The 47607-nt window shown below is 64.8% G+C and carries 49 protein-coding genes; 18 read left to right on the top strand and 31 right to left on the bottom strand.

Annotated elements, in window-relative coordinates; all coding sequences use genetic code 11:
- Positions 1 to 58: 58 nt before the first annotated feature.
- A complete protein-coding gene (gene rcdA / locus MGN01_RS19620) occupies positions 59 to 592 on the bottom strand; it encodes a protease adaptor protein RcdA (protein WP_147048525.1) in 534 nt (177 codons plus the stop codon).
- Positions 593 to 1034: 442 nt separating this feature from the next.
- Here rcdA and MGN01_RS19615 point away from each other — a divergent pair, with 442 nt between their 5' ends.
- From MGN01_RS19615 to MGN01_RS19585, 8 genes are all read left to right on the top strand, one after another.
- On the top strand, positions 1035 to 1577 hold the full coding sequence (locus tag MGN01_RS19615; protein ID WP_373319217.1) for a sugar O-acetyltransferase: 543 nt from the start codon (positions 1035 to 1037) through the stop codon (positions 1575 to 1577).
- A gap of 175 nt (positions 1578 to 1752) precedes the next feature.
- Positions 1753 to 1887: a 50S ribosomal protein L34 gene (gene rpmH / locus MGN01_RS19610; RefSeq protein WP_055947927.1), complete on the top strand. Its 135-nt coding sequence runs from the start codon at positions 1753 to 1755 to the stop codon at positions 1885 to 1887.
- A gap of 55 nt (positions 1888 to 1942) precedes the next feature.
- Positions 1943 to 2467: a ribonuclease P protein component gene (gene rnpA, locus MGN01_RS19605; protein ID WP_147048523.1), complete on the top strand. Its 525-nt coding sequence runs from the start codon at positions 1943 to 1945 to the stop codon at positions 2465 to 2467.
- Complete coding sequence (yidC, locus tag MGN01_RS19600) at positions 2460 to 4301, top strand: membrane protein insertase YidC (RefSeq protein WP_147048522.1); 1842 nt, start codon at positions 2460 to 2462, stop codon at positions 4299 to 4301. Before rnpA ends, yidC begins: the two co-directional genes overlap by 8 nt.
- A gap of 15 nt (positions 4302 to 4316) precedes the next feature.
- Entirely contained in the window at positions 4317 to 4970 is a 654-nt protein-coding gene (gene yihA, locus MGN01_RS19595) for a ribosome biogenesis GTP-binding protein YihA/YsxC (RefSeq protein WP_147048521.1), read from the top strand.
- A gap of 88 nt (positions 4971 to 5058) precedes the next feature.
- Complete coding sequence (locus tag MGN01_RS23720) at positions 5059 to 5214, top strand: hypothetical protein (protein WP_170246075.1); 156 nt, start codon at positions 5059 to 5061, stop codon at positions 5212 to 5214.
- A 99-nt stretch (positions 5215 to 5313) separates the two neighbouring features.
- Positions 5314 to 5685 (top strand): DUF423 domain-containing protein, encoded by a 372-nt coding sequence (locus MGN01_RS19590; RefSeq protein ID WP_147048520.1) that lies wholly within the window; start codon positions 5314 to 5316, stop codon positions 5683 to 5685.
- Between the two features lie 90 nt (positions 5686 to 5775).
- Positions 5776 to 5994 (top strand): hypothetical protein, encoded by a 219-nt coding sequence (locus MGN01_RS19585; protein ID WP_147048519.1) that lies wholly within the window; start codon positions 5776 to 5778, stop codon positions 5992 to 5994.
- Positions 5995 to 6006: 12 nt separating this feature from the next.
- Here MGN01_RS19585 and MGN01_RS19580 read toward each other — a convergent pair whose 3' ends face one another.
- The 6 genes from MGN01_RS19580 to clpB all read right to left on the bottom strand — a co-directional run bounded on the left by MGN01_RS19580 (position 6007) and on the right by clpB (position 14095).
- Positions 6007 to 6624 (bottom strand): carboxymuconolactone decarboxylase family protein, encoded by a 618-nt coding sequence (locus MGN01_RS19580; protein WP_147048518.1) that lies wholly within the window; start codon positions 6622 to 6624, stop codon positions 6007 to 6009.
- Between the two features lie 20 nt (positions 6625 to 6644).
- Entirely contained in the window at positions 6645 to 8090 is a 1446-nt protein-coding gene (locus MGN01_RS19575) for a short-chain fatty acid transporter (RefSeq protein WP_147048517.1), read from the bottom strand.
- A 64-nt stretch (positions 8091 to 8154) separates the two neighbouring features.
- Positions 8155 to 8829 carry a metallophosphoesterase family protein gene (locus MGN01_RS19570; protein WP_147048516.1) on the bottom strand — a complete coding sequence of 225 codons (675 nt, stop codon included), beginning with the start codon at positions 8827 to 8829 and terminating at the stop codon, positions 8155 to 8157.
- Between the two features lie 98 nt (positions 8830 to 8927).
- Entirely contained in the window at positions 8928 to 10064 is a 1137-nt protein-coding gene (locus MGN01_RS19565; RefSeq protein WP_147048515.1) for a hypothetical protein, read from the bottom strand.
- 86 nt (positions 10065 to 10150) lie between these two features.
- On the bottom strand, positions 10151 to 11323 hold the full coding sequence (locus tag MGN01_RS19560) for a glycosyltransferase family 61 protein (RefSeq protein ID WP_170246074.1): 1173 nt from the start codon (positions 11321 to 11323) through the stop codon (positions 10151 to 10153).
- Between the two features lie 138 nt (positions 11324 to 11461).
- Positions 11462 to 14095: an ATP-dependent chaperone ClpB gene (clpB, locus tag MGN01_RS19555; RefSeq protein ID WP_147048513.1), complete on the bottom strand. Its 2634-nt coding sequence runs from the start codon at positions 14093 to 14095 to the stop codon at positions 11462 to 11464.
- 222 nt (positions 14096 to 14317) lie between these two features.
- Here clpB and MGN01_RS19550 point away from each other — a divergent pair, with 222 nt between their 5' ends.
- The gene (locus tag MGN01_RS19550; RefSeq protein ID WP_147048512.1) at positions 14318 to 15097 is read left to right on the top strand and encodes an MOSC domain-containing protein; all 780 of its coding nucleotides are present in this window, start codon (positions 14318 to 14320) and stop codon (positions 15095 to 15097) included.
- A gap of 15 nt (positions 15098 to 15112) precedes the next feature.
- Here MGN01_RS19550 and MGN01_RS19545 read toward each other — a convergent pair whose 3' ends face one another.
- Positions 15113 to 15352: a hypothetical protein gene (locus tag MGN01_RS19545; protein WP_147048511.1), complete on the bottom strand. Its 240-nt coding sequence runs from the start codon at positions 15350 to 15352 to the stop codon at positions 15113 to 15115.
- A 181-nt stretch (positions 15353 to 15533) separates the two neighbouring features.
- Positions 15534 to 15743, bottom strand: a complete 210-nt coding sequence (locus MGN01_RS19540) for a hypothetical protein (RefSeq protein ID WP_147048510.1) — start codon at positions 15741 to 15743, stop codon at positions 15534 to 15536.
- 339 nt (positions 15744 to 16082) lie between these two features.
- On the opposite strand from MGN01_RS19540, the gene argB reads away from it, so the two are divergent.
- On the top strand, positions 16083 to 16979 hold the full coding sequence (gene argB, locus MGN01_RS19535; RefSeq protein WP_147048509.1) for an acetylglutamate kinase: 897 nt from the start codon (positions 16083 to 16085) through the stop codon (positions 16977 to 16979).
- Positions 16980 to 16994: 15 nt separating this feature from the next.
- Here the strand turns inward: argB and MGN01_RS19530 are convergent, their stop codons facing one another.
- On the bottom strand, positions 16995 to 18146 hold the full coding sequence (locus MGN01_RS19530) for a YihY/virulence factor BrkB family protein (protein WP_147048508.1): 1152 nt from the start codon (positions 18144 to 18146) through the stop codon (positions 16995 to 16997).
- Positions 18147 to 18358: 212 nt separating this feature from the next.
- On the opposite strand from MGN01_RS19530, the gene MGN01_RS19525 reads away from it, so the two are divergent.
- Positions 18359 to 19099, top strand: a complete 741-nt coding sequence (locus tag MGN01_RS19525; RefSeq protein ID WP_147048507.1) for a pyrimidine 5'-nucleotidase — start codon at positions 18359 to 18361, stop codon at positions 19097 to 19099.
- Positions 19096 to 19503 (top strand): metallopeptidase family protein, encoded by a 408-nt coding sequence (locus MGN01_RS19520; RefSeq protein WP_147048506.1) that lies wholly within the window; start codon positions 19096 to 19098, stop codon positions 19501 to 19503. The genes MGN01_RS19525 and MGN01_RS19520 overlap by 4 nt, the downstream gene beginning before the upstream one ends.
- Positions 19504 to 19847: 344 nt before the next feature.
- On the opposite strand, the gene MGN01_RS19515 is transcribed toward MGN01_RS19520, so the two are convergent.
- The 5 genes from MGN01_RS19515 to MGN01_RS19495 all read right to left on the bottom strand — a co-directional run bounded on the left by MGN01_RS19515 (position 19848) and on the right by MGN01_RS19495 (position 23782).
- On the bottom strand, positions 19848 to 21074 hold the full coding sequence (locus MGN01_RS19515; protein WP_147048528.1) for a peptide ABC transporter permease: 1227 nt from the start codon (positions 21072 to 21074) through the stop codon (positions 19848 to 19850).
- A gap of 127 nt (positions 21075 to 21201) precedes the next feature.
- Positions 21202 to 21732, bottom strand: coding sequence for a DUF2937 family protein (locus MGN01_RS19510; RefSeq protein ID WP_147048505.1), 531 nt, complete (start codon positions 21730 to 21732; stop codon positions 21202 to 21204).
- 63 nt (positions 21733 to 21795) lie between these two features.
- The gene (locus MGN01_RS19505; protein WP_306437191.1) at positions 21796 to 22005 is read right to left on the bottom strand and encodes a hypothetical protein; all 210 of its coding nucleotides are present in this window, start codon (positions 22003 to 22005) and stop codon (positions 21796 to 21798) included.
- Positions 22006 to 22071: 66 nt separating this feature from the next.
- Entirely contained in the window at positions 22072 to 23079 is a 1008-nt protein-coding gene (locus MGN01_RS19500) for a WD40 repeat domain-containing protein (protein ID WP_147048503.1), read from the bottom strand.
- A gap of 31 nt (positions 23080 to 23110) precedes the next feature.
- Positions 23111 to 23782 carry a YoaK family protein gene (locus MGN01_RS19495; protein WP_170246073.1) on the bottom strand — a complete coding sequence of 224 codons (672 nt, stop codon included), beginning with the start codon at positions 23780 to 23782 and terminating at the stop codon, positions 23111 to 23113.
- Positions 23783 to 23959: 177 nt separating this feature from the next.
- Between MGN01_RS19495 and MGN01_RS19490 the strand changes: the two genes are divergently transcribed.
- A complete protein-coding gene (locus MGN01_RS19490) occupies positions 23960 to 24394 on the top strand; it encodes a response regulator (RefSeq protein WP_147048502.1) in 435 nt (144 codons plus the stop codon).
- Positions 24395 to 24481: 87 nt separating this feature from the next.
- Positions 24482 to 24832 (top strand): photosystem reaction center subunit H, encoded by a 351-nt coding sequence (locus MGN01_RS19485; protein ID WP_147048501.1) that lies wholly within the window; start codon positions 24482 to 24484, stop codon positions 24830 to 24832.
- 14 nt (positions 24833 to 24846) lie between these two features.
- On the opposite strand, the gene MGN01_RS19480 is transcribed toward MGN01_RS19485, so the two are convergent.
- The 9 genes from MGN01_RS19480 to MGN01_RS19440 form a co-directional block, all read right to left on the bottom strand.
- On the bottom strand, positions 24847 to 25482 hold the full coding sequence (locus MGN01_RS19480) for a DUF2939 domain-containing protein (protein ID WP_147048500.1): 636 nt from the start codon (positions 25480 to 25482) through the stop codon (positions 24847 to 24849).
- A 45-nt stretch (positions 25483 to 25527) separates the two neighbouring features.
- Complete coding sequence (locus tag MGN01_RS19475) at positions 25528 to 26073, bottom strand: RNA pyrophosphohydrolase (RefSeq protein ID WP_147048499.1); 546 nt, start codon at positions 26071 to 26073, stop codon at positions 25528 to 25530.
- 58 nt (positions 26074 to 26131) lie between these two features.
- Positions 26132 to 27355: a divergent polysaccharide deacetylase family protein gene (locus MGN01_RS19470; RefSeq protein ID WP_147048498.1), complete on the bottom strand. Its 1224-nt coding sequence runs from the start codon at positions 27353 to 27355 to the stop codon at positions 26132 to 26134.
- Between the two features lie 143 nt (positions 27356 to 27498).
- Positions 27499 to 28821, bottom strand: a complete 1323-nt coding sequence (locus tag MGN01_RS19465) for a S41 family peptidase (RefSeq protein ID WP_147048497.1) — start codon at positions 28819 to 28821, stop codon at positions 27499 to 27501.
- The gene (locus MGN01_RS19460) at positions 28821 to 30173 is read right to left on the bottom strand and encodes a murein hydrolase activator EnvC family protein (protein WP_238258485.1); all 1353 of its coding nucleotides are present in this window, start codon (positions 30171 to 30173) and stop codon (positions 28821 to 28823) included. Before MGN01_RS19460 ends, MGN01_RS19465 begins: the two co-directional genes overlap by 1 nt.
- A gap of 25 nt (positions 30174 to 30198) precedes the next feature.
- Entirely contained in the window at positions 30199 to 30690 is a 492-nt protein-coding gene (gene rlmH / locus MGN01_RS19455) for a 23S rRNA (pseudouridine(1915)-N(3))-methyltransferase RlmH (RefSeq protein ID WP_147048495.1), read from the bottom strand.
- Between the two features lie 70 nt (positions 30691 to 30760).
- Positions 30761 to 30955, bottom strand: coding sequence for a hypothetical protein (locus MGN01_RS19450; protein ID WP_147048494.1), 195 nt, complete (start codon positions 30953 to 30955; stop codon positions 30761 to 30763).
- A 98-nt stretch (positions 30956 to 31053) separates the two neighbouring features.
- Positions 31054 to 32343, bottom strand: a complete 1290-nt coding sequence (gene oxlT / locus MGN01_RS19445) for an oxalate/formate MFS antiporter (RefSeq protein ID WP_147048493.1) — start codon at positions 32341 to 32343, stop codon at positions 31054 to 31056.
- Between the two features lie 352 nt (positions 32344 to 32695).
- Positions 32696 to 33322, bottom strand: a complete 627-nt coding sequence (locus tag MGN01_RS19440; RefSeq protein ID WP_147048492.1) for a 2-hydroxychromene-2-carboxylate isomerase — start codon at positions 33320 to 33322, stop codon at positions 32696 to 32698.
- Positions 33323 to 33524: 202 nt separating this feature from the next.
- Between MGN01_RS19440 and MGN01_RS19435 the strand changes: the two genes are divergently transcribed.
- Positions 33525 to 34769, top strand: coding sequence for an argininosuccinate synthase (locus tag MGN01_RS19435; protein WP_147048491.1), 1245 nt, complete (start codon positions 33525 to 33527; stop codon positions 34767 to 34769).
- A 49-nt stretch (positions 34770 to 34818) separates the two neighbouring features.
- Here the strand turns inward: MGN01_RS19435 and MGN01_RS19430 are convergent, their stop codons facing one another.
- On the bottom strand, positions 34819 to 35391 hold the full coding sequence (locus MGN01_RS19430; protein ID WP_147048490.1) for a hypothetical protein: 573 nt from the start codon (positions 35389 to 35391) through the stop codon (positions 34819 to 34821).
- Positions 35392 to 35449: 58 nt separating this feature from the next.
- Positions 35450 to 36223, bottom strand: coding sequence for a monofunctional biosynthetic peptidoglycan transglycosylase (gene mtgA / locus MGN01_RS19425; RefSeq protein WP_147048489.1), 774 nt, complete (start codon positions 36221 to 36223; stop codon positions 35450 to 35452).
- Between the two features lie 21 nt (positions 36224 to 36244).
- Between mtgA and MGN01_RS19420 the strand changes: the two genes are divergently transcribed.
- Positions 36245 to 37207, top strand: coding sequence for a polyprenyl synthetase family protein (locus tag MGN01_RS19420; RefSeq protein WP_147048488.1), 963 nt, complete (start codon positions 36245 to 36247; stop codon positions 37205 to 37207).
- Positions 37208 to 37446: 239 nt separating this feature from the next.
- Here MGN01_RS19420 and MGN01_RS19415 read toward each other — a convergent pair whose 3' ends face one another.
- On the bottom strand, positions 37447 to 38991 hold the full coding sequence (locus MGN01_RS19415; RefSeq protein WP_147048487.1) for a caspase family protein: 1545 nt from the start codon (positions 38989 to 38991) through the stop codon (positions 37447 to 37449).
- A 357-nt stretch (positions 38992 to 39348) separates the two neighbouring features.
- Here MGN01_RS19415 and MGN01_RS19410 point away from each other — a divergent pair, with 357 nt between their 5' ends.
- Both MGN01_RS19410 and leuB read left to right on the top strand, forming a co-directional pair.
- Entirely contained in the window at positions 39349 to 40788 is a 1440-nt protein-coding gene (locus MGN01_RS19410) for a diguanylate cyclase domain-containing protein (RefSeq protein ID WP_147048486.1), read from the top strand.
- Positions 40789 to 40890: 102 nt separating this feature from the next.
- On the top strand, positions 40891 to 41991 hold the full coding sequence (gene leuB, locus MGN01_RS19405; protein ID WP_147048485.1) for a 3-isopropylmalate dehydrogenase: 1101 nt from the start codon (positions 40891 to 40893) through the stop codon (positions 41989 to 41991).
- Positions 41992 to 42108: 117 nt separating this feature from the next.
- Here leuB and MGN01_RS19400 read toward each other — a convergent pair whose 3' ends face one another.
- The 4 genes from MGN01_RS19400 to MGN01_RS19385 all read right to left on the bottom strand — a co-directional run bounded on the left by MGN01_RS19400 (position 42109) and on the right by MGN01_RS19385 (position 46913).
- Positions 42109 to 42522 (bottom strand): hypothetical protein, encoded by a 414-nt coding sequence (locus tag MGN01_RS19400; protein WP_147048484.1) that lies wholly within the window; start codon positions 42520 to 42522, stop codon positions 42109 to 42111.
- A 97-nt stretch (positions 42523 to 42619) separates the two neighbouring features.
- The gene (locus MGN01_RS19395) at positions 42620 to 43534 is read right to left on the bottom strand and encodes a hypothetical protein (protein ID WP_238258483.1); all 915 of its coding nucleotides are present in this window, start codon (positions 43532 to 43534) and stop codon (positions 42620 to 42622) included.
- A gap of 212 nt (positions 43535 to 43746) precedes the next feature.
- Entirely contained in the window at positions 43747 to 44304 is a 558-nt protein-coding gene (locus MGN01_RS19390; protein ID WP_147048483.1) for a biliverdin-producing heme oxygenase, read from the bottom strand.
- Positions 44301 to 46913: a histidine kinase dimerization/phosphoacceptor domain -containing protein gene (locus MGN01_RS19385; protein WP_147048482.1), complete on the bottom strand. Its 2613-nt coding sequence runs from the start codon at positions 46911 to 46913 to the stop codon at positions 44301 to 44303. The genes MGN01_RS19390 and MGN01_RS19385 overlap by 4 nt, the downstream gene beginning before the upstream one ends.
- Between the last annotated feature and the right edge of the window lie 694 nt (positions 46914 to 47607).

Below are 47607 nucleotides of genomic sequence, written 5' to 3'. Positions count from 1 at the left end.
GCTCACATTCCTCACCGGCCTCGATCCGGCAAACCGGTGCAACGATCAGGAGCGCTCCTCAGAGGTCGCCGAAGGCCGAGCGGAGCAGGCCCTGCTGAGCGGCAACGGGACTCTCGATCGGACGAGGTGTCGGCCTGTCCTCGGCGATAAGGCCGTCGAGATGCAGGATGCGAGCGTGTAGCCGGCGGGAGCGCTCGACGAGATCCCGGAGCTGCTCGGGAAGCAAAGCGAAGCCGTCGCCCTCCTCCACCATTCGCGTCTCCGACGCAGTCAACTTCACGCGGCGCTTCTCTTCCTGGGCCTGACTGTGCGTGATCTCGCCCTCGGCCACCGCACGCTGCACGAGAAGCCAGGAGGCGATCTGCATCAGCCGCGTGGTCAGGCGCATGCTCTCGCCGGCATAGGCCAACGTCGCCTCCCGTGAGGCGCCCCGCGACTCGTCGCGGCCGTTGCCGTCGAGATAGGCTGCGGTCTCCTCGACGAGGGTCATGCCGTCGCGAAACAAGGTCTTGAAGCTCTCAGAGGCGACGTAGGTCTCCCCGAAGCTCACCCAGTCGTTCTCGTCGCGAAACATGACATCTAAGCCGGTCATCGTGCCTCCTGCGGCCCATCCAGGGGGAGTCGCTCGAACGAGCGAATCCGCGGGCTGACGAGACGAACCTAGCGCATTGCGCAGCCGTCGCATCGTTTACCGAGGCTTAACGTTAATACGGCGCGGCTGTGCCGCAATGCCTCCCCGGACAAGGGCGATCGCGTGAGGCGGAAGGCCCAAGAAAAAAAGCCGCCCCAAGGGACGGCTATCACGAAGTCGAAAAGAGAGGCATCAAACAGAGTGGACAGGACCCACTCGACATCCAGCAGGCTGGACATGTGGTGATCATCGTCTGGAAAGGTTAATCAATCGTTTCAGCGTGCCTGTCCGCTTCGTTTCCCGGTCTTGTCATCCTGACTGGCCACCGCACTATGAGATACGGGGCCGCCCTGGTCCCGGCAGCGGCACCGGAGATGGCGTGGACAAGAGCGAGAAGCAGAAGATGCTAGCCGGCGAACTCTACCGGCCCAGCGACCCCGAGATTCAGGCGGACATCGCAGCCAACAAGGAATGGATGGCCCGCTACAACGCGGCCTCAGCGGCTCCGCCCGCGGAACGCCGCGCATTGCTCGTCAAACGCCTCGCCCATGTCGGTGCACACGCGGTGATCCGGCCGCCGTTCTTCTGCGATTACGGCTTTAACATCAGCATCGGCGCCAATGCGTTCATGAACTTCAACTGCGTGATTCTCGACGTCTGCTCGGTCAGCATCGGCGATGGCACCCAAATCGGCCCCGCCGTGCAGATCTATGCAGCGGATCATCCGCGTGATCCCGAGCCGCGCCGGGCGGGGCTGGAGTTTGGTCGCCCGGTCGTGATCGGACGTAACGTCTGGATCGGCGGCGGTGCCATCATCGTACCGGGCGTCACCGTAGGTGACGACGCGGTGATCGGCGCGGGCTCGGTGGTGACGCGGGACGTTGCCCCCGGAACGATTGTTGCCGGCAATCCAGCGAGGCTGCTCAGGAAGCAGAGCCAGGACTAGATTGCACTCCCGCGAATTGACTCGGAGAAGGCCATCCGCCATAAGCCCGCGCCAAGTGATGCGGCGCCCTCGTGGGCGCTCTTTGCGCTTGCCGACACATCGTTAATGGACGGACCTGTCCTCAGCGCGCCTAGGCGCCGCTTGGACCGCCGTCCCGTCGCCCGGAGTTCACGTCATGAAGAGAACCTATCAGCCGAGCAAGCTCGTCCGGAAGCGCCGTCACGGCTTCCGTGCGCGCATGGCGACCGCTGGCGGCCGTAAGGTCATCGCTGCCCGCCGCGCCCACGGCCGCAAGAAGCTCTCCGCCTAAGACGGCGCATCGCGCGTACCGGTCCAACAGGGCCGGACGCCGGAGACCGGCGCCCGTGCCAAGCATCAAACGCCTGAGGCGGCGACCGGACTTCCTAGCCGCCGCATCCGGCCGACGTTTTCACACCGAGCGCATGACCGCGCAGGGACGACTGCGCGAGCCTGACGAGATGCGTGACGGCGCCCCCGCCGAGGGGATCCATCTCGGCTTCACCATCACCAAGCGGGTTGGCCACGCCACCGAGCGCAACCGTATCCGGCGGCGCCTGCGCGGGGCAATCGCCGCGCTCGGTGATGATGCTCCCATTTCTCCGGCCGATGTCGTGCTCGTCGCGCGCCGCCCTGCCCTCTCGATACCCTTCGAGACGCTCGTCGATGACCTGCGCCGGGCGCTCAAGGTCGTGACCAAGCCGCGCGGCGCGAAGGACACGCCCCACACGCGGAGTGACGGCCCCGGCGTCGCGGCCCCTGGCGCTCGCGTGCGATCGGGGGCACATGTCGCCCGCCGGACGAGTCCCGGCGAGGCGAAGCCCGATACAGCTTCAAGAACACAGACCGCTAACGGATCGACCGATGGGTAACGACAAGACGAACATGTTCGTCGCGATCGCCTTGTCTTTGGCGGTGCTGCTCGGCTGGAACTACTTCGTCGCCGCTCCGATGAACGAGCGTCAGAAGCAGGCCGCCGCTCAGAATCAGGCTGCTCAGGCTCCCGGCAGCGCGCCCGTCGCGACGCCGAGCCCGCAGGAAGGCGGCCCGTCGGCACCGGCTGCCGGCACTATACCAGGGGCGGCTCAGGCGCCGGCCCCACGCGAGGAGGCGGTGGCTCGCTCGGCGCGCCTGCGCATCGACACCCCTGCCCTGTTCGGCTCGGTTGCGCTCAAGGGCGGGCGCATCGACGACGTGCTGCTGAAGAACTACCACGAGACCGTCAGTGACGAGAGCCCGCGCATCGTGCTGCTGTCGCCGGCCGGCAGCCAGAACCCGTATTATGCGGAGTTCGGCTGGGTGAGTTCCGATGCCGGCAAGCTGCCGAACGCAGACACGGTCTGGAAGGCCGATGCCGAAGTCCTTTCCCCTGGCAAGCCGGTGACGCTGAGCTGGGACAACGGTGAGGGCCTGACCTTCAAGCGCATTCTCGCCGTCGACGACAAGTTCATGTTTACGGTGCGCGATGAGGTCGACAACACTGGTTCGAAGGCCGTCACGCTCTACCCGTACAGCCTGGTGTCGCGCTGGGGTAAGCCGCAGACCCAGGGTTACTACGTGCTGCACGAGGGCCTGATCGGCGCCCTCGGCGCGGACGGCCTGCAGGAATACACCTACGACAAGATCGGCAAGGAGCCGTCCTTCGGCGGCCCGAACACCCGCGGCAAGTCGTGGGATGGCGTGACCGGCGGCTTCGTCGGCATCACGGACAAGTACTGGGCCGCCGCCGTCATCCCCGACCAGGACAAGCCTTTCAACGGCGCCTTTACCGAGCGCAGCGAAGGCGCTGCCAAGGTCTACCAGACCAGCGTGCGGGGTGAGGCCGTGACGGTCGCGCCGGGCACCTCCTCCTCCGCGACGCAGCGCCTGTTCGCAGGCGCCAAGGAGGTCAACCAGATCAATGGCTATCAGAAGGATCTCGGCATCAAGCAGTTCGATCTGATGATCGACTGGGGCTGGTTCTGGTTCCTGACCAAGCCGATGTTCAAGGCGCTGGACTTCTTCTTCCATCTCCTTGGCAATTTCGGTGTCGCGATCCTGCTCGTTACGCTGATCCTGAAGATCTTCTTCCTGCCGATCGCCAACCGCTCCTACGTCTCCATGGCCAAGATGAAGGCCGTGCAGCCCGAGATGACCTCCATCCGGGAGCGGTACAAAGACGATAAGATGAAGCAACAGCAGGCCATGATGGAGCTGTACAAGAAGGAGAAGATCAATCCGGTTGCCGGCTGCTGGCCGGTGCTGATCCAGATCCCGGTCTTCTTCGCGCTCTACAAGGTCCTGTTCATTACCATCGAGATGCGGCACGCACCGTTCTTCGGCTGGATTCAGGACCTTGCGGCGCCGGATCCGACCAGCCTTCTGAACCTATTCGGTCTGTTGCCGTTCGCAGCGCCTGACTTCATCCATCTCGGTGTCTGGCCGCTGATCATGGGTGTGACGATGTTCATCCAGATGAAGATGAACCCTGCGCCGCCGGACCCGGTCCAGGCGCAGATCTTCACCTTCATGCCGATCATCTTCACCTTCATGCTCGGCTCGTTCCCGGCCGGCTTGGTGATCTACTGGGCCTGGAACAATACCCTCTCGGTGCTCCAGCAATACGTCATCATGCGCCGCAACGGCGTGAAGGTGGAATTGTGGGACAACCTCAAGGGCACGTTCAGCAAGAAACCGCCCGAAAAGGGTGCCGCAGCCAAGGGCTGATGGATAAGAACTGACGTGAGCAACACCGATACGGAACAGGCCGGCCTCATCGAGGCCGGCCGCCTGCTTTTTGCTGGCAGCGCCGACTTCTTCGCGGCCGCGCCCTCGCTGGGCGTGCTGCCGCCGATGGACGGCGTCGAGATCGCCTTCGCCGGCCGCTCGAATGTCGGCAAATCGAGCCTGATCAACGCTCTGACCGGACGCAATACGCTGGCACGCACCTCGCACACGCCTGGCCGCACCCAGCAGCTCAACTTCTTCAAGATCGCCGAGCGCCTGACCCTCGTCGACATGCCGGGCTATGGCTACGCGGCGGTGGAGAAGGCCAAGGTCGAGGCGTGGACCGAGTTGATTCACGCCTACCTGAAGGGCCGGGCCAACCTCGCCCGTGTCTTCATGCTGATCGACTCGCGCCACGGCCTAAAGAGCATCGACACCGACGTGCTCGACGGCCTCGACAAGGCTGCGGTGTCCTACCAGATCGTGCTGACCAAGGGTGACGCGCTGAAGAAGAGCGAGATGGAAGCACGCATCGCAGGAATTCAGGCGGCCATCGCGAAACGGCCGGCTGCCTATCCGGAGGTGCTGCTCACTTCGAGCCGGGATGACCGCGGTGTAGCGGAGTTGCGTGCAAGCGTCGCGCGCTTGCTCGCTGAACGCGGTGCCTGAGCCGATACGATCGGCCGGTATGTTGTCGATCATCGGAAGCGCTGCAAGCACTGCGTCGTACAGGCACCGAGGGTTCGGAGCCTTCGGCGTGCAGAATCTCAACAGTGCGGCCGCCAAGATGGGTCAGGTCGGAACGGCGATCACCGCCATCGCCAGTTCAATCGACCTATTCGCCCTCGTCATGACGATCGAGACAGGGTGCTCGGGCGACGCGGGCTGCGCTTCGTCCTCGCCGCAGCCGTAGCGAAGGCCCCATCCGACGATGTGCGGCATTTCCTCTGCAGCGCGGGGGCGGCATAGCCGCGACTGTTCAGGTAGGGCATGTGCCGCTGCGGAGATGTCCATGACCGTGATCGATCGTATCCTGCTGGCGCTTGCGGCCTTGGCCGGCCTGCTTGGTGTGGCCGCGAGCGCGGCGGCCGCGCACAGAGATGGTGGCGAGACGCTGAAAACGTCCGCGCAGTTCCTGCTTTTCCACGCGCCACTCATCGTCGGCCTCGTCGCGCTGGCCGGCTCCGGCGCAACGCACGGCCGGCTCACGCGGCTCGCGGGCGCCGCCATACTCGCAGGCCTCGCGCTGTTTTCCGGCGATCTCGCGATGCGTGCACTCTCCGGCGCACCGCTCTTTCCGATGGCCGCGCCGGCAGGTGGATTCGTGCTGATGGCCGGCTGGCTTCTGATCGTGGCCGCGGCGCTCGTCCCGGCGCGAGACTGATGGGAGAGCTCGAATCGCACCGGATTCGTCGGTACTTAACTCGCATCATCCACGATCTCGAACGATCGGGAACGGAGTTCACGCGATCGCGTGTCATCCCAGATGCAGCGGGCCTTACGCACGTCTGACGGCAGCGGACCGGCGCTCGGCCTCGACAGAAAGGCTCGCAAGCGGGCGGTGCGCTACGGCTACGCGCCGAATGCCGACGATCCTATTGAGATCGGGCGCTTCAAGGTCTTCCGAACGGACAACTTCCCCCTCTGCGGCACCTCGAATGCGTCGGGCGCGAAGCGCAAGATATTGGCTTGATCCGCTTGGCCTTCATTTTACGAGCGCCGGCAGCGGCGGCGCGACGCCTGGGGGCAGCGCCGTGCGGGCCATGTTCAAGGTCATCGCAAGCAGCGTGTAGTAGCCGTTGATCCCGGCGAGATCGATCGCGCCCTGCTCCCCGAATTTCTGGACGACACGCGCATAGGTCGTGTCGCTCACGGCCTTGTTGCGGTGGATTTCGGTAGCGAAGGCGTAAACGAGCGCCTCGTCCTCGCCCATCGCGTCGGGCCGCCTTCCCTCTTTCACCGCCTCCACAATCGCAGCATCGAGCCCGGCCTTGAGCGCGATCGGCTCGTGGATCTGCCATTCCAGCTGCTGGCTCCACTCGCGCGCCGTCAGTAGGATCGTGAATTCGCTGAGCTTGAGCGAGATCACACTGTTGTAGCGCAGGTAGAGCCCCATGTTGCTCGCATTGAGCATCAGTTGAGGGCTGCGCAGCAGGGGCACGAAGGGACCGAAGACCGGCACCTTCCGCGCAGCGAGAAACTCCTCCGAGGCCTTCTTCTGGGCCTCTGTCTGCTTGTCGGCCGGAATCTCGGGCAGGCGATCCTGCGCGGAAGCGGTCGCCGTCATGAGCAGTCCGAGAGCGAGAGTGAGAACCAAACGCATGGACGTGTTTCCCCTTTTCCTCAGCTCGGCATGACCGGCGGGTGATAGTCCAGCGTGAAGGCAAGCGCCCATAACAGGAACAGCACGACGGGCAGGTGGAAGATCAGCTGCAGGAAGCTAAACCCGACGATGTCTCGCGCTTTCAATCCGAGGATGCCCAGCAGTGGCAGCATGAAGAACGGGTTGATCAGATTCGGCAGCGCTTCGGCCGCGTTATAGACCTGCACCGCCCATCCGAGATGCACCTTCAACTCGTTCGCTGCCTGCATCACGTAGGGCGCCTCGAGCAGCCACTTGCCCCCGCCCGACGGGATGAAGAAGCCGAGCACGGCCGAGTACACGCCCATCGCCAGTGGGAAGCTCCCTTGCGTGTTCAGGGCCACGAAGGTGTGCGCGATGACGTCTGAAAGGCTGTGGCTAGCGGCATTCTTGGCGCCGGTGAGGATCGCTGCGATGGCTGCGTAGAAGGGGAACTGGATCAGGATGCCCGCGGTCGCCGGCACGGCCTTGCCGAGGGACAGCAGGAAGCGCTTCGGCCGCCAGTGCAGCACGAAGCCGAGGAGCAGGAACAGGAAGTTGTAGGTGTTGAGGTTGGAGATCGCGACGATCCAGTTCTGACGCGCGAATTCCTGGATCAGCCAACCGGCGGCTAGGAAGCCGATGATGATGGTGAGCAGCGGCGCGTGTTCCAGCCACTCGCCGGGTTGCCGAGGGCCGCTGATCTCCTCCTCTTCCCGCTTGGGATCGATGCCGAGATCCTGTGCGGTGACGGCGCTGTCGCGACCCGGCGCCGAGGCCAGTGCGATCACCGTAGACATGATGACCAACATGGCGGCGATCACCATGGACTGCCAAAGGAAGATCGTCTCGCTGAACGGGATCACGCCGGTAATCGGCAGCAGGCTCGGCGGCAGGCTTTTCGGATTGGCCTGAAGCTGTGCGGCCGAAGAGGACAGCCCCATCGCCCAGGTTGCCCCAAGGCCGAGATAGGCGGCGGCGCCGGCGGCGCGGTAATCCATGCGCAGGTCCTCGCGCCGTGCCAGCGCGCGGGTGAGCAAGCCGCCGAAGATCAGGCTCAGGCCCCAGCTCAGCAGCGAGGACAGCATCGTCGCGATGGCGACGAGGCCGACCGCGCCGCGGCCGGTCTTCGGCACCAGGGCGAGCCGGTCGATCAGGGCCTGGACTGGCGGCGAGGTGGCGACGACGTAGCCACCGATGGTTACGAAGACCATCTGCATCGTGAAGGGGATCAGGCTCCAGAAGCCATCACCGAAGCTCTTGGTCACGCTCTGGACCGGCGCGCCGTTCAGGAGCGCCGCGCCCGCGACGATGACCACGGCGACGGCGACGAACACGAAGGCATCGGGAAACCACTTCTCTGCCCAATCGGTGAACCTGAGGGCGAGACGCGCCAGCGACCCCTCCCCGGCCGTCGATCCCGATGCCCGCTGATTGTGCTCGGCCATTCACGCGCTCCCTTTTACCGGCATAGGCGCCGAAACTGCGCCAAGGCTCAAGCGGCCAAGCCTGTCACCGCGCGCGAACCTGCAGGAAGTCCACCGCCTTCGCCGCACTGAGGCCGAACACGGCGGCCGTCAGCGCGCCGCCATAGACCGCGCCTGTATCGAGATTGGTCCGGAAGGCACGCACATCCGGCTGCCCCCTGGAGAGCGGCGTATGGCCGTGCACGACGTGGCGGCCGTAGTCGCGCTCCTCCGAAAGGAACGGCTCCCGAATCCAGAGGCGGGCATCCTCATCCGGATCCGGCACCTCCGCCTCGGGCCGGAAGCCGGCATGGACGTACCAGCGCTGCGTATCCTGGTGGAGGGTCGGCAGCGCCTCGATCCAGTCGAGCACGTCGCCGGGCAGATACTCCGGCCCGTCGACGTCGAACGAATGCAGCGTGTCGCAGCCTCCGTTCCGCAGCCAGAGATCCAGTGCGCCGCGCTCGTGCAGGGTCTTCAGGAGCATCGCCTCGTGGTTGCCCATGAGACAGGTGACGCCGCCCTCATCGCGCCACTGAAGCCTGCGCAGGGTCTCGATCACCCGAGCGCTGTCAGCACCGCGATCGATATAATCGCCAAGAAAGACCAGCCGCCGCGGCCTTCCGGCCGCATGGGCTTCGATCTTGTCCAGTAGAGCGTCGAGCAGATCGGCGCAGCCGTGAATGTCGCCGACGGCGTAGGTGAGCGTATCGGCGTCCATGGCACAGTTGTCGGGGGAATTGCGCGCCGGAGCAAGACGTGCGTGGATCTGGATCGCGCCGCGTTCGGATAGGTACTTTTCGCGGCGAGATCTGTGGCTCAGGCCGCTGTTTGACCTGACCACCAATCCCTTAGACCGAGCCGGATACCGATCGACGGCGGCGGAGACTTGATCGGGATCGGATATTGGCTGGCCCGCCAATCCGTCGACCAAAAGGTTTGGCCTTTGCCGGCAATCACGGCAAGTCCGACCTGCAGATGTGACAGCTTTGACGGGATTTGCGCTGCAAGCCAGACTCGTTGCCAGGCTCCACGATAAGCAAGGTCTGCATCTCGGTGACCGAGCCGATGATAGGTATCTCCGATTTTTATAAATCCGAAGAGCCTGCTTCCGTCGAAGTTGGAAGGAATCCAGACCCACGTGGAAAAGACGTTGATCTCACCAGGCATAAAAGCTGGCGCAGCGACCCGTGATCCGAACGACGATAGCCCAGTCTGTGTTTTGCGGGATGTGTGTCTCAGGATCTTGTCAGCGGCTTGGATGGGAAAAGACTGCTGATCCGATGAACGTGTCTGCTGTGAGACCCCGGTCACAAGACTGAGCGCGTTCTCGCAGAGCGTAACCCAGGGCTCTAGATCGATATCCATTCCCCCTTGGTAGGGGGAGAACCGGCTGACATACCCGACCATGATGCCCGGCGAATGCCAGTGCACCATCCCAATCTTCTCTGGAATTGGCGCAACTTCCACCCGCATGACATTGCCGGGCCCATATCGTCGAATGGCATGTGCCAAGCTGAGAAACTCGTCGAACGATTCCTCAGGCCGCCCTTTCCGAACGAAGATTTTATCACCAGAAGCCAAGCTTTGCCGAAACTTGTTTTTCAGGTGAGCAACCTTTTGGTATTCGCTTTTTAGCAAATCTTCTGGATCGATTTCTCCGATTTTTTTGGAAGTACGATAAGAAAAACCATGCTTTCTGCTGGCGCAACAGTAGAACGGCTCGCCCTCATAGATCTCGAGATCATCGGCCGCTCCATACGTTTCCAGGTTATATGATAGAGCTGAAACTATTTCATTAACATCGCTCATTGTGAACCGGAACAAACTCGTCGGCTCACATCCGCAGTACCTTTGAACAATGCCGAATTCGCAGTTGTCGCCCAAGCTTTGAAACTGCGTCATGAGACGCGATATTGACGAACCGCCCTGATCGGCGCTTGCGATTTCGTGCATGTGTCCGATGGCCGTGATGACAGCTTGAGTCGACGCATTAGCCCAAGCAGACCGGACTGGCTACGTCGCGGCGCGCGCCAGCCGGCTCAGCCCGCCCATCGACCACGGCGCAGCAGCGAGGCGATTGACCTTAAGCAGCGGCCGAGCGTTCGGCGGACGCTCTCGGCTCGGCCGGCGAGCGAGCGCGCCCTGCGATCCCGAGCCTCGTCCTCCGCACTGTCGCGCGCATCGATGGTAGCGAAGTCGTGCGCGCGCTCCATCAATTCGACTGCCGCCGCTGCAGGACGTTCGATCGTCCAGCGCAGCAGGTAGTCACCGCCCTTCACGTACTGCGTCGTGCTAGGGACATAGTAGAACGCCGCGTTCCCGTTGAGCCGATCGATCACTGGGAAGTTGGCGTTGATTTTCTCCCAGTAGTTCAGGGCAATGATCCGCCGCCCCGGCGCCGAGAAGAGCGAGGTGTGCAAGGCAGAGCCGGCGATGCCCATAATCGTTCGCCGGCGCGCCAAAAGCGCGACCTGATCGGGAAAGCTGAGTTCCTCGGGGAACACGATCTCGACGCCACGGCGTTTGAGCTCTTCAACCAACGCTTCCTCGTCGGCAGGCTTGTGCATGGAGCCGGCCGACAGCTTGAGCTTCGACAGGAAGATCGGCCGGTCCTCGGTATCGACCTCGTCGTCCCGCCAAAATGGTCGCCCGACATGCCGGCACAGGGTCGCGTATTCCTGGTGGGCTCGGCCGTGGCGAAAGCAGGGTTCGGGCACCACAAGGTTCGGAATCCTGTGCGGCGCGTCGTGGCAGACGAGGTCGTCGATCTCGAGGCCGAACCGGGCGAGGATCAGCGAGATGAAGCCGTGAACGCGCCACTGATTGAGCCCCGATGGCCCGTGGTACAGCAGTTTCGGGCGCTCGCCGTGCCATGTCACGAGAGGCCACAGCCGTGCGATGACGTCGGTCACGAAGTGCCCGAAATGCGCGCTCATCGGACCCAGATAGAGATGGGTCCGTTCGTCCGTCGCGGGAAGCCGTTCGCCGAAGGCGGCTTCATCGAGGCCTCCTCCGGCGTTGGCATTCGCCCCGCCAATCTCACGGCCGCCGTCATAGACGCCCCAATGACCAGGGCCGCCTAGGGGGACATAGATGGCATCCGTGACGCGGCGGATGCCGGGTTGCCCACCGATCACCTCGACCGTTCCATCTGTCGCGCGGCAGCGCCGGATAACCGGCTGGCCCCTCGATGCCGAGCGAAGCGGCGTCATCACACTCCCCGATACGCGCACAGGCGTCGATGCGTTCGGACTCGGTCGCCGGCCTCGAATGAGATGCTTAGTGGCCGCATCGCGCGACGGGAAGATAAGCGAAGGGCGCATCGGGATCGTTCCGATGCGCCCTTCGTATCAGTTCAGCGTCGCGCCGGCCGGTCTGTGCGGCGTGCCGACGGTAACGTCGCCGATCATGAGTCCGAGCGGTCCGAGCCGCACCGGCACTGCCTCACCGTCATGGATCTGCCCCGAGAGCAGCAGTTCGGCGAGCGGATCCTGCACGTTCTTCTGGATCACGCGCTTGAGCGGCCGCGCCCCGTAGGCTGGGTCGTAGCCCTTGTCGGCGAGCCAGCCTTCCGCCTCCTCGTCGAGGTCCAGCGTGATCTTGCGCTCGTCGAGCAGCTTCTGGAGCCGGGCGAGCTGGATCTTGACGATGGCCCCCATCTCCGACCGCGCGAGGCGGTGGAACAGGATGATCTCGTCGATCCGGTTCAGGAATTCCGGCCGGAAGTGACTGCGCACGACGCCCATCACCTCATCGCGCACCGCGTCCGTATCCTGGCCCGCGGGCTGGTTGACCAGATACTCGGAGCCGAGATTCGAGGTCATGATCAGCAGCGTGTTGCGGAAATCGACCGTGCGCCCCTGTCCGTCGGTCAGCCGGCCGTCGTCGAGCACCTGGAGCAGGACGTTGAACACGTCCGGATGCGCTTTCTCGACCTCGTCGAACAGCACGACCTGGTAGGGCCGGCGCCGCACGGCTTCCGTCAGCGCCCCGCCCTCTTCGTAGCCGACATAGCCGGGAGGTGCGCCGATGAGCCGGGCGACCGCGTGCTTCTCCATGTACTCGGACATGTCGATGCGCACGAGCGCCGTGTCGTCGTCGAACAGGAAGCCGGCAAGCGCCTTGGTCAGCTCGGTCTTGCCGACACCGGTCGGACCGAGGAACATGAACGAGCCGATCGGCCGGTTCGGGTCCTGCAGGCCGGCACGGGCGCGGCGCACGGCCGTCGAGACGGCTTCCACCGCCTCACGCTGACCGACGACGCGGTTGCCCAGCGCCTGCTCCATGGCGAGCAGTTTTTCGCGCTCGCCCTCGAGCATCTTGTCGACAGGCACGCCCGTCCAGCGCGAGACGACGGCTGCAATATGAGCTGGCGTCACCGCCTCCTCGACCATGCCGTCGCGCGCCACGGCGCTCTCCGCGGCAGCCTCGATCTCGGCGAGCTGCTTCTCAAGACCGGGGATCACGCCATAGGCCAGCTCGCCCGCGCGCTGGTACTGGCCCTGGCGCTGGGCGTTCGCGAGTTCGGTCCGCGCCTCGTCGAGCTTCTTCTTCAGCTCCGCGGCCGCGCCGAGCTTGTCCTTCTCGGCCTTCCAGCGCGCCGTGATCGCGGCGGACTGCTCTTCGAGATCACCGAGTTCCTTCTCCAACCGCTGCAGCCGATCACGCGAGGCGGAATCGGTCTCTTTCTTGAGCGCCTCGCCCTCGATCTTCAGCCGCACGATCTCGCGGTCGATGTTGTCGAGCTCTTCCGGCTTCGAATCGACCTGCATGCGCAGCCGCGAGCCGGCCTCGTCGACGAGGTCGATGGCTTTGTCGGGGAGGAAGCGGTCGGTGATGTAGCGGTTCGACAGCGTCGCAGCCGCGACCAGGGCGGAATCCTGGATGCGCACGCCGTGATGCTGTTCGTACTTTTCCTTGATACCGCGCAGGATCGAGACCGTGTCTTCGACGGTCGGCTCGGACACGAAGACTGGCTGGAAGCGACGGGCGAGCGCCGCGTCTTTCTCGACATGCTTGCGATACTCGTCGAGCGTGGTCGCGCCGACGCAGTGCAGCTCACCGCGGGCGAGTGCGGGCTTCAGCAGGTTCGACGCGTCCATGGCGCCGTCGGCCTTTCCGGCGCCAACGAGCGTATGCATCTCGTCGATGAACAGGATGACCTGACCGGCCGCCGACTGCACCTCGGAGAGCACGCCTTTCAGCCGCTCTTCGAACTCGCCGCGATATTTCGCGCCGGCGATCAGCGCGCCGAGATCGAGAGAGAGCAGGCTCTTCTCCTTGAGGCTCTCCGGCACGTCTCCGTTGACGATGCGCAGCGCCAATCCTTCGACGATGGCGGTTTTGCCGACGCCGGGCTCGCCTATGAGGACGGGATTGTTCTTGGTCCGCCGGGACAGCACCTGGATCGTGCGCCGGATCTCCTCGTCACGGCCGATCACCGGGTCGAGCTTGCCCTCTCGGGCTTCCGCGGTGAGGTCGCGGGCGTATTTCTTGAGCGCGTCGTAGGCATTCTCGGCGCTCGCGTTGTCGGCCGTGCGGCCCTTGCGCAGGGCGTTGATCGCGGCGTTCAGCGAAGCCGCGGTGACGCCGGCGGCTGCCAGGATCCTGCCAGCCTCGGTGTCCTTCTCGACGGCGAAGGCGAGCAGGAGCCGTTCTACCGTGACGTAGCTGTCGCCGGCCTTCTCGGCTGCCTTCTCGGCTGTGTCGAACAGGCGCACGAGATCGCGCGTCGCCTGGGGCTGCGCGGCGGAACTGCCGGAGACCTTCGGCTGCTTGGCAAGCCACTGCTCGACCTGCGCCAGCGCGACCCGCGACTGGCCGCCGGCCCGGTCGATGAGACCGGCGCAGAGCCCTTCCGGATCGTCGAGCAGCACCTTGAGGAGGTGCCCCGGTGCAAGCTGGGGATGGCCCTCGCGCGTCGCGAGAGACTGCGCGGCCTGAACGAAGCCGCGGGCGCGTTCCGTGTATTTTTCGAAGTTCATGCGTCGTTGCCCTTTCCCGGATCGAACGCCCTGCCCGGTCTATCGGCACAGCCCGTTCGATGCGACATCCCGCGGGGTCTGCCCCGCCGGGATACCGGCGCTCCAAAGCCGCCGGCCTAGCTGATTTGGTGTTGTAATTTCGCGACACAAGAGGCTCAGAGCCGATGCGTTGCGATGGTGCGGTCCCTTGCGTGACAGGCGCGGCAAGGCTAGCCGAAACCCATGACCTCACACCCAGCGATCCGCGTCGAGCAGCTCTACCGCTACCCCGTCAAAGGCCTGTCGCCGGAACGGGTTGCTGAGGCGAGCTTGGAAACCAGCGGCTATTTCCCTGGCGACCGCCTCTACGCCATCGAGAACGGCCCTTCAGGCTTCGACGAGGTGACCCCGCGACACCTGCCCAAGGTCGTCTACCTCGTGCTGATGCGCAACGAGGCGCTGGCCCGGCTGCGTACCCGATACGACGACGCCTCGGGCCGTCTCAGCGTCGCGTATGAGGATCGCCCAGCGGTCTCATGCGACCTCGCGAGCCGTGAGGGACGCAACGCACTCGCCGGCTTCATGAAGGCTTATCTGCCGCAGGAGTTACGGGGCGAGCCGAGGGTGCTGAAGTCTTCGCCGGGCTACCGCTTCACGGATTCGCCCACGGGCTACGTCTCGCTCATCAACCTTGCGAGCGTCCGGGCCGTCGAGGACTATGTCGGCGCGCCCGTGGACCCGCTGCGCTTCCGCGGCAACGTCTTCGTCGACGGATTGGAGCCCTGGGCCGAGCTCGACCTCGTTGGACGGATCGTCGAGGCGCCGGGCGGCCTGCGCCTGAAGGTCACCTCGCGAACGGTGCGCTGCGCGGCAACCAACGTCGATCCGCAGACCGGCATTCGCGATCTCCAGATCCCGCGCGTGCTCAGCCAACACCTCGGCCACGCCGATTGCGGCGTCTATGCCGAGGTGATCGCAGGCGGCGCGCTCCGCGAAGGCGACGCGCTCACGCTCGAAGGATGATCGCGCGCTGCGGAATCAGTGCTCGGCCGGCTCCATGACGGAGGCGACTTTGGTGCGGCGCTCGCAGGAGATCTTGAGGTAGCGCCCATCTCCGCCCGGAAGGCCGGCCGCAGCGGCTGAGGCCTGGGCGTGCATCATGCACTCCATGGCCGAGTGGGCCGGCGCGACGATGATGTCGAGGGCGGTGTCGCGTGAGCACTCTACCGAGGAGAGTGTGGTCGCGCAGACAAGGGCGACGGCGAGAAGTTCAGGCATGACGGACCCCGTTTTCGTGTTGCGAAAAGGTCCGCGGAGTTGCTCTGGCGTGTGAGCCACCGCGTGGTCGTTGCCTGGGCGTCCCCTCTTATAGTGTTATCGGGAATGTAAGCAGCGAGCGTGCCAGATTGGTCCTGCTACTTCCGGTTAGGTGTGCTGCGAGTGCTGCATGCCACAGGGATCAATCGCGAGCCTTGAGCCACGCTGGCTCGGGCTCACTGCGCGGCATCAGAGACGCAACGGCATCGAGGTCGACGGCGAAGTTGCGGGTCAGGCGATCCCAGATCTCGGCTTGCGAGGGAGCATTCTGGCCAAGCGCGTTGAGGGCACGCGCCAGAAGACTCGGGCTGGTCAACGTCGGACGAGGCGTGAAGAGATCGTTATCGAGCATGGCCGTGTTCCCGGACGACGGGAACACTATTGGCTCACATGGTTAATTGCGCATTAACCGTGAGCCGCAGTGTGGGCTTACCGGTTAAGCAGTCCAGAGAAGGTCTCGACGTCGCTGGTGATCGCGTCGTCCGTGAAGCGCGGGCACCTGATCGACTCGGCTACCGTCCCCGGTTGAACCACACCACAGGCATCGGCGGGCAAATGGGAAGCGATGCCGATGATCCCCAGGCTGCTCCTAGACAACCGCTTTTCTCGCTGGACAATGCTTCGCAGGCGCGCGCGCCTGCGTTAGAAGCCCGGCCGCGAGAGTCCTCCGCGACGGAGACCCAGGACCGCGATGACCGATCCGCTGCCGAACGTGCATGTGCGCGCCGAAGTCCTGACCCAGGCGCTGCCGCACATGCAGCGCTACGATCAGGAGATCGTGGTCATCAAGTATGGCGGACACGCCATGGGCGACCCGGCCGCGGCCGAGGATTTCGCCGAGGACATCGTTCTCCTCGAGCAATCCGGCGTGAAGCCGATCGTCGTGCACGGCGGCGGCCCTCAGATCGGCAAGATGCTGAACCGGCTCGGCATCGAATCCGAATTCAAGGGCGGCCTGCGCGTTACCGACGAGGCCACCGTCGAGGTGGTCGAGATGGTTCTCGCCGGCTCCATCAACAAGCAGATCGTCGGCTGGATCTCGGCCGAGGGCGGCCGTGCCATCGGCCTTTGCGGCAAGGACGGCAATATGGTGCGCGCCAAGCGGGCGCTGCGCACCATGAAGGATCCTGAGACCAACGCCGAGACCGAGCTCGATCTCGGCCTCGTCGGCGAGCCTGACCATGTCGAGCGCGGCGTGCTCGATGCGGTGCTCAAGGCCGAGTTGATCCCGGTCCTCGCCCCGGTCGCCTACGGGCCGGATGGACGGACCTACAACGTCAACGCCGACACCTTTGCCGGTGCCATCGCCGGAGCGCTCCGGGCGAAGCGCCTGCTGCTGCTCACCGACGTTCCGGGCGTCCTCGACAAGGACAAGAAGCTGATCCCGGAGTTGACCGTTGACCGCTGCCGCGAGTTGATCGCCGACGGCACCATAACGGCGGGCATGATCCCGAAGGTCGAGACCTGCATCTACGCGCTGGAGCAGGGCGTCGAGGCGGTAGTCATCCTCGACGGGAAGGTGGCGCACGCGGCACTGCTGGAGCTATTCACCGATTACGGCGCCGGCACCCTGATCCGTCGAACCTGACCTGGCTCCCCACCGCTAGGTGGCCACCCCGACGGTGTCCGCCATGCGCGCCTCTCGGGCTCCGAGCGGCTTCGGAGCGCCAACCGTCGTATCCTCGGCAGTCTGGTGCTCCGTCTCAGCGTTGAGCTGGGCTCCGAGCAGGACGATGGTGGTCGACAGCCAGATCCAGGTCATGAAGCCGATCGCGGCGCCGAGCGATCCGTAGGTCTGGTTGTACTTGCCGAAATTGGCGACGTACCAGGAAAAGCCCAGCGAACCGGCCAGCCAGAGCAGGGCTGCGATCAGGCTGCCCGGCGTGACCCAACGCCAGCGCGGCGCATCGCGGCTCGGCCCGTAGCGGTAGATCAGCGCGAGGCCACCCACCACTGCGACGAGTAAAGCCGGCCAGCGCAGCAGCGCGAGCCACCACGCATTCTTGCCGAAGCCGAGGGTCTGGAGGGCGACCGGCACTGCCACAACGGCGACCAGAGCCAGGACGATGAACAGCAGCGCGCCAGCCGTGAAGCCCAACGAGACGAGGTTGAGCACGAAGAAGTTCCGTTTCTCACGTTCGTTGTAGACGATGTTGAGCGCGTCGAAGATGTGCTTCATGCCGCTGTTGGCGCTCCATACCGAGAGCACGATGCCGATGATCAGCGAGAAGCCGAGCGTGGCATCACCCTTCTCGTTGAGCCGCTTGACCTGCTCGCCGACGATGTCGAGGGCTCCGGATGGCACGATGCCCTGCAGGGCAGCGAGATTCTCGTTGATGGTGGCGGCGTCGGCCACAAGACCGTAGATCGAGACCAGGGCGGCAATGGCTGGAAAGATCGCGAGCAACGCGAAGAAGGTCACACCTGCCGAGACCAGGGTGAGGCGATTCTCTCCGACGTCGCGATAGGTCCGCATCGCAACATCCTTCCAGCCCTTGGCCGGGATCTCCTTGGGACTGGCGGCGCGGCGGCCGCGATCGGCCTCGGTGCTGGCGACGGCTCGCGCTTCCTCCGGCTCATGCGACGGCGAGGGTCGCTGCGCGATGTCGCCCTCGTCCTGCCGAGGCTGCGATTGGACGGAGCGACGGGGCATTGCAACGAGGCCGATCAGCGCCGCCGCCGTAGCCATCGTCCAAATCGCCGGATAAGCGACCTCCGTGGCTTGCGCCGATGGGATGTCCTGCTTCGTCGTCATCGCGTGTCGCTCTTCGGTCGTGCTGTCCCGCCCGGTTAACTTCTCCCGTGCGATTTGGTTTTGCGGATGCGCGACCAAACCTTCGCAGTCCTCGCATTCAACGCGCCTGCCGGCGGCATTCCAGGCCCACGGCGTTTCCCTTCGCGCCGCAATCGCCTATCTGAGAGGTTGGGCCAACGCGCCCCCTCCTTCGGCTCAGCACGCGGTTCCGCTTGTTCCACCCCGGCGAAAGCCACTTCACCACACGCAAGGCCCGCGACTTCTCGGGGATCGACACCTGGGTGTTCGACCTCGACAACACGCTCTACCCGAGCGATGCCCGGGTCTGGCCGCAGGTTGACGAACGCATCACGCTCTATGTCATGCAGCTCTACGGGCTGGACGGGATCTCGGCGCGGGCGCTTCAGAAGTATTTTTACCACCGCTACGGCACTACGCTGAAGGCGTTGATGGTCGAGGACCGAGTCGACCCGCACGACTTCCTCGACTTCGCCCACGATATCGATCACTCGACGATCAAGCTCGACGAGGCGCTTGGCGCTGCCATCGAGCGCCTGCCTGGCCGCAAGCTGATCCTCACCAACGGCTCGCGTCGCCACGCCGAGCGGGTCGCCGACAAGCTCGGCATCCTCGACCATTTCGAGGACGTGTTCGACATCGCCGCCGCCGATTTCGTGCCGAAGCCCGAGCGCGTGACCTACGAGCGTTTCCTGGACCGCCACGGCGTCGATCCGCAGCGCTCGGCCCTGTTCGAGGACATTTCCCGCAACCTCGTGGTGCCTCACGATCTCGGCATGGCGACGGTGCTCGTGGTGCCGCCCATTCCAGACCCGTTTCGCGAGCGCTTCGAGCAGGAAGCGGTGCAGGAGCCGCATATCGACCACATCACGAGCGACCTCGCGGGTTTCCTTCAGACCTGCGTGTTGGCGGACGCCGCGACGAAGACGGGATGAGCGACCGCTCCCACGAACGCGCGCCGAGCCTCGCCGAGATCGAGGCCATCGCAGAGGAGGCCTTCGCGAGCCTGCCGCACGCCTTCCGTCGGCTGTGTGCGGGGGTACGCATCCAGGTCGATGACTTCCCCGACGACGCAACCCTCGACGAGATGAACTGCGAGAGCGAGTTCGATCTGCTCGGCCTGTTCCGCGGCGTGGGCCTCGCACAATCCGGCGAGACCACCACGGGCCAGATGCCCAACGCCGTCTGGCTCTATCGCCGGCCGCTGCTCGACTACTGGGCCGAGCACGATGAAACACTCGGCCATCTCGTGACGCACGTTCTCATCCACGAGATCGGGCACCATTTCGGCCTGTCGGATGACGACATGGCACGTATCGAGGCGCAGGCGGATGCCTAGCGCGCGGATCTAGCACTAGGTGTCATCCTTCGTGCCAGCAAAGTTAGGCCAAACCTCAAACTCCAGGCAGCTGCTGACTTCGTGACAAGCGGACGTCTGCGGCGGGGGCCAGGACCGGGAATCGTTGCGGCGGCAGCCTGACGAGAGCCGAGCTTGCCGCGCCCGTCGCGAAGCATGCCGCCCGGAAGCTGATGATCAGCGGCTGCCGCGGCTCCCTGCCCACCTCATGCGGTTCATTCCGGGTTCGGGTCCTCGCGCTCGTACGTCGCTACGCGATGGCCGCGACTTCGTTCTCATCAGGCGCCTAGCAAGGACGCAAAGCGTCGGGGTTCACCCCGACGCGCTCAGCCCGGCAGCTTCGGCAACAGGCTTGCCTTCGGGCGACTCGCACGAAATTGGCCTTGCTCGATCGCCACGAAGGCGAGGACCGCGATGGCGAGTGAGGTGAGCCACCAGATCGCAGTGAGGCCGACACCGATGCAGCCGATCGTGAAGGCTGTGGCGAAGGCAGCAATGGCGCCGGGTGCCAGTAGGGAGACCTGACGGCCCGTCCTATGGATCGAGACGTAAAGCGCGAAGGCGGCGGCGAGCGCGCCGACAATGCCGAGTTCGAACCAGAGTTCGAACAGCATCGTCGTCGGTGCATTTATCGGCAATAGGTTCACGAAACGGCCACGCAGGGACGTCTCGAAGCCGTGGCCCGTGATGAGCCGGAGGGGCTCGGAGGTCACCAGCTTCTGCCAGATCTTGAGCGAGATTGAGCTCGGCGCCGTCGACCCGAGGATGAGCGAAGCGATCGGCCGGAGCAGGAAGGGCAGCAGCGGCGCCAGCGCCAGCAGCAGCGCCGCAGCGAGCGCGGTGATCCGCACGCCGAGGTTCTGGCGATAGGTCGTCAGGCCGAAGGTCAGCGCGCCGACACCGAGCGCCAGGAGCGGCGTCAGACCGGGTGCCAACAGGAGGGCGCCGGCGACGAGCAAGGCGGTCGCCAGGGCGCCGGTGTCGCGGCGGCGCGAGCGCAGCCAAGCGACGGCCGGCCACGCCAGGACTGCAAGAAGGACCGCGCCGCGTTCAAGCGCGCCGTCCGCGTCGCCGGCCTCGCGTCTCATCGCGTCCCCGAACAGCCCGATCAGAATCGCGACGATCGCAGCAGCCCCCACGCCGAGCGGCAGGAGATAGAGGTTGGCCGAACGCATTCGGTCCGGTAGCGCGAGATAGCCGGCAAGCGTCAGCCCAAGCGTCGCGATGAGGTTCGCGAGGCGCTCCGTCGCAGGTCCGGGAAAAGGGGTCCAGGCCAGCGACAGCGCCGACCAGCCGATCACCAGCATGCCGGCGGCGAAGGCCGGCGAACGTATGAGGCGGCCGACGCTCGCGCCCGGAGCCCGATTCTTGCGGTCGATCGCGCTGGCAATGATGAGCAGAACGATGGTGATCGGCGCGAGCACGACAGTCGCACGGCGCGAGACCTGGGCCGCGACAGGCACGACTACGAACAGCGTGAAGAAGCCAATGCGGCGCAGGAGGGCTGCCGCATCGAGCGCCGGGTCGGCGGTGGAAGTAGGCGTGCGCGCCATGTTTAGACCAAGCCCGGCGCGGCCAGCGGATGCTGGCACGGTCATGTCCGTCCTAGATAACTCGCCGCCTCGATGCTGTAGGGCTCCTGCAACACCCATACCCCGACGGACACCCGTTCATGACCGCTCAGACGGCGCGCGTTGCCGGCGTCGGTCTGCATGCACGGCGGCTCATGCTGCGGCCGAGATCTGCGACGATCCGCCAGCCGCCCCAGGCAGCCAGGAAACCGAGGAGGCCGGCAACTAGGCCATCCGTCGTCGTCGGCACGGCCGGCTGGTAGTCGCGGTAGGTGGCACGGGCGACCGCCATGTCAGGATTTCGAGCAACCGCGACCGTTCTGCCAAGGGGAGACGCAGCGGAGTCGATTGCCTGTTTCTGCGCGTCGAGGGCCTTGAAACGCTCGACGTCGCCGCGCACCGCCTCACCACGCCGGGCGACGAGGGCGTCTGCGTTCTTGCGCAGGTTCTCGATGGCGCTTTCGCGGGTGTTGCCCGTAGCCTGAGCATCAGCATCCAGCGTCGCGATCTGCCGCCGCAGCTCCTCGATCGCGCCGCCGAGGCGCTGCGCATATTGCTGTGAAAATTCAGGCGCTTGCGCCGCGATGGCGGCTCCGATGAGGCCGAGTGCGAGGCCGAATGTGCGGATGACCCGGAACACGAATGTCTCCTCGATTGCCCGAGGACAAAAGCATGACCGGCATGCCTGTTCCAACCGCTCCGATCACGAAGCTGCAGAGATCGCGGTGATCACGTCCTCATGGGTCACGTCGGTCAGCGGCTTCGCGATCTTGCTGGCCACAGTGCGCGCGCCGGGTGCCATCACCAAAATAATCGTCTCGAAGCCCGGGCAGGCCGGATCGGCGCAGACGATCTCATTGACCTTCACCACTACAGCTCCGCCATAGCCGCCGGTCTCCCGCACCCAGTCCACGATCCTGTGCCGCTCGGCCTCGCCGGGGCGCGGTCTCCTGAAGCCGAACAGAGCCAACCGGCGGCCTCAGCGCGGAAGCGTGAGGATGCCGGCTTGCCCGTCGGCGCAGCCGAAGGCAAGGCGGCCGCCGGAGGTGTCCCAGGCGAGCGCCGAGATGGCGCTGTCCTTCACGGCCGGACGGACGAGCAGTTCGGCGGCGTCGGTGAAGCGCACGAGCAGGATGCAGCCATCCTCGTAACCGATGGCGAGGACCAGGGCCTTGGGATGGAAGGTGACACGGGAGACGCGGGCAGGCCGCACGCCGCATTCTCGCGGTGCCTTTCCAGTCGGCCCCTCCTTCGAGTCGAAGGGCCAGACGATGGCGGCTTCCGCGCCGCTCGTCGCCAGCCAGTCGCCGTCGTGGGACCAAGCCGTGGAGCGAACCTTGGCAGGATAGCCGGACATCCGCATGTGGCCGCGGTCGGGCTGGAGGCGCCAACCGTGCAGCGCATTCTCCTGCATCGTCGAGATGACGAAGCGGCCGTCCAGCGACCAGGTCACATCGAGATGCGAGCCCTTCCACTCAACGAATTCGGCCGGCGTCTCGAGATTCGGGTACCAGAGGCTGACCCCATTGTAGTGCGCGACCGCCAAACGATAGCCCTTCGGCGCAAAGGCGAGCCCGCGCGCGCTGGAGGGGGCGCTGAACGTCCGCTCGCGCCCCTTGGCGTCGCGCGCCGTGACATTGCGCCCGACCGAGTAGGCCACACCGCCATCGGGGTGCAGTGCCAGCGCATCAATCCAGGCGCCACCCTTCGCGGCCGCGATCTCGGCGATCGATCCATCGGTGGCGACTGCCATCACCCGGCCGTCGTCGCCTCCGGTGACGAGCCGGCGAGCGTCACCGGCCGCTACCAAAATCCCGCCATCGCCATGAGGTGCCACGATCTGCTGCTCGTCCCCGCGCACCAGGACGACGCCGCCCTCGGCCAACGCCAGGGCGAGCGTGTCCTTCAGCCAATGCGCGAGCGTGACGTGCGCACCGGTAGCAAGCGGCGTGACGTGATCGGTCAGGGAGGGAAGGCTGGAACTCATTCACGCGGGCCTAATCGAGACGGGGAAGAGGTCAAGGGGACGTATTCATGATCGTTCTGCCGGTCAGGAGCGTGGCGACCGCTGCCCATATCGCGAGAACCCCCATGATCACGGCCGGGATTGCCAGGGCATCGATGTCGTAATGCACATGGGCCACGGTGCCCCCGACAGCCCCCACCATGAGCGCCAGCCAGACGAGCCCGTCGCCCAGCCAGCCGAAGCGCGCTCCGCGTCCGGCAAGTGCCAGGGCGAGCTTCTGACCAAACGCGAACAGCGCGCCGGTCACGAAGGTCGTGCCGGCGCGAAAACCCTGGATATGGGCGAGCACAGCGTTCTGGGTGCCCATGGCGAGCGACAGGAACAGGGCCGCCGTGCCGAGCCGCAACTGCCCGTGCGCGCTCAAGAAGGCCGAGGCCACGGCGAGGGTCTCGAAGGCCAGAATAGCTGGTGTCGCCCAGCGCTCTGGCGCCAGGGCTGCAATGGCGCCGCCCATCACGGCGCCGACCAGGAATGCCAGAATCAGGAGAAACGGCAGCAGAGCATGGTGTCCCTCGCCATGGCCAATGGCGACAGCGAGCTGGGTCGTGTTTCCGCTCATCAACGACGTGTATAGGCCACTGAGGCGGATGAAGCCGATGGCGTCGATGAAGCCGGCAAGCGCCGTGAGCATGAGCCCGAAGGCGATCAGGATCGGTCGGCTCACCGTGCGGTCTCTCCGGCATAACAGTTCTTAACGCCAAGGCCCGATTGGTTAACGGTTCGGTTACCAGTTCGGCGCAAATCGAGGGAATCACGGTGAACGACGGCCTTAGCGGAGCCGTTGGTCCGGCGATCCGAAAGCTTTGCCGTTGCAAGGTTTCGGGTGAGTTGGAGTACCCTCATGCTTCCCTTCGCCTGTGTTCCCGCCGCTCCCGCCTTCCGCGTCGAAGGCATGGCCGATCGCGTCGTGCTCGTCGTTGAGGATGAGTTCATGGTCTGCGAGCTCGCTGCCGAGGCCCTCCATGACGAGGGCTACCGCGTGCTCACCGCCGCGGATGCGCTCGAGGCAGAGCAAATCCTCTCGCACGAGCGGGTCGATCTGCTCTTCACTGATATCGACTTGGCCCGCAACACCAACGGCTTGACGCTCGCCCACCGCGCGCGCTGCCAGCGTCCGGACCTCCCGGTGGTCTACACGTCGGGCGGCTGCGGCGGCCTCTCGGAGAGCGAGGCGGTCTGCGACTCAGTCTTTGTGCCCAAGCCTTACCTACCCAGTGACATCGTCGCATTGACCAACGACATCCTGCGCCGCGCGCCGAGTCCTCACCACGTCTGAGCGCCCGCGCAACCACGGAACAGCTCAGCGGTTTTATCAGCGCGCACCCACCCCTCTGCTTCCAAGCTGAACGAAGGATCGCATTCCATGCGCTCTGTCCTGCCGACGGCCGTCGCGATCTTACTGGCGAGTGCCGGCGCAGCCGCTGCAGCCTGTGACGTGAAAGGGCTGAAGCTCGAAGAGGAGATTGCCGGTAAGAAGGAACTCCAGCTTTCGGCCAACGAGCAGACGGTGCGCGATCTGCGCACGCTGCGCGATGCGGCGATCATCCTGGACAGCTTCAAGTTCGAGCCAGAATGCGAGCGCCTCGTCGCGATCGTTCGGCAACTGACGGCTCAACCCACCAAGGCAATCGAGCGCGGCAGCGATACGGACGAAGAGAAGGCAGAAGAGATTGAGCAGGTGCGCGAACCAAAGGCGCCCGCGAAGCCCAAATAAGCGGGCCGGCGATCTCAGGGCTCCGCGCCCGATCTCAGCGGCGGGCTTTCGGCGGGGGCCCCGCGTTTGACGAGGCGCGCGACCTTCTCGGCGAGCCGGTTGCGCAGCGTTTCCGACAGCTCCACATCAATCAAGCGCCAAGACCAATTATGCAGGCGCAAGCGGAGCTTGAACTGCTCCGGCCCTTTGCGGTTCGGCGGCACGGCGACGACGACTGTACGGAAGCCCCGCATTTCTGAGACCGTGTAGAAGGCACCGAGCCGGCTGAGCCGGTCAGCGCGTAGTCCGCTGGAGGCGAAGAGCTGGGGTGGATTCGGCAGGTCGAGGCTCTGGGGCCATCCGTCATTCAACAGATCGATCGTGGTTTGCGGCGTAACCAGCGCCTCAGCGAGCGGAAGCGCCAGGGCCGCGGCGAGATCGTTGATCCGCTGGCGCTCGCGCTGCTCCAGTTCCGAGCTACCGATCTTGATTGCGGTGGTGAGCTGACGCGTCAGCGAAAGGCGCAGCGCACGGAAATTGACGTGTTTTTCGACGTAGGCGGTGTCGTTCGACTGAACCGCGCGCGCGAGGTCGTACAACGCCCAGAGGGGGGTCAGCGTGAACGCGAACCAGCTGAGCGCAGCCAAGATCGGGATAAGCCACCAACGCATGACGCGGCTCGTGTCACGTACCGGGCAAGCGGTCGGACGGCGTGGTCACGCCCCTGCCCGCCACGTCTCATGACCAGCGAACTCCGCCACTACAATCTCGTAGACAGAGCGCTTGAAGGGGATGATCAGACTTGCCGTCGCGGCGAGCCGCTCCCAACGCCAGGCGTCAAATTCCGGCTTGTGAGCGCCGCCTGCCGGATGGTCGATGTCGATCTCGTCGTCCGATCCCGTGAAGCCGAAAGCGAACCATTTCTGCGCCTGCCCGCGATAGCGGCCCTGCCAGGATCGCTTCAGCAACTCTGGAGGCAGGTCGTAGGTCAGCCAGCCCTCGGTCTGTCCGAGCAGAATGACCGAGCCGGCAGCGACGTTGGTCTCTTCATAGAGTTCGCGAAGGGCTGCGTCGTGCGGTGCCTCCCCCTCGTCGATCCCGCCCTGCGGCATCTGCCAAGCATGGGCCTGCGCCATAGAATCACCGATGCCCTGCCGCCGTCCGAGAAAGACCAGCCCATTGCGGTTGAACAGCGCGATTCCAACGCAGGGACGATAGGCAGCGTCGTGCCGGTCTTGGGGCTCGGGCGGGGACACGCTCATCACGTGACGACCATAGGCTGAGCCGTTGGCCCACCGCAATGACCGGTAGCCGCCTCAATCAATGCTCGGCCGCTGAGAGCTTGGTGGCTTGCGGGGCGCCGCGTAGCGCTGTGCTCACCGGGACCAGGCGTACGCCGCGGCTTTCGAGGTCGCGCGCCCAGCGGGCAATGCGGTCAATGGAAAGCTGCTGCGCGCTCGCGGATGCAAGGGCGAAGCCGTTCTTCTTGGCCTGCGCTTCGACGCGCGCCAGTTCGCGATCGATCGCGTCGGGTCGCGCGACGGCATCGAGCACGATCTCGGCGCGCGCGTTCGGCGTCTTGAACTTGGCTGCGCTCGATGCAGCCTTCGATCCCTGAACGGCGCCGTCGTCGATGAAGCCGAGGCCGCGGGCGCCGACCTCCTTCATGACCGGCTCTAGGGCATTGGCATCGCTCATGAGCTTGCCCCCCATGAAATTGACGAGGCCGACGAAGCCGGAGAAGCGGCTCATCGCCCAGGTCAGACGATCGAGGTTCTCGGCCGGGCGCGACGAGGCCAGGAGTGTCTGCGGGCCCGGATCGCTGTCGGGGTAGTCGAAAGGCTCCATCGGTGTCTGGAGTAGTAGCTCGTGCCCGGCCTCACGGGCGCGGGCGGCTGTCTTATCGAGGTCCGACCCATAGGGTGAAAGGGCAAGGCTGATTGCTGGCGGCAGGCGTGCGATCGCCGAGGCCGTGGCGGCCTGGCCGATGCCGATGCCCGAGACAAGCACCGCGACGCGGGCTGAACCCGCGCCGCTGTCGGGACGGGCATAGACGTCGAGCGGACGCAGCCGCCCCTCGCCGATCCGCGGCATCATGCCGTGACGGCCTCGCTCGGTCAGGCGCGGATCGGGTGCAGCCGCAAGCCGGATCGGATCGGGCGTCGGAACCCGGATGATGACAGCCTCTTCCGGCGCCGCGGTACCGGAGGGTCGGGTCACCGTCACCCCGGAGGCTTTTTCGACCTCCTGTGCAGAGCTGTGAGACGACGATTGGACGCCCTTCGGATCAGTTTGCGTCTCCGCCGACGCAACCGGACCATGATCCCGTGCCGGAGCCTCACGGACAGCAATGGTCGCGACCGCACGCGGCTGGCCGCCATGAGGGTCGCCAGTCCATGCGAGCAGGCCGACACCGAGTGCGGCAGCACCGCCAAGCGCGGGCGTTACATAGCGCGCATAGGGCATCAACACCGCGAGACGGCTCGACTTCGGCGCGTCGACGCCGAGCGGACGAGTCATAATATCGTCGGAAGGCTCGCTCACCGCTGATCCAGGCCCAGGCGCAGCAGCGGGACAGCCTCAACGCAAGACGGCCCGCAGCATCGGTATCCACCGACATTGCGGGCCGTCATGGTTAACGCATCGCTAAACTGCAGCGCTAAAGCCGCGAATGACAGCGATCCGGCTCAGTTCTGCGTCGGAGACTTGGCGATATTGGCAGCACCCTTCTGGATGCCGTGCAGGAAGTCGACGGCGGCGATGAGCTGCTTGTCCTTCGCAGGATCCGGCGGGATGTAAGCCGACGAACCGCCGCGCTCCTCGACGTCCTTCTGCTTGAGGTGGCCCTTCAGGCCGGCCTCGCCCTTGGTCTCGTCCTTGCCCTTCAGATCGTCCGGGACGTCCTGGAGGATCTCCTGATCCGGCTCGATTCCCTTGGCCTGGATCGAGCGGCCCGACGGCGTGTAGTAGCGCGCCGTTGTAAGGCGTAGGGCTCCCTGGCCGCCGAGCGGAATGATCGACTGCACGGAGCCCTTGCCGAAGGAGCGCGTGCCCATGATCGTCGCGCGCTTGTGATCCTGCAGGGCGCCGGCGACAATCTCGGAGGCCGAGGCCGCGCCGCCATTGACCAGCACCACAATCGGCTTGCCCTTAGCAAGGTCGCCGGCCTTCGCGGAGAACCGCTGCGTCTCGTCGGGGTTGCGGCCACGGGTCGAGACGATCTCGCCGCGATCAAGGAAGGCATCGGAGACCATCACGGCCTGATCGAGCAGGCCGCCCGGGTTGTTACGCAGATCAAGGACGTAGCCCTTGATCTTGTCTGCGCCGATATCGGTGTTGAGCTTGTCGATCGCCGTCTTGAGGCCCTCGAAGGTCTGCTCGTTGAACTGGGTCAGACGGATATAGCCGACGTCGTTGCCCTCGACCTTCGAGCGCACGGGGCGAATCTTAATGATGTCGCGGTTGAGGGTAACCTCGATCGGCTCCTTGGCCTCCTTGCGGGAGATCTTGAGCTTGACCGGAGAGTTCACCGGGCCACGCATTTTGTCGACGGCCTGATTGAGGGTCATGCCCTGGACCTGATCCTCGTCGATCTGCGTGATGATATCGTTGGCGAGCAGGCCTGCCTTGGAAGCGGGCGTGTCGTCGATCGGCGAGACGACCTTGATCAGGCCGTCCTCCATCGTGACCTCTATGCCGAGACCACCGAATTCACCGCGGGTGGTGGTCTGCATGTCGCGGAAGGCCTTGGCATCCATATAGCTCGAATGCGGGTCGAGCGACGTCAGCATGCCATTGACGGCGGTCTCGATGAGCTTCGACTCTTCGGGCTTCTCGACGTAGTCGGTGCGCACCTTCTCGAAGACGTCGCCGAACAGACTGAGCTGACGGTAGGTTTCCGCAGAGGCCGCCACGGCACTTGTGCCGGACAGTAGGTGGGTCTGCGTCGACACCGCGGTCACGCCGGCACCGAGGAACGCGCCGAACAGGACGAGGGATACCTTGCGCATTATCCGCGAACCTTCTCGCTGGGGCTCTTCGCCCACCAAGGCTCCGGATCAATGGAGCCGCCGTCTTTTCTGAACTCGACGTATAGGACTGGATCGCCCCGATCATCGTCCTTCGATGACGCAGTTTGCGACGTATTTACGGCCGAGCCGCCCGTGCCACCCTCGCCCATGGCCCCGACCGGTTCGCCCGCAAGCACGAACTGACCGACCTCGACGTCGATCCGCTCCATGCCCGCCAGCAAGAGATAGTAGCCGTCGCCCGCATTGATGATCAAGAGTCGGCCATAGGAGCGGAACGGCCCCGCGAACGAAACCCAGCCATCCGCTGGAGACGAAACAGCAGCCTTCGGGCGGGTCGTGAACGATACGCCGCGCATGATGCCGCCGTTACCGTCGGGTTGGTTGAAGCCACTCACCAGACTGCCGCTAACGGGCCTCGGCACGTCGCCCCTGAGATCTGCAAACTTTACCTTCGGGGCAAGCCGGGCTGGGTCCCGGAAACCGGCAGCCGCGAAGCGCTCCTGCGTCGCTTTGGCCTCGCGCTCTTGGGCGGCCTTGGCCTCGTCGGCCGCGCGCCTCGCCGAAGAGACCTCGCCCTCCATCCGGTCGATGAGATCCTTCAGAGACTTTGCCTGTAAGCCGAGCTCGGCCGTGCGCTGACGCTCTGCCGTGAGATTGCCCTCGACCTCGGCCATCCGCTTGCGCCGGGCCTCGACGAGCGCGTCGAGCCGCTGCTTCTCTTTGGCCCAACCGGCGAGGTCGGTTTTCAAGCTTTCGCGATCGGAGGCGATCAGGCCGCGCACGCGGACAAGCTCTGTGAGATCGGCAGCGAGCGTTTCAGCCTCGCCGCGCAGCTCCGGCACCACGGCGCCGAGCAGCATCGATGTCCTGATCACCGCGAGCACGTCCTCAGGCCGCACCAGCACGGCAGGAGGCGGCCGGCGGCCCATGCGCTGGAGCGCAGCCAGGATCTCAGCGATGACGTTGCGGCGCGCATCGAGCGACTTGCGGATGGCGCCTTCACTGTTGCTCAGGTTCTTCAGGCGCTCCTCGAGCCGGCTCAACCGATCTTCCGTCGCCTGGGCCTGACGTCCCGCATCGACCAGCGCGTGATTCAGCTTCGCGCGGTCATTGCCGATCGAGGCGATCTCGGCATCGAGAGCGCTACGATTCGCCGCGCTGGCGTTGAGCGCGTCCTGAATCTGTTTGAGGCTCTCGGCGCGACGATTCTTCTCCTCAATCGTGCGCTGGATCGCCTCCGGATCTTTGGGCTCCTGCGCGAGCGACGGCGACGCCAGCCCCAGAAGAGTGGCGGTCCACAAGCCCGCAATCCCGCGCCCCCGTCGCGCCATCGTATCCGTCAGCCGCATTCAGCCCTCAGGCCTCTCCGCGATGATACGGATGGCCGGCCAGGATGGTTAGGGTTCGGTACATCTGCTCGAAGACGAGCACACGCACCAGACCATGCGGCAGTGTCGCTGCTCCGAAGGCGAGAATAAGGTCGGCGCGGGAACGGACCGAATCGTGGAGCCCGTCCGGCCCTCCGATCACCATGGCGAGCGTCGATCGGCCCTCATCGCGCCAGCGACCGATCCGTGCTGCGATGGACTCGCTCGCGAGATCGGCACGACCACGTTCGTCGAAGACGATGACTGCCGCCTCGTTCGGCACCTTCGCGAGGATGGCGCCCCCCTCCTCTGCGTGCCGGTCGTTGGCGCGACGGGCGCGACTCTCGGGCAGCTCGACCAGATCCAGGACCGGAAGCCCCTGACTGCGCCCGAGCGCCACACTGCGATCGAAGTACCGCGCTGCGTGATCGCGTTCGATGCCGGGTTTGAGCCGGCCGACGGCGATGGCTTGAATGTTCACGGGGCGGCGACTTATCGACGGGTGCGGCTACCGAAGACACCTGCACGATCGTCCGCGAAAAGGACAGCCGTCAGCGCGGTGTGTAGGCCGCTGCGAAGACGTGGGGAAAGGCCGGGTGCCCGTCCACGAACGCGATGAGCGACAGAATGAGACCAAGAGCCGCAGCGTAGCCGATGCAGAAGATGTCGCGGTTCGACGCTCCCGACATCAGGAACAGCAACGCGAATGGGATACTCTGCAGGGCCAAAGCGGCTGCGATATTCATCGAGCGACCCGCGTTTGATCGATCCGCTATGATCGACATCGGCAACCCGTCGGGCCGCCGATGTCTTGGATGCCACCGTCCTGTGCGGCGCGATGGTGTTAGTGTGATGCCGCCGGCATTGTAGAACCATTGGCTGCGTGGTGACGCACGAGCATCGGACGCAGCACCATGACCGCCAGGAATGCCGCCAGGAGATCTAGGCCCGCGACAGTGTAGAGCACAGTCGCCCAGGTTCCGGTCGCCTGCATGATGAGGTTACCGACTGGCACGAACAAAGCCGCGAGGCCTTTCGCGCAGTAGAGCACACCGTAGATCTTGCCGATGTGTTTCGAGCCGAAGGTGTCGGCGGCCGTCGCGCTGAACAGCGAGTAGACCTCACCCCAGGCCAGGAACACGATGCCGGACAGGATCACGAAGGCCCAAGGATTCGAGCCGAAGTAGCCCAGGGCCACAATGCCGATGCCCTCGAGGGAGAAGGCAATGAACATCGTGTATTCGCGGCCAATTCGATCGGACACCCAGCCGAAGAGCGGGCGGGAGATTCCGTTCATGATGCGGTCGAGCATCAGCGCGAAAGGAAGCGCTGCCATGGCGAAGAAATACAGGTTCACCTGGAAGTTCTTCACGCCCAGATCCTGCGCGATCACGCCGAGCTGCGCGACAGCCATCAGACCGCCCGTGACGGTGCAGGTGAACATCAGGAGCATGACCCAGAAGACCCGCTGGCTCAGCGCCTCGCGCAGAGTGTAGTCGCGTCGGCTCTGCAGCACCTTGGTCGAGAAGGTCACCTCACCCTTCGCTGGACCGCGCAGGAACAGGGCCGCGAACATGATCACTGCGCCCTGAATCAGGCCGAACGTGAAGAAGGCCTGCTGATAGCTGCCGCTCGCGATCATGTTGGCGATCGGCAGGATCGTCAGGGCCGAACCCGCACCGTAACCGCCCGCTGTGAGACCGACGGCCAATCCGCGCTTGTCGGGAAACCACTTCAGCGCATTGTTGATGCAAGTCGCGTAGACGCAGCCCACGCCGATGCCGCCGACGACGGCGCCGAGATAGAAGCCTGTGAGTGAAACTGCGTAGGAATTGATGATCCAGGCGAGGCCAGTCATCAGGCCGCCGAACAGTACGACGCGGCTCGGGCCGTATTTATCGATGAAGTATCCTTCGATCGGCGTCAGCCAAGTTTGAACGATGACGAAGATCGTGAACGCCACCTGGATGGCGGCGCGATCCCACCCGAACGTCTTTTGAATTTCCGGTACGAACAGTGTCCAAGCGTATTGGATGTTCGCGGCAGCCACCATGCAGGCGACGCCGAAGCCCAGTTGCAGCCATCGGTTCGCGCTTGCGCGCTCCGCGATCGGCGCGGCGGCCGTGATTTCCATGTCTGACCTCCCTCGTCGATGCACTGACGTTCGACAGTCACTGCTGACCTGTCGTTAATCCTCGCCAGTGTGCCGCCTTCACTGTGGCTACTTCCCGCAGGCCACTCGCGACGGGTATACAATATTTTGCATATCGCGACGGATGCAAATGCATTATTGCGCATTCGCACGATTAAAGTGATGGAATAAAACGGTTTAATGAACGTGCTCCCACGCTCTGGCGTTATATTAGGACAATGAGCTCAGAATGTGCGCGATATAAGCCAATCAATATTTATTATACACAGCGCGGATTACCGACCATCAATAAACGTAGCAACGTACTGTGTCGTGACTCAGACCGCCGCGCGCTTCAAAGCATGCGGCCAGGCCGGTTGCCCTGAGCCCAATCGAGCGCCTGCTCAAGTCGGTCGTTGCCCCAGAACAACTCGCCGTCTTCCGTCAGGAAACTCGGCGCACCATAGATGCCGCGAGAGCGGGCCTCCTCCCCAGCGAGCTTGAGCCGGCCTTTGTTGGCCTCCGACGCTGCCGCTTTCAGGATCGCGCCCCCGTCAAGTCCGAGCCTGTCGAGGATCGCCGCGACGGCCTGCGGCTCGGCGATGGAGCCTCCATTAGCGAAGGCTGTCTCGAATACGGCCTTGGTGAAAGGGACCAGCCAGTCCTGGTCCGTCGCGTAGATCGCCACGCGAGTGGCACTGAGCGAGTTTTGCGGGAAAGGGTTCGGCCGCGTGATCGGCGGCAGCGACAGCCTGGCCGCCTCACGGTCGAGGTCGCGCCACATGTTGCGCCCTTTCGCCGGGTAAATGTTGAAGGGCGAGTTGTTCCAACCTTGCGCAGCGAAGATAGGCCCAAGCAGGAAGGGGCGCCAACGAAGACTTACTCCGGCCGCCTCGGCCTGAGCCTCAATCCGCATGACGGCGAGATAGGAATAAGTGGAAGCGAACTCGTACCAGAATTCGAGGGTCGGCCGGCGCGCCATTCGTCGAATCTCCGGGGAGTCTGTTCGTGGATGAGTGTCTTGCGACGGCGTGGCCGCTGCAAGGCCGTTTTGCGTCGCAACCGGAAGAAGACGCCAGTCTGCCGACCTGCCGGTGAACGCTGGCCGGCCGCCAAGGTTGCGCCGCGCGCGACTCCGCTGTTAATCCGCCAATTCCCGGCCGCCCGATACGATTGCCAGCCTCATGACCGACGCCACGCCCGCCCCGCATCCCGTGAAAAAGGTCGTGCTCGCCTATTCCGGCGGTCTCGACACGTCGATCATCCTGAAGTGGTTGCAGACCACTTATGGCTGCGAGGTTGTAACCTTCACCGCCGATCTCGGTCAGGGCGAGGAGTTGGAGCCGGCCCGCAAGAAGGCGGAGCTGCTCGGCATCAAACCTGAGAACATCTTCATTGAAGATCTGCGCGAGGAATTTGTGCGGGACTACGTCTTCCCGATGTTCCGGGCGAATGCCGTCTATGAAGGCGTTTACCTGCTTGGCACCTCTATCGCGCGGCCACTCATCGCCAAGAAGCAGATCGAGATCGCAGAGAAAGTTGGCGCGGATGCCGTCTGTCACGGCGCCACCGGCAAGGGCAACGACCAGGTCCGGTTCGAGCTCGGCTACTATGCGCTCAAGCCCGACGTGACCGTGATCGCTCCCTGGCGCGAATGGGACCTGAAGAGCCGCGAACAGCTCATCGCCTTCGCCGAGGCCCACCAGATCCCGATTGCGAAGGACAAACGTGGCGAGAGCCCATTCTCGGTCGATGCCAACCTTCTGCACGCCTCCTCGGAGGGCAAGGTGCTGGAAGATCCTGCCGACGAGGTGCCGGACTACGTCTTCTCTCGCACGATCTCGCCGGAAGAGGCGCCCGATACGCCCACGGTCATCACCATTGGCTTCGAGAAAGGCGACGCGGTGTCGATCGACGGCGAACGCCTGTCGCCCGCCACGCTGCTCGCCAAGCTGAACCAGCTCGGTCACGACAACGGCATCGGCCGGCTCGACCTCGTCGAGAACCGCTTCGTCGGCATGAAGAGCCGCGGCATGTACGAGACGCCCGGCGGGACCATCCTGCTCCCGGCCCACCGCGCCATCGAGTCGATCACGCTGGACCGCGGCGCGGCCCACCTCAAGGACCAGCTGATGCCGCAATATGCGGAGCTGATCTATAACGGCTTCTGGTTCTCGCCCGAGCGCGAGATGCTCCAGGCCCTCATCGACAAGAGCCAGGAGAAGGTCACCGGCGAGGTTCGGCTCAAGCTCTACAAGGGCGGCGTCCACGTCATCGGCCGCACTAGCCCGCACTCGCTCTATGACCAGGACCTCGTCACCTTCGAAGAAGGCGCCGTCGCCTATGACCACCGCGACGCGGCAGGCTTCATAAAGCTCAATGCTCTGCGGCTGCGCACGCTCGCTCAGCGGAAGAAGCGCGAGGGATAGTGCTCGGAGGCGCGTCCGTGATGACGGATCGGACGCGCCTCATTGCCTCTTAATTGGCCGGCTGCCAGCGCCCCTGCGATATCCGGAAAAACCCAGGCGCCAAATCTCCGTATCGCAGGAAGATCTGCAGCGCCGGTTGCATCTCGTGATGCTGAGGCGGTGTCTCGGCACCCGAACCGTACGGGCTGTTTAGGTCGATCGCCGGGACATTGCGGGCATCGTCCCAACTGACGGACATCCGCCGTATCAAGGCCGTGTGCTCCGGCGTGACGTCGAACGTCACGTGCTCCGGCGTTTCGCCGCTAGCCTCGTCACGGAAGACGTCTCCCACATCGTCGGAAGCGAGCTTCGCCAGAGTGTTGTGGTACTGATAGCGACCGGGCTTGAGGATGGCGTTTTGCACGAAGACCGCCAACGCATCGCCCAAGGCTCTGTGCTCTTCCTCTGCGCCGTCATCGTCCCCTGTCACATTGAAAATATCGCCGTCCCGGTCGGTGCTGCCATAGGGTGCGTCGGGATGGACGATTGGCGCGCCCGCGCCTTCGCTGTTCCACGCGACCACCATCCGGCGGATTAGCGCGATCCGCTCCAGGGTGAGCTCAAAGGTCTTTTCGTCGGCCATCCGGTTCCGCTCGGGCATCTTGGTTATCGGAGCCAGTACAGGATGAATGTGCCCTCCGCTATCGCGGCTTGAGGCAGCCGATGTAGTCGTCCATCGCGCCGGAGGCGGCCTTGATACGGGCCGCCTTGGCCCGCATCTCGGCGGTGGGTTTGCGCGGATTGCGCTGGATCGGATTCGGCAAAGCCGTCGCGAGCAGGACCGCCTCGGAGGGCCTGAGATCGTGGGCATTCTTATTGAACCAATGGCGCGCCGCCGCCTCGGCACCGAAGATGCCCTCGCCCCATTCGGCAACGTTCAGATAGATTTCCATCGTCCGCCGCTTGCCCCAGACAGTATCGACGACGACTGAAAGCGGAATCTCGATTGCCTTGCGGATGTAGGAGCGGCCGGGCCAGAGGAAGACGTTCTTGACCGTCTGCATCGTGATGGTCGAGGCGCCGCGGGTCGGGCCACCCTCATCCTCGACGACGTCGGTCAGCGCCTTCCAGTCGACGCCATTATGCATGCAGAACTTTTGGTCTTCTGCCGTGAAAACGGCACGGACGAGAGCCGGCGAGATGCGCTCCAGCGGCACAGCCTCCCGCGTTACCGATTGACCCGTCAACCATCTGACCAGCATCGGGGTTGAGACAGGCATCACCACGCTATAGACGAGCGTCAGCACAAGCGTGAGGGCGACGAGTCCGAGGGCGAGCCGCGTGGCCAGACTGGCGATGCGCCGTGCCATCGTCCTTCGCCGCGCAGGCTCGATCCGCCGCAGGCTACGCTCTTGCGGATGCCGCCGGCGGATCTCCTCCTCGCGTTCCACCCTCAGCACGCAGCTAGCGCCCATCCCCGAACCAGGCCTCTACCGATGACCTCAACGCAGGGTTCCGACGCCTCGGTCAAGGCGCACTCTCCCGACGAGCCGTTTACCCACAGGCTCGCTACCGTGGCGGACGACGTGGAGCGCTTTCTGGTAGCGCTTCTCGACGAGAATCTGCGCGCCGGGGAAATCGCCCGGCCGTCACGCCTGATGGAGGCGATGCGCCATGCCGTTCTTGGCGGTGGCAAGCGGCTGCGCCCCTTCCTGGCCATCGAAACGGCCCGCATGCTTGGCGGTTCCGAGGAAAGCGCCATGGCGGCAGGCGCCGGCGTTGAGCTGATCCACTGCTACTCCCTCGTCCACGACGACCTACCGGCAATGGATGACGACGACATGCGTCGCGGCAAGCCCACGGTGCACAAGGCCTATGACGAGGCCACCGCCATCTTGGTCGGTGACGCGCTGCAGACACTTGCCTTCGAAATCACGGCCGATGCCCAATGGCAGCCCGATCCGGCAATCAGGGCCGATCTCGTGCTCGGCCTCGCCAAGGCTTCAGGCCTAGGCGGTATGGTCGGCGGTCAGTTGCTCGATCTGACGGCAGAGGGCCGCTTCGGCGAGGTTTCCCTCGACGTCGATGATACGCTGCGCATGCAAGCAATGAAGACCGGCGCGATTCTCGCCTACTCGGTGGAGGCAGGCGCCATCGTGGGCCATGCCGACCTTGAGCAGCGCACCGCGCTGCTGCGCTACGGCAAGGCGCTCGGACAAGCCTTCCAGGTCGCAGACGACATCCTCGACCGTGAAGCCTCGCCGGAAGCCATGGGCAAGGCCACTGGCAAGGACAAGGATGCCGGCAAGGCGACCCTCGTCGACCGCCTCGGCCTCGACGGCGCTCGCGCGGAATGCGACCGCCTCGTCGGTGTCTGCGAGGAGGCCGTGGCGCCCTGGGGTGAGCGCGCGCGCATCCTGCGCGAGGCGGCGCGCTTCACGGTCGCCCGCAAGACCTGACGCAGGCCTGCGCAGCTTTTTTCCCGCGCCGTAGACTAGCCCGCGGATGTTCTTCTGCGCGGCGTCGATCTCCCCTACTTGCTGGTCTGAAGCTTTGAGTTGAGCGTGTTGCACGTCGCGGCGTCGGAGGCGTGCAGCGTGCTGCCGGTGACCCTAACGCTGGTCCAGTGTGAACCCGAGTATCACCTTGCTCCGCTTTCGTCGCAGATTCGATGGCCCGCGACAGGTGGCTCGCAATGCTATCGCCGAAACATCTTCACGGGTGACAGCGTGCCGTCGCGATAGACGATACGGGCGGACGCCGAGCGCGTGCCGGGTGGCGCCTTCAGATAGGGAGTAAAGTTCCCAGGGATCGCAAACGGGTTGGCCTCGTCGCAAGGTGGCAGCGGGATGACGCGGTCCGGTTCAGCCTTGTCGAGGCCGATGCGCAATTCCTTGATTGCGCAGCGGTAGGAAACCAAAGCCGTGTAGTAGAGCAGCACTCCATTGAAGTCGCGGAACGACAACCAACTGCCGCCCACCATCTCGATGATCTTTTGCTGGTCCCTAATCAACTCTGCCCGAGGATCGAATGGGACCGGGAACGGACCGACGGTTACACCAGCGGCATCGACATAGCGCAGGTTTATAGTGCCCGCAGGCGTGTCGGGATCAAGCGGGATCGAAGAACTTGGCATCCGCCTCCCGATGCGCTGGTCGATCACGTCGAGATAACCAGTCTCCCGATAGTCGCCCTCGTTGCCGAAACGCCACGACACTGAGATGGCCGGCTCAGGCAGCGAGACTGTCGCTTGCCAGCCGGCATTGCTGCGCGAGAAACCGACGAGCGGTGCGTTCACCGGGCCATTGCGCTGCTCCACCTGCGGTTGCCACAACGGCGGCGGCAGATCCTGCGCCGGCGGCAGCGCAGCGACCTGCTGCGGCAGCTTCTGTGCGACGGGCGGTATCGGTGTCGGCGCCGTACTCGGAAGCTTTGCCGGCAGGTCCGTGCCCGCAACGGGCGGCATTGTGGCGAGGCTGTTGCCGACGAAGAAGAAGTCCTCGCCCGGCAGCGAGCCGTAAACGAAGGGCTCCTGGCGGCGGCCAGTGGCGGCCATGACATCGTCGCGCACGAGGCGGAACAACTTGTTGATCTCGACGCCCGGCGTCACGATCCGCCGCGCCAGCGCCTCGGCGAAGGGACTGTTCGCGCCATCGCCATCAAGGGCGGTCTGGCCGTGCTTGGCTGCGAAGGCGACGAGCGTGCCGCCCTCAGGCTCGACCTGGGCGAGGCCTCGCCCAACCGAGCGCGTTGCGATAGTCCGGCGCATGGCGCCTGCGAAGGGATTGTCTCGGCAGGCATCGAGCACGACGACGCGGAGCTTGTGCGCCGGCTCGATCGACTCGAGGACGCGGTCGAGCGAGATTGCCTCATCAGTAATGTCGCGGTCGCTCTTCAGCCGCGCATCGACAGGAATCAGATAGTTGGCGCCGCCGATCTCGATGCCGTGGCCCGCATAGTAGACGATCGCCCAATCAGCCCGCTCTGCGGCGTCCGAGAAACGATTCAGCGCAGTGATCAGGTCGGCACGGCTGGCATCGTCCACCACCGTCACGCTCTGGAAGCCGGCGGAACCCAGTGAGGCCGCAACCCGGCCAGCATCGCGACGGGGATTGGGCAATGCCGGCACGGACCGATAGGCGGAGTTACCGATGACAAGGGCGACCCGCGTCTCCGCCAGCGCTGCGTCGCCGAATGCCAATGCGGCAAAGAAAGCCGCACCGAGCGCCAGACACCACCTCATCGGTCCCTCCCCTGTGTCGGGATCGGACTCGTCTTAAGGCATCGCTTCGTCGCGAGAAATGCATGGCGGAGCTATCGCGTGCTGTCTTGCACGGAGACGAGCCTGTATACGTTTCGGCAGGCGCGCAGCATTAGGTGATCATCGCGGGATCCCGGATCTTTCCGTAATCCCTTGCTGCCCGCCAAGATCCTCCGGTTCCACGAGGCCGGCATGAACGACCATATCGGCGAACCGTTCAAGATCCGGTCCGACGAAGATTAAGTGCGGATTAACGCGTCCTCGTTCAGTCTCCGAAATTTGATCAACCGGACAGATCGTCCGACGTGACGGAGAACACTTGCGAATGTCGATTGTTAAATGAGCAACGGCAGCGCACCCGATCCGCTGACATCGTTGCTGGAGCGCATCCGCTGCAGTTTCTTCGTTCGCGCGGCGCTGATCCAGCTCATCGACGAAGAGGACGGCCCGATCGAACTCTGCGCCGGCGCGCCCATTCGTGCTACCAACGATCCAGCGTTCCGTCGCCTCCAGAGTCTCGCTGCCAGCGATACTGTCATCTTTCCAGATCTCGACCTTGAGGCGGGGTTGCCACGTGCGCCGCTTGATAGGCCGCGAGTCTGCTTCTTCGCTGGCACGCCGTTGCTATCCGACGCAGGGCACGCCTTTGGCATCCTCTATTTGCTCCACTCGCACCCCCGCTGGCTCTCGCCCCTGCATATCCGCGCCTTCGAGGATTTTGCCGCGGAGATTGCTCCCCTCGCCCAGCGCAGGCGCGACGCCGCGACGATTGCCCGCCTCAGGAGCCGGATCGAGGCGCAGGCCGAGCATTTCGCGCGCAGCCGCGACACCTTCGAGCGGGCTGCGGCTGAAGTGCGCGTCGGCCTCTGGACCTGTGCACTGCGTGACGAGAGTCTGAACTGGAGCCATCAGGTCTACGACATGTTCGGCATCGCTCGCGGCTCGCGCCTCGACCGCCAGCGGGCGCTTGAATGCTACAATGACAGGGCACTCGGCCTTTTGGAGCGCGTCCGCAGCGAAGCCCTCCGGCAGCGGCGCGGCTTCCAGCTCGAGGCGGAGATCGTCACGCAAAAGGGCGCGCAGCGCTGGATTCGAATCAACGCTGAGGTGGACTGCTCGAACGGCGAGCCGGTGCGCCTTTTCGGAATGAAGCAGGATATCACCGAGCAAAAGCTCCTGCTCGACCGGACGCGCTTCCTCGCAGAGCGGGATGCGATGACTGGGCTCGCCAACCGGGCACAGTTCGAGAAGCAACTATCGACGCTCGCAAGCGCTACACCCAGACAATCGTCCATCACTGCGCTGATGCTGGTCGATCTCGACGATTTCAAGCAGGTCAACGACAGCTACGGCCACGCGGTTGGCGATGACTGCTTGAAGGAGGCTACACGCCGCCTGAGCGAGATCTGCGTACAGGCGAATTTGGTGGCACGGATTGGCGGCGACGAGTTCGCGATCCTGCTCGGCCCATCGTTCGAGCGGGAGGCGATCGAGGCGCTGGGCGAGGATGTCGTTACCGCCCTGGCTCGGCCCATGGCCTGCGCGCGCCATCTCCTGCGGATCGGGGCCTCAATCGGCATCGCGCATGTCGCCGGATCTTGCTCACCCTCTGATCTCTTCGACCAAGCCGACATGGCGCTCTACGCAGCCAAAGCAGCCGGGCGGCGGACCGTGCGCAGCTTCGTCCCGGAAATCGGCGGCACGTCCGAGCGGCGCATCCCCTGGCCGCTTGCGCCTAACCGCGAGCGCGCGGGCCTCCCTCAGCCAACAACGCACTGATCCGCGGCCAGCGGGCTTGCCAGCACGGGGATGTGAACTTTACAGCCGCCGAAGCAACGGCCCAGCACGACGCAGCCCGGACACCAGAAGGCCACGGCGACCATGACCAGCTACAAACTCCTGCTCCTCCCCGGCGACGGAATCGGTCCCGAGGTGATGGCCGAAGTCGAGAAGGTTGTGGCCTGGCTCGGCAATGCCGGCCTCGCCACGTTCGAGACCGAGATCGACCTCGTGGGCGGCGCGGCCATCGACGTGCACGGCAAACCCCTTGCCGATGCGACACTCGCCAAAGCCGATGCGGCCGACGCGATCCTGCTCGGCGCCGTGGGCGGCCCGAAGTGGAACGGCGTAGCCTACGACATCCGCCCCGAGGCCGGCCTGCTGCGGCTGCGCAAGGAACTCGGCCTATTCGCCAATCTCCGCCCGGCGATCTGCTATCCGGCGCTTGCGGAAGCCTCGGCGCTGAAGCCCGAACTGGTCGAAGGCCTCGACATGATGATCGTGCGCGAGCTGACCGGCGGTGTATATTTCGGCGAGCCGAAGGAAATCACGACGCTGCCGGACGGCTCTAAGCGCGCCGTCGATACGCAGGTCTACACGACCGCCGAGATCGAGCGTATCGCTCATGTCGCCTTCGACCTCGCCCGTAAGCGCTTGGGGCGTGTCGCATCTGCCGAAAAGAATAACGTCATGAAGACCGGCGTTCTCTGGAAGGAGGTCGTCACCCGGGTCCACCAAGAGCACTATGCCGACGTCGAACTGGAGCACGTGCTCGCCGATAATTGCGCCATGCAGCTCGTGCGCCGGCCCAAGCAATTCGACGTGCTCGTGACCGACAACCTGTTCGGCGACGTGCTCTCCGACGTCGCGGCCATGCTGACGGGCTCGCTGGGCATGCTGCCCTCGGCCTCGCTCGGTGCGATCGACGCGAAGGGCACACGCAAGGCGCTCTACGAGCCGGTCCACGGCTCGGCGCCCGACATCGCCGGCAAGGGTTTTGCCAACCCGATCGCAATGATCGGCTCGCTCGCCATGTGCCTGCGCTACTCCTTCGGCCTAGGCGTCGCCGCTGACCGCGTCGAAGCCGCGATCACACGCACTCTCGCTTCGGGCGCTCGCACCCGCGATATCGCCAGCGAAGGCACCAAGGTCATCAGCACCGCTGAGATGGGCGACGCAATCGTCCGCGAGTTGGCGGCCTGAAACCTCTCCTCGCGCCGCCGTTCCGGTTTCCGCCCGTGGCCCTGGAACGGCAAAGGTAAGCGCAAAAGAAAACGGGCCCTGCGTGGGCCCGTTTTCGTTTTAGGATGCCGCCCGGTCCTAGTAGGGCGACATGCCCGTGCGCGAGCGGTAGGAGGTCGGGTCGATAACGTCGATCGCGGAGAAGTCGACGTTGCGGATCGCGGTGCTGCGAGCGCCTATGAACGGGCCGTTGGTGATGGGGTCAGGCAGGTTTGAGCCGCCGTACAGATCGTTGCGGCCGTAGACCGGCGATAGCAAGTTGCTGGCCTGGATGAGGTAGGGGCTGGTCGCTGGGTTCGAGACGGAGCCGTTATACGCCTCGGTGGTGCGGCCGGCATCGAGCCAGCTGCGCGGACGGATGCGAATCGGAAGCGGACGGCTGACACGAACGTAGCCCGGACCGCCATAGGGACCCTGCGCCTCGGCAGCGGAGCCGAACCCAACGGCGGTCAGCGAAAGGGCGCCCAGAAGGGCAAGCTTGGTGAAGCGCATGGCGAGACCCTGGTTTGCGTGGGCTGAAGCTACGGTGGGCTCGTTAATAAATAGCCCGTTGTGGAGAAGACGCCCGAGCTGAGCCGTTGTTCCCTCCTTACAGCCGCGCTTCCGCATTTCGCCGCAGTTCTGCCTCATTTTTTCGTGAGCGGCGCGTATTCCGCGTGCCTGTTGCAGTTTTGCGTTCGGTGATCGACCCGGTCTGATCTGAGGCGCGGTCGCCTGCAATGACGCTTGCGGGAGCGCTGCAACCAGCGACGCGGCGCAGTTCCGCTTCGCCGAAGGCGATTTCGATAGCCGGCGTCGCCGAGATCGCCAACCTGACTGCATCGATGGCGCAGGCAACCGCCTGAGGCTCGGGCGGTTGGCCGAGCACGCCGCAGAGCCAACCGTCGATCCGCATGGCTTTTGTCCTGATGCTGGAGAAGCCAGTACAGAGGCGCGTCCCCTGGCCGCTCAGCGTGGTCTCGACGGTCTCGAAAGCTCCGAATTTGGTCTCGATCGTGCCGCGCATGCCGGTGCGAACGACGGCAAGCCCCTGAATCTCCGCCGCACGCCGCGCGAGCGTGACGAATAGGCTCGTAGCCGGTTCGGGTCCTTGGGTTGCCTCGGTCAAGGTCAGCCGCAGAAACGGAGCCTCGATCGCGTCGAAGCTACCCTGGGTCAGCGCATCCTCGCGTAGCCCGGTCGCCGAGTTCCAGCGCGGCGGTTCAGCCCGAGCCGGAGGATCGGCCAGGTCCATGGCGAGCAGCGGGCCGGCCGTGCTCGCCGGCATCGCAGCGCGCGCAGAGGGCGCGGACAGAGAGCGCGGCGGCTCGGTCCAGGCGCGAGGCGTCGGATCCGAGGTAGCTCGATCGCGCGCGAACAATGTCAGGCCGGCGACCACTGCAGCTGCCAAGGCGAGTTGCACGGCGGGCCGAATACGACTGAGCGGTTTCGGCGAAGCAAGCGAGCTGACCTCGCCATTGATATCGTCGAGATCCAGCTCTTCGAAGGTAGGTTCGCGCCGCATTGGGAACGCCTCGCATCCGATCGGCCGCAGCGGTGCTGCGCCTATCCCGCTGCTGTGACGCGCAGGTTCGAAGAATCTGGTTTCTGCGAGCGCGGCCGAGACGCAATTATCCCCTGCAACTTCCTTCGAAGGTAAATTTGAGGTCGGCCCAGGACGCCTTGGGCATCCGATGCGGGCATGACCCTGCGCCGGGCCAGGACGGCGGCTGGCCCCTATCTCGGTGCCGTCACCCAGAGCCGCAGGGCATCGAAGGTCGCGATACCTGCCTCCAAAGCCTCGTCGCCATCCATCGCGTCGAGCCGAGCGCGAAAGGCGTTCCACATGCGGCCGGTATCGCGGCCATGTCCGCGATAATAGCTGCAGGCCGCCTCGACTGCGGGTCCGTGCCGCTCGATGATAGAGCGGCCGATCACCTGTCCGCCCAGAGTCGAGCCTTCGAGCACGTAGAGTGCACCGTAGGCCGAGGCCGGGCTCGTGAGGGTGATAGGCGTAATCGCCGACAGCGCTGCGATCGCAGCCGGATCGAGGCCGAGGCAAGTTAGGTCGGCATCCAGGCTGTGGAGCCTGCGACGTGGTGCGAAGAAGGCCTCGTCATTGAGCGCCCGCCCGATCGCCGGCTCGAAGCCAGCATGGAAGCCGCGCATCAGCGCCAGCAAGGAGCAGTACCCGTCGAGCGTAGCGGTCCGCGCTTCCCACTGGAGCTCGTCTTCGAGTGCCTGATGCGCGTCCGCAGTCGCCGCGCGCAGGCGAGCGTGGAGGCCGGTGGTCACGCGTGCACGGTAAAGCAGGCGCCCGGCACGTTCTCGACTTCGATCCGCGCGCCGATCTGTTCAAGCATGGCACGCACTAGCTTCATGCCGAGACCGGTACCCTTGGCCTGGGTGTCCCAGCCTTCGGGCAGACCGCCGCCATCGTCGCAGACCTTGAGCGTGACGCCGTTCTTCAGGCCTGAGACGCTAACCTTGACCTGGGCGCCGCGATCCTCGCTGCCACCATACTTGAAGGCATTCGTGACGAGCTCGGTGGCGATCAGCGAGAGCGAGACTGCCTTCTGATAGGGCACCATCAGCCCCGGTTCAGCGGTCAACTCGACGGTGTGCTGATTGCCGGCGAGGCCGGTGAGATCATTGCATAGGTTCTCAATGGTCTGGCCGAGATCGACTTCCTCCACGCTGCCGGCTTGGTAGAGACTGTCGTGAACCCGGGCCACGCTCATGACGCGTCCCGCAGTTTCGGCGAAGGCCTGCCGTGCCTCCGGATCGGTGACTTGGCGGCGCTGCATGTGCAGGAAGGCCGAGACGATCTGCAGCGAGTTCTTCACGCGGTGGTCGATCTCGCGCGTGAGCAGATCCTTCTGCGTAAGCAGGCGCTCCTTGTCGACCAGAAGCTGTGTCAGCTCCTGGATCTTGCGCCGCTGGCGCAGGACGACACCCTCAACCGCCTGCGCGAGTTGCTCGGCGAGCGATACCTGCCAATGCAGGAAGGGTGTGGAGACGCCACGGCGCTCCTCCACCCAGCGCTCGAAGGAGCGCCGCGGCAGAACCGCCACGGAGCCTGAGCCCGCGATCACCGGCTTCCGAGGATCGCCGCCCCACGTCACTGAGCTCGGAACTTCAGGTCTGAACCAGAGCAGCAGGTGCATCCGCTCGGCATCGACGAAGGCGGCGAGTAGGCCGCTAGCCGTCTGCGTGTAGGCGCCAGCGCGCGGGTGCGCACTGGCGAGAGCGTCGGTGGTGTAGCTGGGCTGTCCTGGCGGCAGATTGTCCCTCAGCCATGCTGCTAGCGCCAGCACTTCCTGCTCGCTCGGGCAGGACCCGATCAGGCTGACGTGGCCCTCCGAGACAATGCCCGCGCCGCCGGCCTCAAAGAGATCAAGCAGCGTCGTCGACCCGACGGTCAGCGCCTGCACGAAGTCGTCCGACTGAGCGAGGCTGCGCACCAGCCGCCCCTCGGTGTCGAGATGCGCCTGCTGCTCGGCCCACTGGGCGTGCGCTTCGATCTCCTGCACACGCATGGCGAAGGCATCTGTGAGCACAGTCGAAGCCGCCCGGGTCTCCGGCGCTACGTAGTGCGGCTGCCGATGATGGCCGATCATCAGGCCCCAGAGCCGTCCCTCGATCATGATCGAGATCGACATCGAGCCGTTCACGCCGAGATTGCGCTGATACTCTAGATGGATCGGCGAGAGTGTGCGGTTCTGGGCGAAAGTCAGGTCGATCGGGCCGTTTCCGGCATCCTTCCCTGTGACCAGTGGCACCGGCACGCAGTCGCGATCGATCACGAACCGGCTCTTGGCCTTGTGGTACAGCGCGCGCGCCTGTGCAGGAATGTCCGAGGAGGGAAATCGCAGCCCAATCAGGGACCGGTTCCAGTCAGGGATCATGTCCTCGGCGATGGCTTCGCCGTTCCATTCCTCGTCGAACCGGTAGACGAGGACCGATTCGAAATTCGTAAGAAGCCGGATTTCGTTCGCGGCGATCCGCGCGGCCTCGTCGAGAGTCTTGGCTGCGCGCAATCGGACTACTGCCAGCTCCGTCTCGAGCGGGCTGGCGGACCCGAAATCGTCGGGCCGCTCCGGCGCGCGCTCAAGCTCGACGATAACCCGGTCGCTCTGGACATGCGCCACGGCGTAGAAACGCTCTTCCGGCCGCCCGGCCAAAGCGATGGCCTGACGTAGCAGCCGGCCGTCCTCCAGGCTGCGTGCCGCGATGCCTGCCTCGATCGAAGCCATGAAGGCCGGCGGTAGAATCTCGCCAAGGTGGCGCCCGTCCATCGGCACCCCGTCAGAGAAGATGTCAGCGATATTGGCGCTGTGCGCGAGAATCCTGAGATTCGCCGCGTTGGCCGCGACCATGACGGCGTTCGGCTGGATCGAGCCTGGAATGTGGATCGGCTCGCGCTCGCACAGGCCCGGATCGACTGGTTCCGCCCTGACCCGCTGGCCCACGGCGGCCATCACCGCCTCGCGTGACCGGCCGACCCCAACTTGCTCCAGGGGCGTAATTATCACCCAGTAGCGGCCAGGACTAGCGGAGTCGCGCATCTGAATGCGGGCTCGGAGCGGCTGCGGCGTAAGGCCGAAAACAAATTCGAATGCGTCGTCGAGCCGTCCGCGGCGCACGCCGCTTAGGAAGCGGCCGTAAAAACCGGGTACGTTCGTACTGGGTGCGACCTCGCGGAAATAATGCCGCCCGACAACGGCTTCGGCCGAGAGGCCAAACCGGCTCGCGGCTCCCTCGCTGTAAAACAGGATGCGTCCGCCAGCGTCCAGTGCGATGACGCCCTGGTCGAGACGGTCGAGATCCTCGGAAGACAGGCCATCGAGGTCGACGGACCCAGTGAGGATGTCCTGGGTCCTGTGTTGGAACAGGTGACTCATTCGGGCTCGGTATGACCCTGCCCAGCCTTCGGCGCAATGCTCAGAACGCCACGGTTCGCCATCCGCAGTGGAGACGCCGCAGGAAAATATGCTGATCAGTCCGTGACTTGGCGTATGATATCAGACAATGCCGATCGTAGGCTCTCTTCGGGGGGGGTGTTAGAAGGGCCGGTCTGACAAGGCCCGCGCCGCGTACCCATCTTGAATTAGGAAGGTGAGGATGTGCGCGAGATGCTCCGTCTGCGGAACGAGCATCTCGGCTCGCAGGAAACGTCTGCCGCGATCCACCTAGTAGCGAAAGTGGCCTCGGTTGTGGCCCCTTATAGGCGCACCCCGCTCATCGCACCGGTTGGCTTACTAACCGATGCCGTCTTCGATGGATGCGCCAATCAAGCCGGTCCGGGGATTGGCGAAGCACATAGCGAGACTAACCCAGGCTCGCCGGCGCATGATGATAGTGTCGTCGGATCGATCAAACGCTGCCGCGCTGCGTCCTGCAATACGATCTTCCAGCTGGCTTCGCGGAGGACCGGTGTACTCTGTTCGCGTCGCCTGCGATCAAAGTCAGGGCGCCTTCACAAAGTAGTGAGGCAGCCTCGAATGTCAGCATTCCGTCCTTGTTGGGGACGGATCGGCTTGATCGAGGCCGATTAAGTTTAAATCCGAGGTCCAGATTCGGCTCGCCGCCGAACGA

It is taken from the genome of Methylobacterium gnaphalii, assembly GCF_007992215.1.
In the GTDB taxonomy this organism is placed as follows: Bacteria; Pseudomonadota; Alphaproteobacteria; order Rhizobiales; family Beijerinckiaceae; genus Methylobacterium; species Methylobacterium gnaphalii.
This window is presented reverse-complemented; position numbering and strand designations above follow the sequence as displayed.

Excerpts from the sequence above, each read along its gene's own strand:
- rcdA (WP_147048525.1), bottom strand. The coding sequence starts at position 592 with ATGACCGGCTTAGATGTCATGTTTCGCGACGAGAACGACTGGGTGAGC.
- MGN01_RS19615 (WP_373319217.1), top strand. The coding sequence starts at position 1,035 with ATGCTAGCCGGCGAACTCTACCGGCCCAGCGACCCCGAGATTCAGGCG.
- rpmH (WP_055947927.1), top strand. The coding sequence starts at position 1,753 with ATGAAGAGAACCTATCAGCCGAGCAAGCTCGTCCGGAAGCGCCGTCAC.
- yidC (WP_147048522.1), top strand. The coding sequence starts at position 2,460 with ATGGGTAACGACAAGACGAACATGTTCGTCGCGATCGCCTTGTCTTTG.
- MGN01_RS19590 (WP_147048520.1), top strand. The coding sequence starts at position 5,314 with ATGACCGTGATCGATCGTATCCTGCTGGCGCTTGCGGCCTTGGCCGGC.
- MGN01_RS19580 (WP_147048518.1), bottom strand. The coding sequence starts at position 6,624 with ATGCGTTTGGTTCTCACTCTCGCTCTCGGACTGCTCATGACGGCGACC.
- MGN01_RS19575 (WP_147048517.1), bottom strand. The coding sequence starts at position 8,090 with ATGGCCGAGCACAATCAGCGGGCATCGGGATCGACGGCCGGGGAGGGG.
- MGN01_RS19570 (WP_147048516.1), bottom strand. The coding sequence starts at position 8,829 with ATGGACGCCGATACGCTCACCTACGCCGTCGGCGACATTCACGGCTGC.
- MGN01_RS19565 (WP_147048515.1), bottom strand. The coding sequence starts at position 10,064 with ATGCACGAAATCGCAAGCGCCGATCAGGGCGGTTCGTCAATATCGCGT.
- MGN01_RS19560 (WP_170246074.1), bottom strand. The coding sequence starts at position 11,323 with ATGACGCCGCTTCGCTCGGCATCGAGGGGCCAGCCGGTTATCCGGCGC.
- clpB (WP_147048513.1), bottom strand. The coding sequence starts at position 14,095 with ATGAACTTCGAAAAATACACGGAACGCGCCCGCGGCTTCGTTCAGGCC.
- MGN01_RS19550 (WP_147048512.1), top strand. The coding sequence starts at position 14,318 with ATGACCTCACACCCAGCGATCCGCGTCGAGCAGCTCTACCGCTACCCC.
- MGN01_RS19545 (WP_147048511.1), bottom strand. The coding sequence starts at position 15,352 with ATGCCTGAACTTCTCGCCGTCGCCCTTGTCTGCGCGACCACACTCTCC.
- MGN01_RS19540 (WP_147048510.1), bottom strand. The coding sequence starts at position 15,743 with ATGCTCGATAACGATCTCTTCACGCCTCGTCCGACGTTGACCAGCCCG.
- argB (WP_147048509.1), top strand. The coding sequence starts at position 16,083 with ATGACCGATCCGCTGCCGAACGTGCATGTGCGCGCCGAAGTCCTGACC.
- MGN01_RS19530 (WP_147048508.1), bottom strand. The coding sequence starts at position 18,146 with ATGACGACGAAGCAGGACATCCCATCGGCGCAAGCCACGGAGGTCGCT.
- MGN01_RS19520 (WP_147048506.1), top strand. The coding sequence starts at position 19,096 with ATGAGCGACCGCTCCCACGAACGCGCGCCGAGCCTCGCCGAGATCGAG.
- MGN01_RS19515 (WP_147048528.1), bottom strand. The coding sequence starts at position 21,074 with ATGGCGCGCACGCCTACTTCCACCGCCGACCCGGCGCTCGATGCGGCA.
- MGN01_RS19500 (WP_147048503.1), bottom strand. The coding sequence starts at position 23,079 with ATGAGTTCCAGCCTTCCCTCCCTGACCGATCACGTCACGCCGCTTGCT.
- MGN01_RS19490 (WP_147048502.1), top strand. The coding sequence starts at position 23,960 with ATGCTTCCCTTCGCCTGTGTTCCCGCCGCTCCCGCCTTCCGCGTCGAA.
- MGN01_RS19485 (WP_147048501.1), top strand. The coding sequence starts at position 24,482 with ATGCGCTCTGTCCTGCCGACGGCCGTCGCGATCTTACTGGCGAGTGCC.
- MGN01_RS19480 (WP_147048500.1), bottom strand. The coding sequence starts at position 25,482 with ATGCGTTGGTGGCTTATCCCGATCTTGGCTGCGCTCAGCTGGTTCGCG.
- MGN01_RS19475 (WP_147048499.1), bottom strand. The coding sequence starts at position 26,073 with ATGAGCGTGTCCCCGCCCGAGCCCCAAGACCGGCACGACGCTGCCTAT.
- MGN01_RS19465 (WP_147048497.1), bottom strand. The coding sequence starts at position 28,821 with ATGCGCAAGGTATCCCTCGTCCTGTTCGGCGCGTTCCTCGGTGCCGGC.
- MGN01_RS19460 (WP_238258485.1), bottom strand. The coding sequence starts at position 30,173 with ATGGCGCGACGGGGGCGCGGGATTGCGGGCTTGTGGACCGCCACTCTT.
- MGN01_RS19450 (WP_147048494.1), bottom strand. The coding sequence starts at position 30,955 with ATGAATATCGCAGCCGCTTTGGCCCTGCAGAGTATCCCATTCGCGTTG.
- oxlT (WP_147048493.1), bottom strand. The coding sequence starts at position 32,343 with ATGGAAATCACGGCCGCCGCGCCGATCGCGGAGCGCGCAAGCGCGAAC.
- MGN01_RS19440 (WP_147048492.1), bottom strand. The coding sequence starts at position 33,322 with ATGGCGCGCCGGCCGACCCTCGAATTCTGGTACGAGTTCGCTTCCACT.
- MGN01_RS19435 (WP_147048491.1), top strand. The coding sequence starts at position 33,525 with ATGACCGACGCCACGCCCGCCCCGCATCCCGTGAAAAAGGTCGTGCTC.
- MGN01_RS19430 (WP_147048490.1), bottom strand. The coding sequence starts at position 35,391 with ATGGCCGACGAAAAGACCTTTGAGCTCACCCTGGAGCGGATCGCGCTA.
- mtgA (WP_147048489.1), bottom strand. The coding sequence starts at position 36,223 with ATGGGCGCTAGCTGCGTGCTGAGGGTGGAACGCGAGGAGGAGATCCGC.
- MGN01_RS19420 (WP_147048488.1), top strand. The coding sequence starts at position 36,245 with ATGACCTCAACGCAGGGTTCCGACGCCTCGGTCAAGGCGCACTCTCCC.
- MGN01_RS19415 (WP_147048487.1), bottom strand. The coding sequence starts at position 38,991 with ATGAGGTGGTGTCTGGCGCTCGGTGCGGCTTTCTTTGCCGCATTGGCA.
- MGN01_RS19410 (WP_147048486.1), top strand. The coding sequence starts at position 39,349 with ATGAGCAACGGCAGCGCACCCGATCCGCTGACATCGTTGCTGGAGCGC.
- leuB (WP_147048485.1), top strand. The coding sequence starts at position 40,891 with ATGACCAGCTACAAACTCCTGCTCCTCCCCGGCGACGGAATCGGTCCC.
- MGN01_RS19400 (WP_147048484.1), bottom strand. The coding sequence starts at position 42,522 with ATGCGCTTCACCAAGCTTGCCCTTCTGGGCGCCCTTTCGCTGACCGCC.
- MGN01_RS19395 (WP_238258483.1), bottom strand. The coding sequence starts at position 43,534 with ATGCGGCGCGAACCTACCTTCGAAGAGCTGGATCTCGACGATATCAAT.
- MGN01_RS19385 (WP_147048482.1), bottom strand. The coding sequence starts at position 46,913 with ATGAGTCACCTGTTCCAACACAGGACCCAGGACATCCTCACTGGGTCC.